The organism is Streptomyces tubbatahanensis, from assembly GCF_022699385.1.
In the GTDB taxonomy this organism is placed as follows: domain Bacteria; phylum Actinomycetota; class Actinomycetes; order Streptomycetales; family Streptomycetaceae; genus Streptomyces; species Streptomyces diacarni.
The window spans coordinates 6,224,347-6,282,017 of sequence record NZ_CP093846.1; the positions used below are offsets into that span (position 1 = coordinate 6,224,347).

General features: G+C 72.8%; 21 protein-coding genes and 1 pseudogene (2 of these 22 only partly in view). 18 read left to right on the plus strand and 4 right to left on the minus strand.

Going from position 1 to position 57,671, the window contains the following annotated elements:
- The 3 genes from MMF93_RS26810 to MMF93_RS26820 form a co-directional block, all read left to right on the plus strand.
- Positions 1 to 564 carry the 3' portion of an ATP-binding cassette domain-containing protein gene (locus MMF93_RS26810; protein WP_242755487.1) on the plus strand. It extends 321 nt beyond the left edge of the window, so the window shows 564 of its 885 coding nt (coding positions 322–885); its start codon lies off the left edge, out of view; the stop codon is at positions 562 to 564.
- Between the two features lie 199 nt (positions 565 to 763).
- Positions 764 to 1,855, plus strand: a complete 1,092-nt coding sequence (locus tag MMF93_RS26815; protein WP_274709553.1) for an ROK family glucokinase — start codon at positions 764 to 766, stop codon at positions 1,853 to 1,855.
- 65 nt (positions 1,856 to 1,920) lie between these two features.
- Positions 1,921 to 2,508, plus strand: coding sequence for a hypothetical protein (locus MMF93_RS26820; protein ID WP_242755490.1), 588 nt, complete (start codon positions 1,921 to 1,923; stop codon positions 2,506 to 2,508).
- A 56-nt stretch (positions 2,509 to 2,564) separates the two neighbouring features.
- On the opposite strand, the gene MMF93_RS26825 is transcribed toward MMF93_RS26820, so the two are convergent.
- On the minus strand, positions 2,565 to 3,413 hold the full coding sequence (locus tag MMF93_RS26825; RefSeq protein ID WP_242755492.1) for a helix-turn-helix transcriptional regulator: 849 nt from the start codon (positions 3,411 to 3,413) through the stop codon (positions 2,565 to 2,567).
- A 204-nt stretch (positions 3,414 to 3,617) separates the two neighbouring features.
- Here MMF93_RS26825 and MMF93_RS26830 point away from each other — a divergent pair, with 204 nt between their 5' ends.
- Positions 3,618 to 5,081, plus strand: coding sequence for an MFS transporter (locus tag MMF93_RS26830; protein ID WP_242755494.1), 1,464 nt, complete (start codon positions 3,618 to 3,620; stop codon positions 5,079 to 5,081).
- A gap of 68 nt (positions 5,082 to 5,149) precedes the next feature.
- Here the strand turns inward: MMF93_RS26830 and MMF93_RS26835 are convergent, their stop codons facing one another.
- Entirely contained in the window at positions 5,150 to 5,617 is a 468-nt protein-coding gene (locus MMF93_RS26835; RefSeq protein WP_242755495.1) for a nuclear transport factor 2 family protein, read from the minus strand.
- A gap of 417 nt (positions 5,618 to 6,034) precedes the next feature.
- On the opposite strand from MMF93_RS26835, the gene MMF93_RS26840 reads away from it, so the two are divergent.
- Together MMF93_RS26840 and MMF93_RS26845 are read left to right on the plus strand one after the other, a co-directional pair.
- Positions 6,035 to 6,733: a hypothetical protein gene (locus MMF93_RS26840; RefSeq protein WP_242755496.1), complete on the plus strand. Its 699-nt coding sequence runs from the start codon at positions 6,035 to 6,037 to the stop codon at positions 6,731 to 6,733.
- Positions 6,730 to 7,446: a YkgJ family cysteine cluster protein gene (locus MMF93_RS26845; protein WP_242755497.1), complete on the plus strand. Its 717-nt coding sequence runs from the start codon at positions 6,730 to 6,732 to the stop codon at positions 7,444 to 7,446. The genes MMF93_RS26840 and MMF93_RS26845 overlap by 4 nt, the downstream gene beginning before the upstream one ends.
- Before the next feature lie 96 nt (positions 7,447 to 7,542).
- Here MMF93_RS26845 and MMF93_RS26850 read toward each other — a convergent pair whose 3' ends face one another.
- The gene (locus MMF93_RS26850; RefSeq protein WP_242755498.1) at positions 7,543 to 10,857 is read right to left on the minus strand and encodes a right-handed parallel beta-helix repeat-containing protein; all 3,315 of its coding nucleotides are present in this window, start codon (positions 10,855 to 10,857) and stop codon (positions 7,543 to 7,545) included.
- A 335-nt stretch (positions 10,858 to 11,192) separates the two neighbouring features.
- Between MMF93_RS26850 and MMF93_RS26855 the strand changes: the two genes are divergently transcribed.
- Positions 11,193 to 12,407 (plus strand): S8 family serine peptidase, encoded by a 1,215-nt coding sequence (locus tag MMF93_RS26855; RefSeq protein ID WP_242755499.1) that lies wholly within the window; start codon positions 11,193 to 11,195, stop codon positions 12,405 to 12,407.
- Positions 12,408 to 12,539: 132 nt separating this feature from the next.
- Here the strand turns inward: MMF93_RS26855 and eccCa are convergent, their stop codons facing one another.
- Complete coding sequence (gene eccCa / locus MMF93_RS26860; protein ID WP_242755500.1) at positions 12,540 to 16,526, minus strand: type VII secretion protein EccCa; 3,987 nt, start codon at positions 16,524 to 16,526, stop codon at positions 12,540 to 12,542.
- A 292-nt stretch (positions 16,527 to 16,818) separates the two neighbouring features.
- Between eccCa and eccD the strand changes: the two genes are divergently transcribed.
- From eccD to MMF93_RS26915, 11 genes and pseudogenes are all read left to right on the plus strand, one after another.
- A complete protein-coding gene (gene eccD / locus MMF93_RS26865) occupies positions 16,819 to 18,219 on the plus strand; it encodes a type VII secretion integral membrane protein EccD (protein ID WP_242755501.1) in 1,401 nt (466 codons plus the stop codon).
- A gap of 24 nt (positions 18,220 to 18,243) precedes the next feature.
- On the plus strand, positions 18,244 to 19,713 hold the full coding sequence (eccB, locus tag MMF93_RS26870) for a type VII secretion protein EccB (protein ID WP_242755503.1): 1,470 nt from the start codon (positions 18,244 to 18,246) through the stop codon (positions 19,711 to 19,713).
- A gap of 272 nt (positions 19,714 to 19,985) precedes the next feature.
- Positions 19,986 to 20,336, plus strand: coding sequence for a hypothetical protein (locus MMF93_RS26875; protein WP_242755505.1), 351 nt, complete (start codon positions 19,986 to 19,988; stop codon positions 20,334 to 20,336).
- Between the two features lie 85 nt (positions 20,337 to 20,421).
- Positions 20,422 to 20,742, plus strand: coding sequence for a WXG100 family type VII secretion target (locus MMF93_RS26880; protein WP_114022835.1), 321 nt, complete (start codon positions 20,422 to 20,424; stop codon positions 20,740 to 20,742).
- A gap of 96 nt (positions 20,743 to 20,838) precedes the next feature.
- A complete protein-coding gene (locus MMF93_RS26885) occupies positions 20,839 to 21,348 on the plus strand; it encodes a type VII secretion system-associated protein (RefSeq protein ID WP_242755507.1) in 510 nt (169 codons plus the stop codon).
- A 101-nt stretch (positions 21,349 to 21,449) separates the two neighbouring features.
- On the plus strand, positions 21,450 to 24,686 hold the full coding sequence (locus tag MMF93_RS26890) for an AAWKG family protein (RefSeq protein ID WP_242755509.1): 3,237 nt from the start codon (positions 21,450 to 21,452) through the stop codon (positions 24,684 to 24,686).
- A gap of 131 nt (positions 24,687 to 24,817) precedes the next feature.
- Entirely contained in the window at positions 24,818 to 25,273 is a 456-nt protein-coding gene (locus tag MMF93_RS26895) for a YbaB/EbfC family nucleoid-associated protein (RefSeq protein ID WP_242755511.1), read from the plus strand.
- A 19-nt stretch (positions 25,274 to 25,292) separates the two neighbouring features.
- Positions 25,293 to 25,661, plus strand: a complete 369-nt coding sequence (locus tag MMF93_RS26900) for a perilipin family protein (RefSeq protein WP_242755513.1) — start codon at positions 25,293 to 25,295, stop codon at positions 25,659 to 25,661.
- A complete protein-coding gene (locus MMF93_RS26905) occupies positions 25,662 to 55,109 on the plus strand; it encodes a lonely Cys domain-containing protein (RefSeq protein ID WP_242755515.1) in 29,448 nt (9,815 codons plus the stop codon).
- Positions 55,110 to 55,557: 448 nt separating this feature from the next.
- A pseudogene (locus tag MMF93_RS26910) lies at positions 55,558 to 56,133 on the plus strand (type VII secretion system-associated protein); the annotation flags it as partial.
- A gap of 343 nt (positions 56,134 to 56,476) precedes the next feature.
- Positions 56,477 to 57,671, plus strand: partial view of a hypothetical protein gene (locus MMF93_RS26915; RefSeq protein ID WP_242755517.1) — the 5' portion only. It continues 2,507 nt past the right edge of the window; 1,195 of the gene's 3,702 nt are visible here — the first part of the coding sequence; its start codon is at positions 56,477 to 56,479; its stop codon lies beyond the right edge, outside the window.

Here is a 57,671-nt window from a genome sequence, read left to right on the forward strand (position 1 = left end):
CTCGCCTCCCCGCGCGAGGCGCTGGACCGCGGCATCGCCACCGTCTACCAGGACCTGGCCGTCGTGCCCCTGATGCCCGTGTGGCGCAACTTCTTCCTCGGCTCGGAGCCGACCGTCGGCCGCGGGCCGCTGCGCCGCATGGACGTGGCGCGCATGCGGCGCACCACCCACAGCGAGCTGCTGCGCATGGGCATCGACCTGCGCGACGTCGACCAGCCCATCGGCACGCTGTCGGGCGGCGAGCGGCAGTCCGTCGCCATCGCGCGGGCCGTGCACTTCGGGGCGAAGGTGCTGGTACTGGACGAGCCGACGGCCGCGCTCGGCGTCAAGCAGAGCGGCGTCGTCCTCAAGTACGTCGCCGCCGCGCGGGACGCGGGCCTGGGAGTGGTCCTCATCACACACAACCCGCATCACGCCTACCTCGTGGGCGACCGCTTCGTCCTGCTCAAGCGCGGCGCCATGGCCGGCGCCTACGAGCGGGACGAACTGGAGCTGGAGGAGCTGGTGCGCCAGATGGCGGGCGGCTCCGAGCTGGAGGAGCTCAGCCACGAGCTGGAACGCTGAGCGCGGGGCCGAGGGCCGACCGGCCCGGGACCGGGCGACGTACCGTTGATCCCTGGCAGAATCGAGCCCGCCCGTAAGACCCCTCCCAGAGAGACGACCACTCTTGAACGCGGACAGCTTCCAGCGAGCAGACAGGGCAGACAGGGCAGACAGGGCAGACAGGGTCTACCGACGGCGCACAGCTCCCAGCGCGAGTGTCCTGAGAACGGTCAGTACCCGTGAGCGCCGCTCGCACCTGTCGGCTCCCCGCGTGCCGACCGTCGGCATCGACATCGGCGGCACGAAGGTCATGGCGGGTGTCGTGGACGCGGACGGCGTGATCCTGGAGAAGGTGCGCGCCGAGACCCCCGAAAAGTCCAAGAGCCCCAAGGTCGTCGAGGACACCATCGCCGAGCTGGTGCTGGACCTCTCCGACCGGCACGACGTGCACGCGGTGGGCATCGGCGCGGCGGGCTGGATCGACGCGGACCGCTCCCGCGTGCTGTTCGCGCCGCACCTGGCCTGGCGCGACGAGCCCCTCAAGGACGCCCTCACGGCGCGGCTCGCCGTCCCGGTGATGGTCGACAACGACGCGAACACGGCGGCGTGGGGGGAGTGGCGCTTCGGAGCGGGCCGCGGCGAGGACCACCTCGTCATGATCACGCTCGGGACCGGTATCGGCGGCGCGATCCTGGAGGACGGCCGGGTCAAACGCGGCAAGTACGGGGTGGCCGGCGAGTTCGGGCACATGCAGGTGGTGCCGGGCGGCCACCGCTGCCCCTGCGGCAACAGAGGGTGCTGGGAGCAGTACAGCTCGGGCAACGCGCTGGTGCGGGAGGCCCGCGAGCTGGCGGCGGCCGAGTCGCCGGTCGCGTACGGGATCATCGACCGGGTCGGCGGCCAGGTCGGCGACATCACGGGACCGCTCATCACGGAGCTGGCCCGCTCCGGCGACGCCATGTGCACGGAGCTCTTCCACGAGGTCGGCAACTGGCTCGGGGTGGGCCTGGCCAACCTCGCCGCGGCCCTCGACCCGTCCTGCTTCGTCATCGGGGGAGGCGTCAGCGCCGCCGACGAACTGCTGATCGACCCGGCCAAGGAGGCCTTCCGCCGCCAGCTGACCGGCCGCGGCTACCGCCCCGAGGCCCGTATCGTGAAGGCACAGCTGGGTCCCGAGGCAGGTATGGTCGGTGCCGCGGACCTCGCCCGGCTGGTGGCCCGCCGCTTCCGCCGGGCCAACCGCCGCCGCCTGGAGCGCTACGAGCGCTACGAGCGCGCGGCCGACAACCTGCGCCGCGCGGTGGGCCAGTGACCGTGGCGGCCACGCCCGACGACCCGTCCACCCCACCCTCCCCGACGCCTGAGACGCCGAGCGCCATGCCGTACAAGGACGCCAGCCCCCGCCCCTACGAGCCCCACGCCAGGCCCCCGCACCGCCCGCGGCACCGGGTCTTCGTGCTGGTGATCGTCGTGCTGCTGATCGCGCTGCCGGCCGGATACCTGGTGCAGTCCGCGTTCCAGAGCCGCGCCAGCGGCAAGGACAAGGAGCGCGCGGCCGCCGCCACGAGCCTCACCTACGGCCGCCCGCCCAAGGTCAGCCAGCGGATCTACGACGTCCCCGTGCCGCTCTCGGCGACGCGCGTCGCCTTCTACGAGACGAACGCGTGGGAGAAGAGCACCATGTGGGTGCAGTTCCGCACCAGCCCCAAGAGGCTCAAGCAGTTCCTGGACGAGGTGGGCAGCGACACGGCGGAACCGGCGAAGCCCGTGCAGCTGCACAAGGGCCGGGTGGCCGTCACCGGCAAGCTGGCCACCGAGGTCGGCTGGCGGTTCGACGAGCCGAAGAGCCACTACTTCAGCGCCGTGCACGAGCAGCCCAGGAGCAAGCCGGACCTGAAGATCACCGTGGACATGACGTACAAGAAGCGCCCACGCGTTTACGTCGTCTCCAGCACGCGCTTCTGACCATCGGGCCGGTTCGCGGCGGGGTCCGGCGACTGCGGAAACGCCCGGAACGCCCGCTACACCGACAGCAGCGTGCGCAGCCGTTGCCGGGTGCCGGTGCCCGGCTGCGGCAGCAGCAGGACGACGTGCAGGTCGGGATGGTCGGCGATCCGCATCGTCGTGCGGTGGAACACCAGCCGACCGCCGTGCGGATGCTCGACGACCTTCTCGCCCAGTGCGGTGTCCCGCACCTCCTGCTGGGCCCACAGCCGGGCGAAGGCCGGGCTGTGCTCGGACAGCCGCCGCACGAGCGCGGCGAAGCCCGGGTCGTCCGGATAGCGGGCCGCGTCCGACCGGAACTCGGCGACCAGCGACGGCGCCATCGACTCCCACTCCGGCAGCGCGCGGTGCGGGCCCTGCCGCGCCAGGAACCCGTCCAGGCAGCTGTGCAGCTTCGGCACCTCGCCGAACAGCACCTCGACAGCGGCGTTGCCGTGCAGATAGCGCCAGTAGCGGTCCAGGACGTAGGCAGGGCCCGGAGCCCACTCCTCGACGAGGGACACCACGTGCTCCGGCAGCCGCGGGGCCGACGAGCGCGCCGCCCGGCGCGGGGCGGGGGCCGGCGTGTGGCCGGCCAGCCGGTACAGGTGCGCCTGCTCGGCCTCGTCGAGCCGCAGCGCCGAGCTGACGGCGTCCAGGATGCTGGTGGTGACGGTGATCCGGCGGCCCTGCTCGAGCCACGTGTACCAGGTGAGCCCGATGCCCGCGAGCGAGGCGACCTCCTCGCGCCGCAGCCCCGGGGTGCGGCGCCTTCCCGACGTCGGCAGGCCCACGTCCTGGGGGGACAGCCGGGCTCTGCGGCTGCGCAGGAAGTCCCGCAGATCGTCCCGCCGTTGTTCCGTCTCTGCTCCTAGGGTGGTGGTCACGCCAACAGCATAAATTGCAACTTGGCCCGCGCAACGGGGCCCGCGAGACTGGTTGGGTACCGGTACGGGCTTCCGATCCGGGGCGGCATCCGACACAGCGGTTCAGCGCGGCGGTAGATCGCTGCCTCCCCGTGCTTGTCGGCACGTCTCGCCGCCGCGCTGAATCAGTGAAAGGTCATCGCGTTGTCCAAGGAGCAAAGAGTGGTGGAAACGGATGTTCCCGCGGAGCAGGAAGGGGGGAACAGCCCGGCGCCGCCTGCCGCGTCCACCGCGCAATGGGGTGCGGTGTGGATCCTGCTGCTCGGCGCCTTCATGGGATTTCTCGATATCTTCATCGTGAACGTGGCCAATCCGTCGATCCAAGCGGAAATGCACGCCTCGTTCGCCGACATTCAGCTGGTGCCGACCGGCTACACCCTCGCCTACGGCGCCGGCCTGGTCGCCGGTGGCAGGCTCGGTGACATCTTCGGCCGCCGACGGGTCTTCCTGGTGGGCGTCGTCATCTTCGCACTCACCTCGGTCGCCTGTGCCGCCGCGCAGAGCCCCGGTTTCCTCATCGGGGCCCGCATCGCCCAGGGGCTGGGCGCCGCCGTGATGCTGCCGCAGGTGCTGGCGCTCATTCAGGTGACGTTCCAGCGCGACGAGGAGCGCAGCCGCGCCATCGGCCTGTACGGGGCGGTCATCGGCATCGGCGTCGTCGCCGGACAGATCGTCGGCGGTTTCCTCATCGAGTGGGATATCGCCGGCCTGGGGTGGCGCTCGATCTTCCTGGTGAACGTGCCGCTGTGCGTCATCACTTTCATCGGTGCGCTCGCACTGGTGCGCGACCCCGGTGAGCGGACCCCGATGAAGCTGGACCTGGTGGGTGTCGTCCTGCTGGGCGCCGGCCTGCTGGGCGTGGTGCACGGGCTGGTCATCGGCGCCGAGCAGGGCTGGACGGGCCTGCGCGTGGGCGAGATGGCCTGCGGCGCGGTGCTGCTGGCGCTGTTCATCCTGTGGGAGCGCCGGGTGGCCGCCGGGTCCGAGGCGCCGCTGCTGCCGCCGCGGCTGTTCAAGCAGCGCGGCTTCTCCATGGGGCTGCCCACGGCGCTGTGCTTCTACGGCGTCAACGGCGCGTTCATCTTCCTGCTGGCGTTCTACCTCCAGCAGGCCCAGGACTTCACACCGCTGCAGTCCGCCCTCACCTTCACCCCGATGGCGATCCTCACCTCTGTCTTCTCGGTGCTGTGCGGCAAGCTCGTGGCCCGCTGGGGCCGGCGGGTGGTGCCCGGCGGCGCGATCGTGATGGCGCTCGGCCTGGGCCTGGTGTGGGTCGGTGTCGACCTGATGGAGGGCACCAACCCGGCGGCGGCCCTGATGCCGGGGCTGGTGCTGTACGGCGCCGGCGGCGGCATCGTGGCCACCTCGCTGATCGGTGTGGCCCTCTCAGGTGTGGTCCCGGCCGACGCGGGCGCCGCCTCCGGTGGCATCCTCACCGCCGTCCAGGTGTCGGAGGCCGCGGGGGTGGCCGGTATCGGCGCCCTGTTCGCGGCGCTGGCGGCCGGCCACGGCGAGGTCAGCGGCTTCGCGGTCTCCGTCGGGGTGCTCGCCGTCGTCTCCCTGCTGACGGCGCTGCTGCTCAACCTGCTCTCCCGCCCGGAAGAGGCGGGTTCCGAGACTGTCGCCTGACCCCCGTGGGCGACAGCACGGAGGGGCGTCGCGGCCAGGCCGCGACGCCCCTCTCGTCGTTGTCCGGGTCACCCGCCGAAGGGGAAGTCCTCCTCCTTGAACGGGGCCAGCAGCTCCGTCCTGTCGTTCGCGGCCCGTGCGGCCAGCAGCGGCGAGAAATAGTCGCGGTAATTGACGACCTTGCCGTCCCGCACGGTGATCACGATGATGTACTTCATCTCGTACTTCTTGCCCGTGCTCACCGTGGTCCCGTGGGCCGTCCATTCCGCGATGACGACCTCCGGATCTGTCGTCTCGTGAATGTGGACGTGCGGCAGGTCATCGATCAGCTGGTGATCGCAGTAGTGCGTGAGGTACGAGCGGATGGTCTCCCTTCCTGCCATGTGGGAAATGGCTCCGGGAGCCGCGAACGGAATCTCCACTGTCCCGTCTTCCGCCCACATGTCGCAGAACTGGTCCATCTCCTTGTGCAGGAGCAGATCCAGAAGGTGACGGGCGACGTCGGCGGGCTTGGTGGGGGTTTCGCTACTGGCCACGAAATGATCTCCAGTGCGGTATTCGACGAATGCTGACGAACTGCGCGTGCTGGGCGCCGATGCTTCCATTCGCCTTCTGAGGCGGTCAACGAAACGCCGCCGTAACAGGGGTTACCCGTCCGCGCCTTCCCGCCCTGCGACGTCCCGCCGGCGGGACGTCGCAGGGCGGGAAGGCGCGGCCCTCCGCCGCAACCCGGCCGCCGCGCCACGCTCCCCGCCGCTGCCCCGAGAACGGGCCGCTGCCCTCGGAACGGGCCGGGGGCGCCGGGAACGCGGCCGGGCCGCTGTTCGGACAGTCGATCGACTACGCTCGCTCGCGGCCACCTGAGCCGAGCCGGGCCGGTAGTGGCCTGGCCACACCGGTGGAACCGGTCGCCCTCCGGGCGCGGAGGTAAACGGAGGTTAGGGGAGCATGGTTTGACAGCGGACAGTACGCGGAGTGCCGACGGCGAGTGGCAGTCCACCCGCGCGAAGAACCTCTGTTATCGCGGCCCGCGACTGGTCACCGGCGCGGACATCGTCCGCATCTCACGGACTCTCGCCCTGGAGCCGTGGCATTTCACCCAGGCCGCACCGGCCGCCGCCAACGACCCGACCGGGGTCGTGTTGGACAACGCGCGGCGCCGGGTGAACGTGCGGCTCGCCAACGCGGCTCACGGCTGCGTCTTCCACGTCGTCACCCTGGAGGGCACCGGACGCTGCGGACTGGGCGAACTGGCGCCGCTCTCCTGCCGGATGTTCCCCGCCGTCCCCGGCCGCGCCGACCGCGACGGCACGACAGAGGCCGACCGCGACGGCGTGCCGGAGGGGGAAGAGAAGGCGGCCGGGGGCACGAACGCCGTGCAGGACCCTGTCGGGGACGAGGGCGAGGGTGAGGGCGGTGACGGCAGCGCGCTCGGGCCGCCAGGGCGCCCGCTCGACGCGGAGGGTCTGGCGCGGGCGGAGCGGCGGTGGGCCGCCGACCGCGACCAGTGGTTCGAGATCGTCGCGCACTGGAACGCCCTGGCGGAGAAGACCGACGACCCGCTTGGTGTCGAGGACTTCCAGCGCTATCTGCTGGAGGCGCACGCGGCCTGCGAGGCCGGTGCCCCCTGGCCCGAGGAGGTGGTCGCGTGAGCGGCTCGGGAGCCAACCTGGCCGGCTGCGCCTCCTGCAAGGGGCGCTGCTGCCGGGAGTACACCGTGAACGTGACCCTCGAGGATGTGCGCAGGCTGGCCGCCGGAATGGCCCTCCACCCGCGGGAGTTCGTCACCCTCAAGGAGAAGGAGGACGGCGACTTCCGGTTCCGGCCCGGCGGCCCGCTCTACGACCTCCGGCTCCGCCACCGGCCGGACACCCAAGGGTGCGTGTTCCTGATGGAGATCGCCCCCGGCCACGCGCGCTGCGGCGCGTACGTCCACCGCCCGCGGGTGTGCGCGAACTTCCCGACCACTCTGACGGGGAACACGTTGTCCATCCGCGACAACACCCTGTGCGGCGACTCGGACTCGTGGAACCTCACGGCGATGGACCTGCCGGCGCTGCGGGCGAGCATCATGCGCAACCGGGCGGCCTGGGGCGAGCACCTGCGGAGGGCCGAGCAGTGGAACGCCCGGGTCGACCGGGGGCACCGGACGCTGTCGGAGGACGCGTTCTACGACTTCGTCCTGGCACCGGAGGAGTTGGAGCAGCCGGAGCAGCCGGAGCAGCCGGAGCAGCCGGAGCAGCCGGAGCAGCCGGAGGAGTCGGAGGAGAAGGCCGCTTCCGCTGCGGAAGAGGGCGCGGCCACGGCCGCCGGCCAGGACACCGCCGCCCAGGACGCCGACGGCCCGGCACACGCCTCCGCCTGACCGAGGCTGCTCCCCGGGCCTGGGGCTGCTCCCCGGGCCCGGGCCTGCTCCCGGGCCCGGGCCGGGAGGGCCGGGCCCGTCGGCGGGTGGGCCGGGTCAGCCGGCCGGCTGCGGGGAGGACGCCGGCAGGTCGTCCGGGAGCAGCAGGCGCAGGTCCTCCAGGCCCGGGGCGGCGATCGTGCCGATGCGGCGGGCCTGTCGCGTCATCATCGACTCCAGCAGCTGCCGGGCGGCGCGCGCGTTGCCGAAGGAGCGGTCGCGCGGGATCAGCTCCACGTAGCCGCGCAGCGCCTCCAGGGTCTCCTCCGGACAGTCGTAGCCGGACTTGGAGGCGTACATGTTCATGATGGTGACCAGCTCTTCCGCGGAGTAGTGCTCGAACTCCACGGTGCGGCTGAAGCGGGACGCCAGGCCCGGGTTGGAGCCCAGGAAGCGCCGCATCTCGTCGGTGTAGCCCGCGGCGATGACGACGACCTCGTCGCGGTGGTCCTCCATCAGTTTCAGCAGCGTGTCGACGGCCTCCTGGCCGAAGTCGGAGCCCGAGCCCTCGGGGGTGAGGGTGTACGCCTCGTCGATGAACAGCACACCGCCGAAGGCCCGTTCGAAGACCTCCTTGGTGAGCTGCGCGGTGTGTCCCACGTACCGCCCCACCAGGTCGGCGCGTGCCACCTCCACGAGCTGACCGGTGTTCAGCACGCCCAGGGAGTGCAGCAGATCCGCGTAGAGGCGGGCGACGGTGGTCTTGCCGGTGCCGGGCGGGCCCGAGAAGATCAGGTGATGGCTGATCCGCGGGATGGGCAGCCCCGCGGCCTGGCGCTTGCGCGTGGCCTCCAGCAGGTTCACCAGGTCCGTCACCTCGTGCTTGACGGCGGCGAGGCCGACCATGGAGTCGAGTTCGGCCAGCAGGTCCTGGGAGCTGCGTGTCGTGTCGCCGCCGCTGATCGTCTCGTCGTCGGCGACGTCGGCCGGGAGCAGCAGCGACAGGTCCGCCTCGGCCGGGTTGGCCATCGAGCCGAGCCGGAACGCCTGCCGGTCCACCATCTCCTCGAAGACGCGGCGGGCCGCGCGGCCGTTGCCGAACGTGGCGTCGCGCGGCATCCGCTCGTAGAGCCGCGCGAGCGCGTCCAGGGTGCTCGGGTCCAGTTCGTACCTGTGGGCCTCGCACATGGACTCGGTGATGGTGACGAGCTCTGCCACGGAGTAGTTGGCGAACTCGATGCTGCGGGTGAAGCGGGAGGCCAGACCGGGGTTGGAGCCGAGGAAGCTGTCCATCTGGTCGGTGTAGCCGGCGGCGATGACGACGACCTCGTCGCGGTGGTCCTCCATCAGCTTCAGGAGCGTGTCGATGGCCTCCTGGCCGAAGTCCGTGCCCGACCCCTTGCTGTCGGACAGCAGGGTGTACGCCTCGTCGATGAACAGCACACCGCCGAGGGCCTCGTTGAACGCCTCGGTGGTCTTGATGGCCGTGCCGCCGATGATCTGGGCGACCAGATCGGCCCGGGAGACCTCGACCAGATGGCCGGAGCGCAGCACGCCGAGATCGGCGAGGATGCCGCCGTACAGCCGGGCGACGCTGGTCTTGCCGGTGCCGGGCGGGCCGGAGAAGACCAGGTGGCGGCTCATCGGCGGGGCCGGCATGCCGAGACTGGCGCGGCGCTGGGCGAGCTGGTTGAGGTTGATCAGGGTGTGCACCTGGTGCTTGACGTCGGCCAGGCCGATCAGCGACTCCAGCTCCTCCAGCGGGCTCTCGGGCTTCTTCGCGCCGCCGCCCGCGGGGCCGGTCTCGGCGCCGCCTGGGCCGATGTCCTCGCCCCAGGCGTCGGGGGACGCGTTGCCGCTGCTGTCCAGCTCCTCCACGGTGAGGCGGTCGCTGCCGCGTGACTGCTTGAGGCCCGCCCCGCGGTTGTCGCGCACCGTGCACCGGTCGAGGACGACCTTCTCGGCGCTGTCCATCCGGATGCCGTCGCCGGTACTGCCGGTGACCTGGCACACCTCCAGGGACGCCTTCGCGCCCTCGGCGATCAGGACGCCGTGGGCGCCTGCCTCGGACAGGCGGAGGCGCTGCGCGGTGATCTCGCCGCCGCTCTCCACGTGGAGGCCGACGCTGGCGCTGGCGGATATCTCGCAGTCGGACAGGGTGCCGCGGCCGTCGGCGCCGACCGAGACACCGGCCAGGGTGGTGCGGCGCACCGTCGTGTCGCGGACCTCAGGAGCGCCGCCGCCCGCGATGCGCAGACCGGCGCCCTCGGTGCCCTCGACGGTGCACCCCTCCAGCCGTCCGCGGCCGTCCTCGGCCACCTCCACGCCGTGGCCGCGCGCTTCGGCGATCCGTGCGCGGCTCAGCAGCGGGTCGGCATTGGTGCGGACGGAGACGCCTGCACCGGCGGCGTCGACCACCTCCAACCGCTCGAACTCCGCCGAGGAGCCCTCCGCCAGCAGCACGGAGGCGGTCTTGTCGGCGCACTCGCGCACGGTGGTGCCGGTCAGCAGGGGCGCGCTGGAGCCGATCACGCGGATGGCCGGATCGGTGGCGGAGTTGAAGTCGCAGTCCCGGAAGGTGCCGCGGGAACGCTCGGTGACGGCGAGTCCGCTGCCCTTGGTACGGGAGGTGACGCAGCGCAGCAGCTCCGGGTCGGCACCGGAGGAGAGGACGATGCCGGGTCCCGAGGTGTCGGTGACCGTGACCTCTTCGAGGACCGGCCGGGAGCTGCTGGTGATGTACACACCGACCGAGGTGTCGTGCACCCGGGCTCGCAGCACCTGGGTGGAACACTTGCCCTCCAGCGCGATGGCGGGCTTCTCGGTCGCGGTCACCTCGCAGTCCTCCACCCGGCCCTGCGCCTCGCCGTTGGCGAGGATGCCGTTGCCCTGCGCGCCGCGCACCCGGCAGCCGCGTACGGTGGTGCGGGCCTGCTCGCCCAGGACGATGGCCGAGGTGCCCAGGTGCTCGAAGACGGAGTCGGCGACGACGCTCCCGGTGGGCGCGGTGTCCACCACGCCGGCGCCCTCGGGGTTGGAGATCCGGCAGTCCCGGATGGCCACCGATCCGTTCTCACGTGCCAGGACGGCCGTCCAGCCCGATCCCACGGCAGTGCAGCCGTCCATGGCCACCTGGCCGCGGGGCGCGTCCACCACGGGGAGGTCCTCGTTGCCGCCGCGCAGGGTCAGGTCGGTGAGCATCACGGCGTCCGCGACGAGTACCACGGCGGTGCCGCGTGACGGGCAGATCTCGACGCTGCCGCGCTCCCCGTCGCCCGCGATGGTGACGCGCGTGCGGACCGTGAGGTTCTCGCGGTACCGGCCGGGCCGGACGCGTATCACCGCTCCTGCGCGAGCCTTCTCCAGGGCCTCGCCGATCGTCCGGAAGCCCTCCGGCTGGTCCGGGCCGACCGTGAGCAACTGCCGTGACACGCTGGGACCTCCTCGTTGTGATGCCGTTGCCGGTCCCCTCGGTGGCCCCGAGCCCGGGCTGCCGGGCGGCCGGGGGAAGGTACAGGCACGCGATGAAGGCTACGGGAACCGTGGCACCGGCAGCCAGGTGCCTCCGCCACCGGTGACGGGCCCGTGCGCCGAAGGTGAGCGGATCCCTGCCTCCGCCCCGGTAGGAGGGGGCGCGGGGCCCATGACCTGGGTGCGGCACGACAGTTCGCCGCCGGACACCCGCCGTCCCCCGGCGGTGTTCCCCGCGGGCGGGGCCGCGAGAGCACGTTACCGTGTGGAGATGCCCTGCGCGTATCGTGCGCGGCATGCGACCTGCTCGTTCCCCTCGCCGCTCGGTAGGACGCGCGGTGGCCGCCTCCCTGCTGGCCGCGGCGCCGCTGGCCGCCCAGACGCCACCCGCCGCCGCCGACTCCGTCCAACTGCCCGCCCTTCCCACAGCACTGGCACCCGACGAGCCGTGCACGCCCGCTTCGAGCGAGACGGCGCGCGAGCAGACGTGGACCCGGCAGGCGCTGGGGCTGCGCCGCTCCTGGTCGCTGGCGGACGGCCACGGAGTGACCGTCGGTGTGGTGGACACCGGGGTCGGCACGGACATCCCGGCCCTCGCGGGGCGGGTGGAAGCGGTCGGCGATGCGGGCACCGACTGCGTGGGGCACGGTAGTTTCGCCGCGGGCCTGATCGCCGCCGCGCCCCGGCAGGGGGTGGGCGTGGCCGGGGCCGCGCCCGCGGCGCGGGTCCTGGCGGTGCGCGGCACCGACAAGCGCGGCAAGGCCACGGCAGAGCAGCTCGCGGACGGGGTACGGGCCGCGGTCGACGGCGGGGCGCGGGTCGTCTACGTGGGGCGCGCGGTGCCGGACGGCAAGGCGGAGCTGACCGCCGCCGTGGAGTACGCCACGCAGCACGACGCCCTGGTCGTCGCGCCGTTCGCCCCGGACGTCCTGCCGAAGGACAGCAGCACCGGCAGGACGAGCGAGCCGGCGCCCCGGTACTGGCCCGCGGCGGCCCCCGGGGTGCTGTCGGTCATGGACTACGGCCCCGACGGCACCCGCCCGAAGGACGCCCCGCAGGTGAAGGGGGCGAAACTGGCGGCGCCCGGGGACGCGGTGGTCAGCGTCGGCCCCAGCGGATCGGGGCACTACATCGGCTCCGGTTCCTCGCTCGCGGCGGCGAACGTGGCCGGGGCGGCGGCGCTGGTCCGGTCGCGGAAGCCGAAGATGACGGCGGCCGAGGTCTCCCGCCAACTCGTCACGGCCGGGTACCCGGCGGTTCCGCCGCGGGTGGACCCGTATGCGGCACTGACCGCCGTCCTTCCGGACAAGCAGGGCACCGTGCCCTCTCCGCCGCCGGCGAAGCTGCCGCCTCAGGCGTCCCCCCAGCCCCTCAACCGCGCGCTGCTGATCGCAGGCGCGGGCGGCACGCTGGTGCTCCTGGTGGCGGGCGCGGCGGTGGTGATCCCACGCGGCCGCGCCCGGGGGTGGCGTCCCGCGGGCGCGCCGGAGGAGCGCGAGACGGCCACCTGACCGCCGCCCGGCCCGGCGGCGGCCGAACCTCCCGAGTCGGCGGGCGGGAGGGCGGCGGACGCGGAACGGCCGGTTCCGCCCCCGGTGAAGACACCAGGAGCGGAACCGCTGAGCCGGGCGCGTTCGGACCGGTTACGCGTCCGGCTCCTCCAGCATCGCCGTCTGGACCTGTGTCTGCTTGCGGCGGGCGATCCGCACGGCCCGTCCCGGGTTCATGGCCCGGCCCTTGACGTTGCCCAGCAGGTAGCCCTCCGAGGGCGGGCAGGACAGCAGCAGGGCCGGGGTGTTGACCTCCAGCATCCGCCGCATGAGCATCTCGTTGAGGCCGCGCCCGGCGCCCGAGGCGCCCCGGGTGACGATGATGTGCAAGCCGACCTCCCAGCCCAGGGCCAGGTGGTTGAGCAGCGGGTCGAACGGCGCGTTGCCGATGCCGGTGCCCAGCATGTCGTAGTCGTCGACCAGGATGAACAGCCGCGGCCCGCTCCACCAGTCGGCCTGCTTCATCCGGCCCGGGGCGATGTCCGGGCCCGGCACCCGCGTCCGCACGGCGCGGGCGGCACCGTCGACGAGGTCCTTGAGCGCGTCGATCGACACCGCGTGGCCCAGCCGGTACTCCTCCGGTACCACTTCCGCCAGGTCGCGGCGGTAGTCCACGAGCATGATCCGCGCCTCGGCGGGCGTGTACCTGTCCATGATGGACTTCGCCATCAGCCGCAGCAGGTTGGTCTTGCCGCTCTCGGTGTCGCCCACGACGACCATGTGCGGGCTCTCGCTGAAGTCGTGCCAGACGACCGACAGCCGCTCCTCCTCCAGGCCGATCGGCACCCGGAAGTCGCCTCCGGCCCCGGGCAGCTGCGCCGCGGGCAGCTTCGTGGGCAGCACCCGCACCTTGGGGGCCGTGGGGCCCTGCCAGCTCTCCTTGACCGCGGCCACCAGGCCCGCGATCCCGTCGGAGAGGTCGTCGGCGGACTCCGTGCCGTCGATGCGGGGGAGCGCGGCGAGGTAGTGCAGCTTGCCCTCCCGGGTCAGGCCACGGCCCGGGTTGCGCGGCACGGTGGCGGCGCGGCGGGTGTCGATCTCGGAGTCCATCGGGTCACCCATCCGCAGCTCCACATGGGTGCCCGCCTGGTCGCGCACGGCGGCGGTGAGCTCCACCCAGCGGGCGGCGGTCACGATGAGGTGGATGCCGTAGTTGAGGCCGCGGGCCGCGATGGCGGCGAACGTCTGGATGTTGCGGTCGAAGTCCTGGCGGACGGTGGACCAGCCGTCGATGACGAGGAAGACGTCGCCCTGCGGCTGGTCCGCGAACTCGCCTGCGGCGCGGCGGCGGCGGTAGGTCGGCATGGAGTCGATGCCGTTGTCCAGGAAGAACCGTTCGCGGTCCGCCAGCAGATTGGTGACCTCGGCGATCACCCGGCCCACCCGCTCGGAGTCCAGTCGTGCCGCGACTCCGGCGGTGTGCGGCAGGTCGGCCAGCGCGGCCAGGGTGCCGCCGCCGAAGTCGAGGCAGTAGAACTGCACCTCGCGCGGGGTGTGGGTGAGGGCGAGCGCGGTGAGGATCGTGCGCACCATGGTGCTCTTGCCGCTCTGCGGGCCGCCCGCGATGGCCACATGGCCGCCCACGCCCGACAGATCGACGGTCAGCAGGTCGCGGAGCTGCTCGAAGGGCTTGTCCACGATGCCGACCGGCACCGTCAGCCGTCCGCGCATCGGCCAGCCGACGGTGGTGAGGCCCAGCTCGGGGTCGGGGGTCAGCGGCGGCAGCACCTGGTCGAGAGTCGCGGGCACGCTCAGCGGCGGCAGCCACACCTGGTGTGCGGAGGGGCCTGCGCCCAGCAGCCGGTCCACGGCGACGGACAGCAGGGTGTCGCCGCTCTCCTCCTCGGGCTCGGTCTCCGGCTCCGGTTCGGGATCGGGGAGGTCCGGGAGCTGGCGGGGCACCACGTAGCCCGCCGTCCACGGCACCGTCTGGCTCGCCACCCTGGCCTGGTTCACGCGGCTGCGCCGCTGCTGGTAGGGGCCGGAGACGTACGCGGCGCGGAAGCGGGTCAGAGCCTCCACGCCGGACTTCAAGAAGCCGCTGCCGGGCTGCGGCGGGAGCTGGTAGGCGTCCGGGACACCCAGCACACCGCGGCTCTCCATGGCGGAGAAGGTGCGCAGTCCGATGCGGTACGACAGGTGGCTCTCCAGCTGGTGCATCCGCCCCTCGTCCAGCCGCTGCGAGGCGAGCAGCAGGTGGACCCCGAGGCTGCGCCCGAGCCGCCCGATCATCACGAACAGCTCCATGAACTCGCGGTGCGCGGAGAGCAGCTCGCTGAACTCGTCGACGATGACGAACAGGCTGGGCAGCGGCTCCAGCGGGGCGCCCGAGGCACGTGCCTTCTCGTACTCCAGCGCGGAGGTGTAGTTGCCGGCGGCGCGCAGCAGCTCCTGGCGCCTGATCAGCTCACCGTGCAGGGCGTCCTGCATGCGGCCGACCAGCGCGGCCTCACCGGCGAGGTTGGTGATCACCGCGGAGACGTGGGGCAGCTCGTCCAGACCGAGGAAGGTGGCACCGCCCTTGAAGTCCACCAGGACGAAGTTGAGTGTCTCGGAGGAGTTCGACAGCGCGAGCGCCAGTACCAGGGTGCGCAGCAGTTCGCTCTTGCCGGAGCCGGTGGCCCCGATGAGCATGCCGTGCGGACCTGTGCCGCCCTGCGCGGACTCCTTGATGTCCAGTTCCACCGGGGTGCCGTCGGGGCCGACCGCGATCGGCACCTTGAGCCGGTTGGACCCGGTGCTCTGCTGCCACAGGCTCTGCGGGTCGTGCCGGTACAGGTCGGTGATGCCCAGCAGGGTGGTCAGTTCGACGTCCGAGGAGAGCGGTTCGGCGGAGTCGCCGCCGCCCGTGCCCATCCGGTAGGGGGCCAGCCGCTTGGCCAGCGCCGTCGCGCTGATCGTCCCCATGGGGTCGGGGCGGCCGAGTAGGGTGGTCTGCTCCTTGCGCTCGCGGTCGGTGCGGACCAGTGCGAAGGAGTCCTCGCTCACGTCGAACCGGAGGGTGACCCGACCGGGACGCCAGCTCAGCGCGCCGGTGAGGTCCAGCACGACGGCGTTGCGGAAGCCCGCGCCGTCCAGCCGGTGGCGGGCGGGCACGGAGCCCCCGTCGAGCACGATCACGGTGTACGGCTCGTCGCGTCCCGGCGGTGCGTCGGGGTCGAACGACGGCCGCTCCAGGAACTCGGCGCCGAGCAGGTCCTCCAGCTCGTTGAAGGCCGAGACGAACATCCGGGCCGGGCCTGCGCCGTCGCTCTCCTGCGGGTGCAGGTTGTGCGGCAGCCACTTCACCCATTCCCAGTCGGCCCGCCGCTCGTCGGACACGCACAGCGCCACCCACACGTCGTCGGGGGCGTGGAAGGTCACCAGCTGTGCCACGATCGCGCGGGCCAGAGAGCGGATGCGGTCCTCGTCGCCGCGGAAGAGTACCCGCGCCCAGGCCCGCAGATAGATGGCTATGGGCTGCTCGGGCACGGTGGAGTAGGCGCGGATGAAGCTGCGCAGGGCGTGGGCCGACAGCGGTTCCAGGTCCTCGACCGGGGTGGTGGCCGTGGGCGTCAGCCGCAGGCCCAGCTTCTGTTCGCCGACGGCCACCCGTATCTCGCCGAAGTCCGTGTCCTGCGGACGGCGCTCCCACAGCCGCGTGGTGCCCGCGAGCTGCCACAGGGCGGAGGGCGGCGGATGCCGCCAGGCCAGCGCCTTCTGCTGGTCGACGACCGCGGCCCGCACCTTGCGCCGGATCTGGGTCAGGTAGCGCAGGTAGTCGCGGCGCTCACCCTTCAGCCGCTGTTTGCGCTCGCTGGCCTTGCGCATCATCTGGCCCAGCATCATGGCCGCCGAGGACAGCACCATCAAACCCATGGCCAGGTACATGTAGTGGCTGCCGCGGCCGCCGCCCATGCCCGGTCTCATCAACATGAGCATCATGGACACCGACATCAGTGCCATGGGCAGGTAGGTCCAGACCGCGGAGCTGTCCGGCACGACCTCGGGCAGTGTCGGCGGCTCCTGCAGTTGCAGTTCGCCGTCCGGCATCTCGGGGCCGCGCCGACGCGCCGGGCGGCGGAACAGGACGACGCTCAACGCCGGTTCTCCTCACGGGGCGGGGCACAGTCGGTGGGGGGAACGCCCTCGGTCCGTGGGCGTTCCGGCGCGTCCGCACTGACGATCAGGGTCCGCCCTGACGACCAGAGTGAACTCTGCGTACTTGGTATACCAGTTCTCGGAGCCGGCACGTGATGCGCACCCACCCTGATGTGGGGTTACTGCACACATCTATGATGACGTCTCGTCAGCGCCCCCTCGCCCCGTGCGGGAACGACCAAGACCCGGGAAGCCCCCCGCGCAGACCCCCGGAAGAAGCGTGAGCAGCCCGATGACTGACAACCAGGTGGCAGGTCTGTGCCGCCTGACCATATGTGCGCCGGCCAAGTCCATCGACCTCGCGGTGCCCTCCGACGTGCCGGTGGTCGACCTGCTGCCCGCCGTCCTCGGCTACAGCGCCGACAACCTCGCGGAAAGCGGCATCGACCACGGCGGCTGGGTACTGCAGCGCCTCGGCGGTGAGCCGATGGACGAGGAGCGCACCCTCGACTCCTACGACCTGCGCGACGGCGAGACCCTCTACCTCCGGCCGCGCATCGACGCCCTCCCCGAGGTCCACCTCGACGACCTGGTGGACGGCATCTCCACCACCATGCAGGACCGGCCGCACGGCTGGAGCCCGCGGGCCAGCGCCCGGCTGCTGATCGGCTTCGCCGTCACAGCGCTGCTGGCCGGAGCGGTCGTCCTCGCCCTGCCAGGCGGCTCCACCGGCCTGCGTGCCCTCGGTGCCGCCGCGGCCGGGCTGCTGCTGATCGCCGGGGCCGGCTCGGCCAGCCGCGCGGTGGGTGACGCCGGGGCGGGCGCGGCTCTCGGCATCATGGTGGGCCCCTACCTCGCGCTCGCCGGCTGGCTGCTGCCCGGCGGTGACATGGGGGGCCCGCACAGCCACGAGGTGCTGGGCGCCCGGCTGCTCGCCGCCTGCGCCGCGGGCGCGGGCGGCGCGATCGTCGCCCTCGCCGCCGTGGCGTCCTTCGCGGCGCTCTTCCTCGGCCTCGCCGTGGTCATGGCCTTCGGGACCCTCGCCGGCGCCCTGATGGTCCTCACCGACCTGGGACCGTCCAACGTGGCCAGCATCCTCGCCCTGCTGGCAGTCCTCCTCGGGGCTTTCGTCCCCTCGCTGGCCTTCCGGATGTCCGGGATGCGCATGCCTCCGCTGCCGACCAACGCCGACCTGCTCCAGGAGGGCATCGAGCCGCACCCCACGTCCGTGGTCTCCGCGCGGGCGGTGCTCGCCGACGGCTGGATGAGCTCGCTGTACGGGGCGGTGGGTGCCGTGTGCGCGGTCTGCCTGGCGCTGCTCACCCACGACGGCGGGCTCGCCGAGGTCATCACGGCCGTCGTGCTCGCGCTGCTGCTGTTGCTGCACGGCCGTGGCCTGGGGAACGTGTGGCAGCGACTCTCCCTCTTCGCCCCCGGGGCGGGCGGCCTGTTGATGCTCGTCCTCTTCCGGGCCGTGACCTACTCACCGGACAGCCGGCTGCTGCTGGTCGCGAGCCTGCTGGCGGCCACCGCGGGCATCGCCATCGCGTCGTGGACCGTGCCTGGCCGGCGGCTCGTCCCGTACTGGGGCCGGGCCGCGGAGATCCTGCACTCGGCGACCGCGCTCGCCCTGCTGCCGCTGGCCCTGTGGGTGCTCGGGGTGTACGGCGCCCTGCGCGGCCTGAACGGCTGACGGCCCGAACCGGAGGAACGCACAGTGCAGTCCAAGCGCGACCAGGTCCAGGCGCACATGTTCGTCATGGGGCGGCTGACCTCGGGCATGCTGCGCGCCGACCCCGACGCCCCCGAGAGCCCCCAGGGCAGGACCAACCGCGGGGTGGTCATCAGCATCATCATCGCCCTCCTGATCTGCGCGGGTTCCTTCGTCTTCGGACTGATCAAGCCGGGCACGAAGGACTCCTGGCGCGAGCAGAACACGCTGGTGGTCGACAAGGACACCGGCGGCCGCTACCTCTACCTCGACGGGCGGCTGCGCCCGGTACGCAACTACACCTCGGCGCGGCTGCTGCTGGGCGCGGACCTGGAGACCGCGTCCGTCGGCAGTAAATCCCTCAGCGGCACCGCGCACGGCGCGCCCGTGGGCATCGTCGGGGCCCCCGACAACGTGCCGGACAGCGGCTCCCTGTCCTCCGACCCGTGGCAGGTGTGCTCGGCCGAGGGCGACGAGGGGACCGCCACGGCGCTGGCCGTCGGCAAGGACGTCGACGGCAAGGGCCTGGGCGGCTCCGAGGGGCTGCTGGTCACCGGGTCGGGCAAGGCCCAGTACCTGGTGTGGCAGGGCAGCAAGTTGCGCCTTGACGTGGACAGCGGTGCGCGCGAGGCACTCGGCTACGGCTCGCGCCGCTCGCTGCGGGTGTCGGCGGCGCTGCTCAACTCGCTGCCCTCAGGACCCGACCTCGTGGCCCCCGACATCCCGCGGCGCGGCAGCCCCGGCCCGTCCCTGGGCGGTGGGAAGACCCGGGTCGGCCAGGTCTTCCGGGCGTCGGCGCCCGGCGGCGAAGCCCGCTACTACGTGTTGCGCAAGGAGGGGCTGACCCCGGTCAACGCCACCGTGGCCGCGCTGCTCCTGGGCAACCCGCAGACCAAGGAGAAGGCGTACGCGGGCGGTGGGGTCAACGCCGTCCCGCTGGGTGCCGACGCGGTGATCGGGCACCTGGCGCCGGACGCCGAGGGCGGGGACACGCGAACGGACCTTCCCGAGAGCCCGCCGAAGGCGGTCGAGCCGGGTACGGACGAGGTTCCGTGTGTCGGTATCCGGTCGGGCGAGGACGGCACCAGGGTGAGTGTGTCCCTGGCGGACGTCGACGGCATCGGCCGGGCGGCGCAGGCCGCCCCGGAGGCGCTGACGCCGGCCTGTGTGAAGGCCGACCGGATCGTGGTGCCGCCGGGCGGCGGGGCCCTGGTCCACGCCCTGAGCGCGGACGGCTCCAACGTCGGCAGCACGGTGTACCTGGTGACGGACAGCGGGGTGAAGTACCGGGTGCCGACGGCCGACGCGCTGAAGGCGCTGGGATACACCACGAGCCAGGCGCAGCGGCTTCCCTCGTCGCTGTTGTCGATGCTGCCGACCGGGCCGGACCTGACGCCCTCGGCGGCGAAGTCGGGCCGGTCCAAGGCGACAACTCCGCCGTGTGACACAGGCAACAAGAAAGCGGTAAACCCTTGACCGCGGCAACTCGTCTTTCCCATCGGTATATCGACATTTGAGGAAAGTCTGAGGGCGTGTCACCGCACGTCAAGTACCGCAAGACCAGGCAAAGATGGTGGTGCGGGCGCATAGCGGCATTTCTCGCCGAGGAACGTTGCTCACGCTTTGCGACCCTTCTACCATCCTTGTCAGGACCAACCAACTGGATGAGGATGCCTCCGCATCCGGTTACGCAACCGCGCCGGCGCCTCGGGCCTGGCGGGGAGATTTCCACCGGAAGGGGCCGGCCCATGACGGGTATGCAGCGGGCAGAAGAACAGGCGACACGCAACGGTATTCAGGCCCTTGAGATGGCCTTCTCTGGCGTCCAAAGCCGCCGTCAGGATGTCGAGAGCACCAAGCACGGCATGATCTCGGCGCTCCAGGGCAGTGACGGTGGGGCCTTTCAGAAGCTGCTGGACTCCTGGGACGAGCACGCCGAGATCATCTCGAAGAACCTCCAGGACATGATCAACCAGCTCAACGAGACGCTCCGTGCTCAGGGGATGACACAGGGTTCGTCGAACGACGCCATCAACCAGGCGTACTCCCAGTCGCAGACGATCTTCGACGGCCTGATGGGCAGCACCGCCGGACAGTGACCGCCCGGGCCGGTACCGCTCCGGCCCGCCGCAGCCGCAACCGTAAACGCCGCACCGACAGCCATTCAGCGAAACGAGGTCACTGATGCCGGACAACCTCACTGACGGATATATCTACGTCAGCTATGCCCACGTCGACAACGCCGTCGAGGACATGCGCCTTCAGACGCGCGAGATCGAGAAGATCATCAACAGCCTGAACGACGAACTCCAGGCGCTGAAGAACTCGTGGGAAGGTGACGACCGCCAGGTCTACGACGAGAAGCAGGCGGCGTGGAACCAGGCCGTCACCAATATGGCCAAGTGGCTCAATGACAACGCGGCCACGCTGAACAACATCCGCGACCTCTACACGCACAACGAGCGCCAGCAGACGCAGAGCTGGCAGGACGTCAAGATCGGCTGATCCGACGATGCTCGGGCGGTCGTCCCACGACGAGCTTCACGTGGGGCGGCCGCCTGTTGTCGTCGCCCGGACCGTGACGGAGGAAGAGGCAGGGACATGGCCGAAGGCAATCAGCCCCCGACGCAGCTCAACAAGGAATGGCTCCAGAATTTCAAGGACCACGACATAGCGGCTTTCCGGGACGCACTCAAGGCGGTGTCCGGGGACAGTACGGGAGACCCGGTGATTCCCGGCATGTTGTCCCTGAAAGGTGACAACGGAGCAATCGACGGTCTTCCCTACGGTACCCCCGTCCCGCTCGCGATCGGGAACCTCGCGCAGGACCAGGACAGCAACGGGGACCGGGTGAACAGTGCCGTCGTGGAGATGGTGAACGCTCTCGAGGGGATTCTCACCAGCCACAAGGAGCTGTTCAAGGACATCGACTCCGCCCTGGAGGAAACCATCGAGACCCTGTTGAAGACACAGGGGGAGAGCCTGGATTCCATCGAGGGCCAGAAACTCTTCGACATCTTCGAGGACGAGGACGTCGAGACCGACCTCACGACCACGCCGAACGAGGACGACAGTGGCGGGGGCGGCGGCGAGGACGACGAAGACGAGTAGACCTCCGCCGCCCCCGCCGTCACACGGGCGTCGTCCCGCCTGCTGACCCACTTCGCCGCCCCTTTCCGCCCGCTGATCCCGCCCGTTGATGGAGTTCCGCCATGGCCGATGACAACAAGGACGACGACACTTCGCCCGCGGACTACTGGTTGCAGGCCGTCGAGCTCTTCACGGGGTACAAGGCGGATGCCAGGAGCACCCTCTTCGACGAACTCGTCGGCAACGACGGCATCAAGCAGATGCGGGTCGAGATCTCCAAGCAGAAGAGCGTCGAGTCCATCGACGCCACCGACTTCAACTGGATGTCGGAGAACGCGGGCTGGGACATCCAGAACACCGACTTCGTCATTCCCTTCTACACGTCGGGCGGGGGCTCGGGTGCCACCTACTACAAGGCGCGCATCACCCTGATCGGTTCCACGGGTCACATGCCGTCGGGTGGCGAGCACGTGGGAGGTGAGATCCAGAGCGCTTACGGCCAGGAGCTGGACGACGGCCACTTCAAGCCGACCGACGACGGAGTGGTCTGGAACAACTTCAAACTGACCAAGTACTCCTACGGTACGGGCCGAGCCCTGCAAGCCCTGTTGGAGAACAACGACGGGAGCATCGGCTTCGCCTGGGGCGGCGAGGATCCCATCGGCCCCGACAAGGGCGTCAGGCTGAAGTCGTTCGACATGGTGGGGGACGCCTTCGACCGGGTGGCCAAGTTCATGTGGGACAGCAAGGCCACCATGGACGAGTGGCAGAACCGCGTGGGCAGCGAGCAGAACGACGCGTGGCTGGGGCAGGCGGCCGGTGTCTTCTGGGACCTCATTCACGAGCTCCGGCGGCGCTACGACAACTACGTCGAGGACATGGGGGCCGAGAACGGCGGTGTGTCGAAGCCCGGCACCGAGCTCCGGGCGGCGGGCGAGGCTCTCCGAACACAGGCCAAGAACCTCTACGACAAGTGGGACTACTGGAACGTCTACGAGGGCAACCCGCTGCGGTGGCTCGTCGACCTCCTGTCGGAGATCGCCTCGAAGACCTGGGACAACAACCTGACCCAGCTCGACGCCGACTACGAGCCCGGCTACGGCCCCTACGCCGTCGGCCACTGGGAGTACACCCCCAAGGGTGGCTTCACCTCTGCGGCCACGGACGCGAACGGCAGGACGTACGGCGACATGTCGGAGTACTCCACCTGGAAGGCGGTGAGTGAAGAGGCGGTCAAACGGTGGAACGACTCCGTCGAGGAAAAGCTGGTCGGCCCCGCCGAGATCGCGCTGCGGAACCTGTCCAAAGCGTGGGGTGCCTCGCAATTCGACCTCGGTTCCATCAGCACCAAGGGGGACTCGGGGATCGAGGAGTCCTTCAAGGAGGACCAGGCCGCCAAGGAGAAGAAGGACGCCGAGGACAAGGCGGCCAAGGACAAGGCGGAGGCGGACGCCAAGTACGAGAAGGACAAGAAGGCCGCGGAGGACAAGGCGGCCGCGGACAAGGCGGCGGCTGACGCCAAGTACGAGAAGGACAAGAAGGAGGCCGAGGAGAAGGCGGCCAAGGAGAAGGCGGAGGCCGAGGCCAAGTACGAGAAGGAGAAGAAGGAGGCCGAGGCCAAGGCGGCCAAGGAGAAGGCGGAGGCCGAGGCCGAGCGGGAGGAGCAGAAGGCCGAGGCCGAGGCGTACCGCGAGGAGCAGGAGGCCAAGGCCGAGAAGGAGAAGAAGGAGGCCGAGGCCGAGCAGGCGCAGCAGGAGGCCAAGCAGGAGCAGATCCGCAAGGAGCAGGAGGCCAAGCAGGAGCAGATCCGCGCCGAGCAGGAGGCCAAGCAGGAGGAGGCCCAGCACAAGCAGGAGGAGGCGCAGAAAGAGGCCCGGGCCTTCCAGATCCAGCAGGCCAATCAGCAGAAGGCCGAGCGGGACAGGCGGGAGAAGGAGCAGGAGAAGAAGCAGGCGGAGGCGGAGGCCAAGCAGGAGCAGATCCGCGCCGAGCAGGAGGCCAAGCAGGAGGAGGCGGAGAAGAAGCAGGAGCAGATCCGCGCCGAGCAGGAGCGCGAGCAGGACGAGGCGGAGAAGAAGCAGGAGGAGATCCGCCGGCAGCAGGAGGCCAAGCAGGAGCAGAAGGAGAAGGAGGCCGAGGCCGAACGGGCGGAGCAGGAGGCCAAGCAGGAGGAGTACCGCAAGGAGCAGGAGGCCAAGCAGGAGGAGGTCCGCGCCGAGCAGAAGGCGGAACGGGAGGAGGCGGAGAAGAAGCAGGAGGAGATCCGCGCCGAGCAGGAGGCCAAGCAGGAGGAGATCCGCAAGGAGCAGGAGGCCAAGCAGGAGGAGGCTCAGCACAAGCAGGACGAGTACCGGCAACAGCAGCAGCGGCTCAGCCATCAGCTCAACGACGGCGATCTGGGGCAGCGGCACCTCAGCCCCGACATCTCCGGGCCGGTCAACGGCAATGACTCGCTGACCAACCCCGACGGCAGCGTCTCGCATCTCGACTCCCAGGACCGGGTCGTCACGGAGTTCCCTGACGGCAGCAGGTCCGTGGTGGACCCGGACACCCAGATGTCCACGGTCACCAGGCCGGACGGCAGCTCGTACTCCGGCCCGCTCAACGCGGGCGACTCGCTGACCAACCCCGACGGCAGCACCACCCACCTGGATCAGCAGGGCCGGGTCGTCACCGAGTACCCGGACGGCAGCGTTTCGCGGGTGGACCCGGACACCGGCGCCACCTCGATCACCAACTCGGACGGCACGACGACCACGGGCTACCTCAACGACCCCGACAGCGCCTCCCCGGGCTCCCACCAGCTGAACGGCGGCGGCCACCACGGCTCTTCGGGCACCCCCTCCTACGACTACGGCGACCCCTCCTACGAGGAGGAGCTGTACGACGATTCGCCGTACAAGGAACCGTCGCTGGCCGGCGCGTCCGGCGGCGGATCCGGCGACGCGGACGCGGGGCGCGGCACCCCGCTGAACAGCGGTCCGATGCCGGGCGGAGGCGCGGGCGGTATGCCGATGGGTGGTATGCCCATGGGCGGCATGGGTGGTATGGGCGGTATGGGGGGCGGCAAGGGGAACGACGGCCCCTCGGAGCGCGTGCGCAACGTCATCGACACGGGCGACGTGGTCAGCAACCGCCGCCCCGGCGCGGCGGGGCGCGGCAAGGGCGGGTACGAGGAGCGGCAGACCGTCAGCACGACCGGTGCCAACCCGTATCTGCCGGCGATGGGGGGCGGCAGGGGTGCGCCGGGACAGACGGAGACCGAGAGCGGCGACCGTGACCGCGAGGTCTGGGAGCCGGAGGACGACGATGTCTGGGGTACCGACGAGGGCGGATCACCAGCGGTGATCGGCCGGTAGGGCCAGACGCCCTCGGCGGAGCGTCCCCGCGCCGGGTGGTGCCCGTTGGCATGGCAGACCCGGCCGGGAATGGCTTTTTCGTTCCGTTGTACGACAGAATGATCGCTCAATACCTCTGAACAGGAGTTGCGTTGTCCGAGCCACTGCAGGAGCGCATCGCCCACGCCATGGCCGAGTTGGAGGCCACGCGGGCCGCCGTCTCGCGAGCGCAGGCGGACCTCAGCCAGGCCGCCGCGACGGTGCGCTCCAAGGACCGCGTGGTGGAGGCCACCGTCGGATCGCAGGGCGAGTTGACGGGCCTGAAGTTCCTCGACAACAAGCACCAGAGCATGACGGGACCGCAGTTGGCCGCCTCGGTCATGGAGGCCGTCCAGCAGGGCAGGTCGCAGATGGCGCACCGGGTGATGGAGACCTTCGCGCCCTTCACCCAGCCAGGCCCCGAGGGTTCGGTCCGCCGGGGACTGGACATCGACTGGAACAGTATCTTCGGGTCGGCGCTGAGCGGTGAGGGCCGAACCGGCTCCGGCCGGTCGGGCCGGAACCGGTTGCGTGACGAGATCGCCGAGGACGACGAGAGCGCGGGTTGAGCACGGAAGGGGAGGGACAGTGAGCGGCTACCACAACAACTACCAGGCGGACCTCGTCGGCCTGGACCAGACGTTCCAGCAGCTCGACGGGATGGCGGGCGCACCGAAGCGGTTGCTCGACGATTTCGACCGTTCGGTGGAAGCCACCAGGTGGTGGAACGGTACGGACGACGATTTCCACGACGAGACCGAGGACCAGGACCAGCGGCAGATCGAGAGCTGCAGGAAGATCGTCGGCTCCCTGGAGATGTTCACGGCCGGGCTCCAGTCGGCGGTGCGCAAGAGCATGGGCAGCATCGAGGGTGTCCACACCGACGTCCAGGACCAGATCCACGACGCTCAGCAGAACGCCGGCTCCTACGACACCGGTGGTGGCGGGAAACGCTGAATGTACGACATCGAGTATCCCGAAGAGGTCAGCACGATGCTCTTCGTCCTGCTCGGCGCGAAGCCGCTGCAGGCGAAGGCGGGTCTCGCCTGGGATAGTCGCAACGGCTACACCGACCTCGCCGCAGGACTCCGCGATCTCCGGCAGGAGATGCTCGACGCGATCGAACAGGGCAAGCGGTACCTCCCGCCGAACGTCGCCGACGCCTATGAGCAGGCCCTGTCAGGGCTGGTGCACCGGCACGGGAATGACACACTCGAGCAGTTCATCGGCCAGCTGGAGAAGTACACCGCCGACCGGGGCCAGGCGTCCATCCAGATCCAGCAGTCCCACTTCGAGATCATCATGGAAGTCCTCTTCCTGATCGCGGAGTTGGCGATTCTGGCTGCGATCTCCGCGTTCACCGGCGGGGCCTCGGTCTCGGAGATGATCCTGGCCCGGATGCGCGCCAGGCTGGCGATCCTCATGACGATCGACCGGCTGCTGCGTTACGTCCAGGCGTTTCCCTCGCTGTCCGAGGCGTTGGAAGAGGCCATTCAGAACCTGGCAGCCCAGCTTCTGTCGATGACCATCAATCCGCCCACACAGCAGCCCGACGGCGGTGTCGACTGGAGCCAGGTCGGCCTCTCGGCGGCGGTCGGCGGGCTGGCCGGATTCTTCATCAGCCATTTCCGCACGTGGGCGTTCAACCTGAAGAACAGCCTGTCGAACGTCTTCAAGAACAACTTCGGCAAGGACGTCTTCGGCAAGTTCGAGATAAATTTCAAGAACCCGTTCACCAAGCAGAACGGGAACAACACGCTGTTCGACGTCCCCACGGCGTTCGTGACCGAGGGCTTCGGTGAGACGATCGCCGTGGCGATCGTGCTGCAGAAGTGGGACTGGACGTCGCTGGCCGGAGCCGGACTCAGCGGCATTTCCGAGCTCTTCATGCATCAGCCCGTGGGGCAGTTCTCCGGCGGCCTCCACACCAAGCTCTTTCCGGACGGCAACATTTTCACCGAGTTCCAGAAGAACTCGACCAACATCCTGATCGAGCGGCTCAACAGGGAGAGCGGCAACGGCCCCGGAAGCGACGCGGGTCCAGGGCCGACGGGGTTCACCCCGGCACCCGGTGCGCCGACCCCGGTGGTGGGCAACTCGCCCACCCCGCCGCCACCCGTGCCCACCCCGCCGCCCGTCACCAGCAGCGATCCCGACGGCACGGCCGAGAGCGTCTACGACTCGGACGGCTCGCAGACCTCGTCCCGGCCGCCGAGCCTCTTCGACGCCTCGGACACCGAGTCGCTCTCGGACACCAGCTCCCTGTACTCCAACGACAGCTCCCTGTACTCCAACGACGCGAACGTGTCCGCGTCGACCCTGCCGAACGGAACGTCCCTGCCCGGCGGCGGAGGCAGCCACCTCAAGTCCCCGGACTACCTCAAGGACCCGGCCTACCTCAACGCGCCGGGGACGCAGGACGACGCGTGGGGACTGAACGCAACGGACCTCACGCTGCCGGACGAGTCGGCCGCCGGTCTCCCGTCGACGACGGCGCCCTCCGCGTTCTCCGGCACCGGGGCGAACGGCCTGAAGGCTCCGGGCTCCCTGCCCAACCCCGGCGCTCTCAACACGCCCGGCGGCTCCCACGCCCCCGGCGGACTCGGCAACCCCGCCTCCGCGCCCACCGTCTCCCGGCAGGACGCGGGAGGCACCGACACCGACCAGTCCGATGCCGGGCAGCACAACGGCGCACCGGAATCGCCGGAAGCCGACTCCGCCCAGGGCCCCCACGGCACCGCCCCGCACACCCCCGTGGCCAACGTCCCCGGTGAGACGCGCCAGTCCGACATCGGCCAGGCCCGTACCGCGTACGAGGACGCGCTCACCACGTACGCCGACGCCACCCGCGCCGTCGACGAGCTGGCGGGCGGCACCGACACCACCACCGTGCTCGCCGAGGCACAGGCACGGGCCCAGCAGGCGCACGGCAACCTGCTCGACGCCACGGCCCGGTTGCGCGACCTCGGCGTCACCCCGCACGCCACGGACCCCGGGACCGGTCACGCCCCGCCCCGGGTCCACCGGGACGGCGTCCAGCGCGAGTGGATCGCGGGGCAGCTCACCGCCGAGGACCTGCCGGGCACCCTGGCTCAGGACCTGGCCGAGCTGCACGGCCCGGACGCCGTCGTCACCCCGGCCGCCGCGCGCGACGCGGGACTGGTACTGAGCCCGGAGCAGTACGCGGCGGCGCGCGACGGCGCTGCCCTGTCCGTCTCCGAGCTGGACCCGGTCGACCAGGCACGCCTGCTGATGGCGCTGCCCAGCCCCTGGCCGGCGGCGCTGGAGACCGTGGCGGCCAACGCGTCGCTGCGGATGTGGGAAGCGGCGTACGCGGACTTCGCGGGCGCGGCCCTGAACACCGACCCACGCCCGGCGACGGCGCCGCGGCCCACCACGCCGAACGCCACCGCACCCGAGGGCGCGAGCCCCGCGAGCCCGCAGCCCACCCGGGCCGACGTGGACCGGGCCTGGGACACGGCCGTCGCCCTGGTGCTGCCGCCGACGTCGGCTCCCGTCCTGGCCGACTCCCGCCATGCCGAAGCCCCCTACCGGGACGCCGTCCGGCAGGTCGCCGACCACCTGCTGACCAACGGACCGGACGCCTCCTCGGGCGTCACCCTCGCCAGCACGCTGCGCACCTCGCTCGGTCTCGGCCCCGTCGCGCCCGCCCGTGCCACGACGGCCACCGAGCCGCCGGGTCCGGCCACCCCGTCGACTACGGGCCCGCCGACCGCGACCGTCACCACCACCTCCAGCGACCTCCCGGCCGACCCGCCGCCCACTCCGGCCGGGCCCGCCACCGCGACGTCGGTCCCCGCACCCGCACCCGCGCCGGCCACCGACACGGCCTCCCGCGACGTCCCGTCCGCCGCCGGCACCGCGCCCGCACCGTCCCCGGTGAGCGTGGATCCCGTGGCCGACCTGGCGTCGCGCCTGCCCGACATGCCGAAGGCCGACCGGGCCCGGGAACTGTCGCTGCTCCCGCCCGCCGACCGCGAGCGGCTGGCGTCCGACCCCGCGCTGGTCGACACGCTGCGTCAGAGGCTCGACCCGGCGGATTTCGCGGAGACCGCCGCCCAGTTGATGGTGCAGATCCCCGCCGGGGTGGACCAGCCGGTCTCGTCGCGGCGCGAGGTCTGCGCACAGGTCGCGCGCATGCTGCGCGACCCCGCGGTGGCGGCGAAACTGCTGATCGACGGCGCGCGCGTGGCCGTGGTGCCGAAGGGCGAGGCGCTCACCACGCTGGACCCGTTCCGCCACCTGGCGGGCACCCTCACCCCGGACGGCCGCCCGTGGGAGGAGGTGCGCGGCGCCGCGACGCGCACGGCCGGGGTGACGGAGGAGAACCTGCTCGGCGAGGTGACCTCCGTGGCGACGGACCGGCGCTCCCACCCGGAGGGCTACTCCACGACGACCCACGAGTTCGCCCACATCCTCCACCAGTACGGGCTGAGCGCGGACGAGAAGCAGCTCATCCACGACGCGTACCAGGCCAAGGTCGACCAGGGGGACGCCGCGCTCTGGCCGGACGGGCCGTTGCACGACCCCTCGGGCAAGCGCCAGCAGCCCAACTACTCCTCCCTCAACGAATACGAGTACTTCGCGCAGCTCACCAACGCCTACCTGGGCACCAACACGGGCCGGGACGGGTTCACCAAGCAGCGGCGGAACAACGGGGCCGCCTGGGTGCGGCAGCACGACAAGACACTGCTCCCCTTGCTGGAGCGGCTCTACAGCGCCGAGCCCGAGGCCGTCCACGCGCGGCCGGCGAACCAGCTCGCCGGCCCCCGGAAGGAGAACTGGGTCTTCGAGGGCTTCCGGGCGTTCTGGGACCGCGCGGAGGGCACCCACCAGCCGCAGCCCCACGAACTCGCGCCCGTACCCGACCCCGACCCAGCACCTGCCCCGGCGGCGAGCACCCCGGCGGCGCCCGCCCCGAAGGCGCCGGCGACGCTGCCCAGGACGCTCCGCTCGTCGAGGGCGGCCCAGCCCGCACCGGCCCAGGTGCCGCGTGCGGAGGCACACGCCGATACCCCACCCGCCCCGGCGCGCACCGCGCCCGCCGCGCCTGAGCGCACCGTGGCCGGAGTGTGGAGTGCACCGAGCTACGACACATACGTCAGCAACGCCGGTAAGAAGGGCAAGCGCAAGCAGACCGCCACCCCGGCCGCTGGGCAGGAAGGGGGCGGGCCTGCCACGTCGTCACCGGCGGCCCCGGCCGAGGACGCACCGAGCGCCACAGCCACCGCCACCTCGGCGATGGGCTCCCTCACGCTGGCGGAGCAGGGCGGAACACCACAGAGCTGGGGGCCCGTCGAGGGGGTGCTGCCGCCGACGAGCCGCACCAACTTCACCGAGGACGGCGACAAGCTCAGCGCCAACCAGCGCAAGCGCATCCGGGAACTCGTCGGCCGCGTCGTGGACGTGGGTCGGCGCAACTCCCTCGCGGGTCTTCCAGTGCCGCGCCTGGTGGTGACCTCGTACGACGACAACGGAGAGGTGTCCACGACGGGGGCCGCCGCCCAGCGCGCCGCGGCGGTCACGGAGGCGTTCCGCGCGGGGCTCCAGCGGCCGGGCGCACACGACGCGTTCACGCTCGTCCCGTCCGGCGAGGGCGTGGCGGACGAGCAGACACTCGCCCGGCAGGTGCAGGTCGCCTTCGAGCTGCCTCCCGGGACGGCCGCGGTACGGCGGCTGGACGAGCTGCGCCTGAGCGCTCCCGAGCTGGCGCAGGGCCCGTTCGACCCGGCCCCCCTGGCCCGCGGGATCCTCCACCTGGACCCGTCGGCGCCCGTGGACGCGGCCACACTCGCCGACCTGTACGCGCTGGTGGGGGAGGCGATGGCCGAGGGGCGGGACAGGAGCCTGGCGTCCCTCGCGGCGTTCCACCTCGCCCGCCGCGGCGCTCTGCTGTCCGAGCGGACCCTCCTCCACTCGCCCGAGGACGGTTCGATCGTGGGCCGGACCTTCAAGCCCCGGCAGGTGCCGCCGCCCGCCACGCCGGGGCCCGACCAGGCCGGCGGGAACCGCCCCTACCTGGTGGAGGCGGACGGCGCACGTGACCACATCGTGGTGCCGTGGCCCGACGGGACGACGCGCCGGATCACGGGCGAGGAGTTCACCGAACTGCTCGCGATGGACGAGGAACTGACCCGGCGAGGCCCCCGCACCGTGGTGACGCTGGTGGTGCCGCACGCGGGCGACGGCGGTCTGGAGATGCCCAGGGGCATCGCCGCGGGGCTCGGACGGGGGCTGCTCGTGCACAGCGGCACGCCCCTGCTGAGCTATGACCCCCACACGAAGAAGTACCGCATTCCGCCGGCGGATCAGCGGGCGCAGGGGATACCGCTGGGCAAATGGATCTCCATCAGCCCCGGCGACCTGGGTCCCGACGGCGCGTGGGCCGCTCCGGCGGACGGGTTCCTGCTGCTGGCCGACGGTTCGAAGTTGCTGGACCGGGACGTCAAGAGCATCACCCTCACCGACCCGACGACCATGCGGCCGGGCGGCCGGGCACTGTTCACCGACACCGACCTGATCGACCGGGAACACGAGCTCAAGGACCTCCGCGACCCGCAGTACGGCCACTTCGACCCCGTCACCAAGCAGCCGCTCGGCCCCCTCGAGGACGTGCCGTGGAAGGGCCGGGAGGTCTACCACATCGTGCTGCACGGCCTCCCGGGCTTCTTGTTCGTGGTGGACGCCACGTCGGACGCGGGGCACGGCGAGCAGAAGGCCACGCACGGCGAACAGGTCATCGGCTACCTGAAGCGCCGCCCGAGTGTCCGCGCGCTCGCCAAGGGCACCCCCGTCGTGGCGGAGGCGTGCTGGTTCGGCGCGGCCTTCGGCGGGCCGCCCCTCAGCTGGCACGACGGGGCCGACGCGCCCTACGTGGCCAACCGGCTGACGCTCATCTCCGAGGCGCAGAAGGCGGCCAACGCGCTCGGCGAGGACCACCCGCTGTACGTCCCCACCCGGGTGCACGGCTTCGCCAGGAGGACGGGCTCGGGCATCGTCGACCAGTACATCCTCGCCACGTCCCGGGGTGAGCGGGGGGCGTGGAAGATGCTGCGCGCCGAGCCCGTGGGCGAGGTGCTCGACCGGCTCGCGCGGGTGGCCTTCGACATCCCCGCCACCGCCCCCGTGCCGGAGGCCGACCGCGCCGACGCACTGCTGCTGGTGCGGGCCCTGCGCGAGGTCTACGGCCACGAGATCGAGAACGACCGGGACGACCCGTCGGGGGAGTACCAGAAGCTCCTGCGCGGCATCGGGGCGCTGGAGAGCATGCGCCGTGCAGAGCCGGAGCTGTTGGAGGCCGGCCCGTTCAGCCTGGACCTGCTGGACTTCGTGGTGCGGGACCGGCTGGCCCAGCAGGGCACGCCGAAGCCGCGGCCGACCCCCTTCGCCGACGCCGCCGCACTCCAGGACACCGTCCGCCGGGTCCTGAACGACGCGCGTACCCGCCTGGACGGCGCCTCGGGCCCGGTTCCCCTGCACGACTTCGTCCCGCTCACGCTGCCCCGCCGGGCAGCCGCCATGATGGGGCAGCTCAACCAGCAGAGTCTCGCCGCCATGGGGCTCAAGAGCCTGCCCGCCCCCGGCGACCCCGCGCGGCCGCAGGTGCTCTGGGCGCTCGCCGCTTCCGTGCAGGCGCTGCTGACCCGCCCGGACGCGGACGCCGTGGCCGCGCGTGTCCTGCACGTGAGCCCCGACCAGCCCGACCCGGCCGCGATGCGGCGGATGGCACTGTGGGCGATGACGGGCGCGGCGCTCGTCGGTGTGGAGGTGCACGACGTGGTCGCCGTCGCCGCGTACCACCTCAGCCGCAGCGGGGTGCTCGGCCCGGCCAACGCGATCGCCTCGCCCACCGGCGCGCAGGTGGGCTTCAACCTGACCGGCAGGCCCCTGGGCGGCCCGCTGGCCACGGACGTCTACCACGTCTCCGGCGACGGTACGACGGCGAGCGGGGAGACACGCGCCGCCGCCGATCCGAACGCGCTCGTGCTGATGGTCGACGGCGATCAGGACAGCGTCGTGCTCCCCTGGCGCGGCGGCACCACCCTCTCGGTACCGCACGAGGAAATCGCCGTGCTCCTCGAGCGGTTCCTGCGCACCACGGGGCTGTCCGTCCCCTTCACCCTGATCGCCCCGGACGCGGTACGCACCAAGATGGCGGAAGCACTGGCCGCCAGGGAGGGGACGGCCAGGACCGTGCTGACCCCCGCGCGCCCCGCCGCCGTGGTGCCGGACGGCGCGGCCGACCGGCACGTGCTCGTACTGACGGCGGACCCGGCGCAGGCGAACGCCGCGGACGACTTCGCGCGCACCGAGCCCCCGGCGCCGCCCGGGGGGCACGAGCCTGCGGCGGTCCTCACCCAGGGCGCGAACAGTCCGGGCCCGGCACCGTCGGCCGCCGGCTCCCCGGACGGCACGGACACCGCCGCCACCGGCCCCGTGCGGGCGCCGGACGGCGGGGAGGCCCCGGCGTTGAGCGACCGCGGCCTGTCCGGCTCGCACGCCGCGCCGCCGATGCCAGGACTGGCGGAGTTCACGCTGCCGGTGCACACCGCGCCGGTGAGCGGCCCGGCGTCCTGGCAGGGCCCGACCGTGGCGCCCGTGACGACCGTACGGTTCGAGGCGGGGTCCACGCGGCTGTCCGAGGACGACCAGGACGGCATCGCGGAACTGGCCTGGGACGTGGCGGCGCTCGCCCTGCGAAACCGCGCGGCCGGGCTGCCGTTGCCCGCCGGCGTGGTCACCGGGTACGGCGAGGGCGAGCCGGCGCAGGCGCGGGAGAGGGGCGAGGAGCGAGCGGACACCGTGCTCGACGAGTTCGCCTTCCAGCTGAACCAGACGCTGAACGACATCCAGAAGGACGTGCCGGAGGCGGACCGGCTCACCCTCGACCGCTTCGTCCTCTTCGACCGCAGCCGCGGCCGGGACGTCAGCCGCCATCCGGCGCCGGGTCACGCGAGCCGGGACGTGTTGCGGCGGGACGTGACGATCGAGTTCGTTTCCCCTGCCGCGCTGCTGGACTCGCTGCGCCGCAAGGACGCCACGCTGCGGACCGGCCCGTACGACGCGGACGCGCTGGCCCGCCGCATCCTGCGCCTGCCGCCTGGCACGGCGGTGGACGAGGCGGCGCGCACGCGGCTGTACGACCTGGTCGTCGAGGCGCACCGGGCCGGCCGGGCCACCAGCCTCGCGGCGCTGGGTGCGTACCGGGCGGCGCAGCGGGGGGTGTTCAGCTCCCGCCACCGCTTCGCCTCCAACGCCCAGGGGCAGGGTTCGCGGGTCCGGGGGCTCGACTGGCTGGGGATGTCCGACAAGAACCTGGACCACACCCGGCTCTTGGTGAAGACGGTGTCGAGTAAGGGCCAGGAGAGCGTCCGGGAGGAGCCGGCCCCCTGGCCGGACACCGACCTCTACGTCGTCGCCGCCGACGGCGCTCACGACAAGGTCACCGTGCCCTGGTCCGAGGGGACGGCCGGCGACCTGAGCGTCGACGAGGCCGTCGAACTGATCGCGAGCGACCCGGAGCTCGCGAAGCTGCCCCAGGACGTGCCGATCGTGCTGGCGATCCCCCACGCGGGCGACCGCGGCGTGGAGCTGCCGCGGAAACTCGCCGAGCGCACCGGCCGCGAGGTGCTCTCCCACAGCGGTGAGCTGACCGTGGTGGCCTCGTCCGACGGGCGGCCGGTGCTCGGCCTGACCTACCGGCACGGGCGGCCCGAGGGCGACTGGGTGCCCGGCCGGGCCGGCATGGTGCCCGACCCCGACGACGACGCCCCTGCCTGGTACCGCAGGGTGGTCACCTCTCCCGCGATCGACAGCCGCAGCCTCGTCCAGATCGGCCGTTCCTCGCTGCCGCCCGAACAGCTCGCCGACTACGAACCGAAGCTGCGCCGAGCCCACCGGATCAACAAGTTCGTCCACTACAACCCGGTCACGGGCGTCTACTCCGCCAAGATCCGGACGCGGCGGCGGATCAAGCCGGACGCCAAGGTGCGCACCCTCGTCCTGCACGGCGGCCCCGGATACGTCATCTTCGAGCTGGACAACGGGGACGTCCACCGCGCCCGGGGGCTGGAAGGGCCGCGCTGGCTCAAGCGGCGCAAGAGCTTCTCGGACCTGGGCAGGGACGACTGGCTCATCCTCCCCGCCTGCTGGGCCGGTTCCGCGCCGGACCGCGGCCTGCCGTCCCAGAACTTCCACACGAACGCCTTCACCCTGCCGTTCGTCCCCGACCCGCTCGGCGAAGTCCCCGTCGGGCAGCTCTTCGCGAACGAGATGGGCGTCAAGGTGAGCGCCTCCACGCGGCTGGCGGCGCTGGACGGCGTCCACGGCGAACTGGTCAGGTTGCTGTACACCGACCCCCTGGGGAAGCACTCCACGGAGGTGGACTTCTTCCCCGAGCCCGACCGCGCGGAGCTGACGGCCCGGGCGCGGGTGGCCGGATTCCACAGCGGTCCCGACGCGCCGTCCGAGGCCGCGCTGGAGCGGACGCTGCGCCTGGTGCGGGCGCTGAAGATCACGCTCGGCAACGAGGTGGACGACGACGCCCGCGTGGCGGAGGACCCCGCGTACGCCACGCTGCTACGGGGGGCCGCCGCGCTGGACCACATGTGGCGGGCCGACGCCCGCTCCCGGGGCACCGGCTCGCTGTTCACCCTGGACCTTGTGGAGCGGATCGTCGCGGCGCGGCCCGACGGCGGGCCGGACGCGGACGAGGCGGCCCACCGCGCGGTGTTCACCGCGGCGGCCGCCGTCACCCCGGGCACACCCCTGAGCGACTTCGTCACGCTGCCCGCGTCGATGGACCGGTCCTCCGCCTGGATACGCGCCCAGGACACGAAGGCCATGGCCGTGGAGATCCTGCAGCTGTCAGGGCCCGACGCGGTGGGAGAGGCCGAGCTCTCGCGGATGTTCTGGGCGCGGGTGAAGGCCGCCGAGACGGTGCCCGCGCCCGGCCCCGAGCGGGACGCGCTCACCGCACGGGCGCTGCACCTGCAGCCGGACGAGGTGGACGACGACTGGCGCGGAGCGCTGGAGGACCTGGCCACCGCCGCGTACGCCGCGGGCCGCGACGCGTCCGACACGGTGGCCCTGGCCGCGTACGACATGGAGAGCGAGGGCGCCCTCTCCTCCGGCACCGAGGTGCGCGAGGAGGACAGCGGCAAGCCGTCTGGCCGGGACTACGGGCTCGGGCGCAAGGCACCGGTCATGGGCCTGGACCGGGTGGGGCTTCCCAGCGGGCTCGGCGTCCCGCGGTGGGCCAACGAGGGCTTGACCCCGTACGCGGTACGGGCCGCGCTGGACCCCACGGACCCGCAGGGCCACATCTGGCTGGGCTACAACGGTTTGCGGCGGCGCGTCCCGGTCGACGACTTCATCGAACTGCTCGCCCAGGACCGGCAGTTGCTCCGCAACGCACTGAAGACCCCGGTCCTGCTGGCCATCCCGGAACTCGACCGGCTGGCCCCCGGCCTGGCGGCGCGCCTCGCCACCCGCCTCGGCCGCGTCGTCTACTCCACCGCCTACCCCCTTCAGCTCAGGTCGCCGGGTGCACAGCGGCCTCCGTTCCTCACGCTCGTGCCTTCGCCGCACCTCGACGCGCCCCCGTCTGCCCGGAGCCTGACACCCAAGCTGCCCGCCGGCGCGGCGACGCCGGGGAGCACCCCGCCGCCACCGCTGGCGGCCGACGACGCCTCCGGGAGCGGCCCTCGGACGCCGTCCCCGGTGGAGCCCGCCGGCACACCGGCCGCGCCGTCCCACAACGCCGAGACCCTCGCGCTCACCCGGGCCGAGTACGCCCGGGCGCGGGAACTGGTCACCGAGACCGCCGCGGCAGGTCCGGACGCCGCGCCGCGGCTCCGCGAGGCCCTGGAGTGGCTGGAGGACGTCCAGGCGCGGCTGTACGCACTCGGTGTCCCGCCCGGCCGGCTCGCCGCCGACGCCCCGCGCGGTGGCACCGCTCCGGCCCTGGGCGAGGACCGGCGGGCGTGGCTCAAGGACCAGCTGACGCAGCAGGACCTGTCCCCGGACGCGCCCCGCCCCGCCCCCGGCACGTACGTCGACGTGGCCGAGCTGCGCTCCCTCGGCATCGGGCTGGAACCTGGCCAGGAGATGGAGGCCGTGCTCGGCGGCAACCAGCTCGCGGCGCACACGCTGGATCCGCTGGCCCAGGTGCGGCTGCTGCTGAGCAGGCCAGGACCGGGACCTGACGGCATCGACGCGCTCGCCGCCGTGGTGGCACAGCGGCTGTGGCGGTCGGCGTTCGACGCGTTCGAGGCGGCCGCCGCGGGGCGCGAGCCGGCGAGCGCGCAGGACGGCACGGACACCCGGGACGACGCCGGGCCGGACGCCGCGCGGGCCTGGGAGCTGGCCGCCTTCCTGGTGCTGCCCGCCACGCCGGACGCGGCCCGCACCGACGTCCGCTACGCGGGGGAGGACTTCCGCGCGGCGGTGCGGGACGTCGCCGAGCACCTGCTGGCCCACGGCCCGGACGTCCGCTCGGCCGTGGAGCTGGCCGACGCCCGGCGCCGCGGGCTGGGGCTGCGCCCCCGATGGGCCGACGCCGACCCGCTCGTGCCCCGCACCCGGCCCGTGGTGTCGTCGAGCGTCCGGTCCTCGGACGTCGACATGCCGGACGTCGACATGGCGGACAACGACACGGACCCGGAGTCGGAGTCGGACGCGGACTCGGATGCGGAATCGGACCCGGAGTCCGGCTCGGAGCCGGGCTCGGACGCCGAGATGCCGGACGCCCCGGACGGTACCGAGTCGGAGGCCTCGGAGGCGTCCGACCTCTCCGACTCGGACTCCGCGGACAGCATCCTCGACGAGGAGATCTACCCCTCCGACCCCTCCGACTCGTCCGAAGACAGCGACTCCTCGGACGAGGAGACGGACACCGACACCGACACCGACACCGATTCCGATTCCGACACCGATTCCGACTCCGACAGCTCCCCGTCGGCCCCGCCGGCGCCCCGTACCGGGCTGCCGGCGCAGGCCGAGGTGAGGTTCGCCCGGCCGTCCGTCACGCTGTCCGACGAAGAGGCGGCGGACCTGCGGCAACTGGCGCGCCGCCTGGCCCTTGTCGGGATGCGCAACTGGCGGGCCGGCGTGCCGCTGCCCGAACTCGTCATCTCCGGATACGGCAACGACGTGCGGTCCAACGCCCCGCTGGCCGACCGGCAGGAAGCGGCACGGCAGCGCGCCTCACAGCGTGCCCGGGCCACGTCCAACGCGCTGAAGCTGGAGCTGGGCCGGGTGCTGAACGTGCTGAACCGGCGGCGGCCGCCCGGCGTGCCGCGCCTGGAGCCCCACCACTTCCCCGTGCTGCGGCACGGCTCCCCCCTCGTCCCCGCCAACAAGAACATCGCGCAGTTCCCCAAGCCGACGCTGCTCCAGTTCTCCAGCGCCCCCCGCGCGCGGGCGCTGGACCTTCTGGACCGGCTGCGCCGTCAGGACAAGGGGCTGCGCAGCGCGCCGATGGACGTGGACGTCCTCGCCCGCCGCATCCTCCACCTGCCCGAGGGCCAGCCCACCGCGGCGGTCGCCCAGGACGTCAGGAACGAGCTGCTTGACCTGGTGACGCAGGCGGACGGGGCGGGCCGGGCGACCAGCCTGGCCGCCCTGGGGGCCTTCCACGCCCAGCAGCAGGGCCTGCTCGACGGCCGCTTCCGGTACACCGACGGCCAGGGCGAGCCCGCCGGCCTGAACTGGACCTCCGCGAAGGCCGGCGAAGTGGACACCGCCTCGGTCGAGCGGATCACGAAGGACGAGCAGGGCAAGGTCACCGACGCCGGGATGGACGACCAGCCGTGGGAGTGGGACGAGCCCGCCTACGTCATCGCCGCCGCGGGGGACCGGAAGCGGGTGGTGGTGCCGTGGCCGGACGGCACCACCCGCGAGCTGCGCATCGACGAATTCGTCGAGTTGATGGCGAACGACCCGGTCCTGGCCGCGTTGCCGAAGGACGTGCCCCTCGTGCTGGCCGTCCCGCACGCGGGCTACGGTCTCCTCTTCCTGCCGCGCCTGCTGGCGTTCCGCACCGGCCGTACGGTGTACGCGCACAGCGGTGACGTGGCGCTGACCGTCCGTCCTGGGGTGTCGGCGAAGATCAGCGTCGTCCACCACGAGGGGAAGCCCGAGGGCGACTGGGTGCCCAACCCTCCGGACCTGGACCCCGGCTCCTACGACGAGGTTCCCGACTGGCACCACGACGTGGAGACCTCGGCCATCGTCAGCCTGCGGACCAAGAAGCAGGTCGGACGCGCCGCGTTCGCGCCCGACGAGATGGCAGGCCGCCGTGAGGAGCTCCTCCGCCACCTCGACCAGACGCGGCAGTTCGTCCACGAGAACGTCGCCACGGGAACCGAGTCGCGGCGTTTCATCCCTGCGGATCCGGACGAGGCGGCACCGGCCGTCTACCAGAGCCTCCACGCGGGACCCGGCGGCATCACCGTGCCGCTGGTGGGCGGCGGCAGCAGGCTACTGAAGGATCGGAAGGTCGAGAACTGGGCCCGTGCGCGGCGCAACAGCCTGTCGGTCTTTTCCAAGGAGTACTGGGCCGACCTGGAGATCTGCTGGGCGGGCTCGGGCCGCGAGAGCCGGGTGCCCCGGTACGGCAGCGTCGGCGACGGGTACCCCGGGCCGTTCGTCGCCGACCCCCTGGACAACGTTCCCATCGGGCAGCGCTACGCCAACGGCCTGCGCCGCAAGGTGCGCTGCACCGTCAGGACCGCCGCGCTCAACTCGAGGGGCACCGCGCCGAACCGGGTCTACTACCGCGTGCTGTCCAGCGACCCGCGGGGGCGGCACTCCTCCCGCGCGAAGTTCTTCCCCGAGCCCCGGGCCGGCGAGCTCAACCGCCGGGCGCGGGCGATCGGTTACAGCGGCCCGGACGGACGGGTGTCGGCGGACCAGCGGAAGTCGACGCTGCGCCTGGTCCGGGCGCTGAAGCTGGCGCTGGGCAACGAGGTGGACGACGCCGTACGCGTCGAGAAGAACCCCGGGTACCTCGAACTGCTGCGCGGGGCGGCAGCCCTGGAGGAGATGTGGCACGCCGACGGCAGGTTCGCCGCCGCGGGCGGGTTCACCATGGACCTCTTCCACCGGGTCGTCGAGGCGACCCTTCCCGCGGGGACGGAGCCGCGCCGGGCGGACTACCGCGCGGTGCTTTTGAAAGCGGCGAGCGCCGCACCCGGCACCCGCCTGGGCGACTTCGTGACGCTGCCGTCCGCTCTCGACGCGGCGAGCGCCTGGAAGGACGGGGCCCACCAGCCCGCGCACCACGACGCCGTCGTCGCGGCCCTGATGGACGTCAAACCCTCCCGGGTGGACGACAGTCACCGCTCCCGGGCCTTCTGGGGCCGGGTCAACGCCCACGAACTGCTGGGGCGGCCCGGCCTGGACCTCGACGGCCTCGCCCGCAGGGCCCTCCACCTGGACGCTTCCGACCCGGTGGACGACGCGCGGCGAGCGGAGCTGTGGGCCCTGGCGCACACCGCGTTCACGCGCGGCAGGGACGCCACCGACGAGGAGGTGCTGGCCGCCGTCCACCTGGAGCTTGCCGGGGCCTTCGAGGCAGCCAACCGGCTCACGGATCCGGCCGATGAGGAGGTCGGGTACGACTGGTCCACCACCGGCAGCCGGATCACGAGCCTGGACACCTCGCGGATCCAGACACCCGACGGTCTCGCCCCGGCCCCCTGGGCCGGCCAGGACGGCGACGGCCACGACCGGGCCGCACCCTTCGTCGTGCGGGGCGACTACGACGCGTCGGACCCGGGCGCCGTGCGCCTGCGCTTCGGTGACGGGCAGCCGGTCCGCCGGGTGCCGTTCGGGGAACTGGCGGAGCTGCTGGCCTACCACCCGGTCCTGGCGAACCGGGACCTCAACGCCGTCCTGGTGCTGGACATACCCGGCCTCTACGGCTCAGCGCTGGCGGACCTGCTCAACAAGCGGCTCGGCCGCACGGTGACGGTCACCCGGGCCCGGACGGGGGTCGCCCACCCCGGCGGGGAACCCCAGCCGGTGCTGTCCCTGAGCCCCTCGTCGAAGAGCAAGAAGCCGACGGCGAGCAGCTGGCGGCTCCAGCGACCGGTCGACCCCGCGCATCGCGAGGACGCCCCGCCGCAGGTCCGGCCCGTGGCCAGCGGCGCCTCCGGCCGCCACCAGCCCACGCCCTTCGTCGCGGCCGCGCCCCCGGTGACCAGTCCGGCCCGGGCCGGGACCGCCCGGGCCGCGCGCGTCCGCAACGCGCCGGACCCGGCCGGTGTGGAGTCCTCCGAAGCGGTGGCCCTGCGTCCGCTGCCGCCCCCGGCGCCCGCCCCGACGACCGACACCGAGACCGCCCCGGCCGAGGAGGAGCCCACCGGCACCGTCCCGGTCGAGGAGTCCACCGCCCTCGTCCCGGCCGAGGAGGAGACCACCCCCACCGACCCGGCCGAGGAGGAGCCCGCCCCCACCGACCCGGCTGCCTCGGCCCTCGTCGCGGCCTTCGGCCGCGGCCACCGCGGTCTGAGGGGGATGGTGCACATCATGCCGCTCGCTGAGGACACCGTCCGCTGGCTGCACGAGCGGCTGGCTGCGACCGTCCGCGCCCGGGCCGCGCGCGAGCAGCCGCCCCGCGACCCGGAGGCCCAGGACCCGGGCGGTACCGAGGAGCTGGACGGGGACCTCGCGGCGCAGTACGACGGCGACGAGCTGCTGGACGCGATGCCGCACCTGCTGGGCCCCAAGGGCATGTCCCGCACGGTCACCTACCGGGGCCGCCGCTACCAGGTGTCGGCGCGGGTGGAGTTCTTCGACCACCGGCCGGCCTCGGTGATGAGTGAGGACACCGCCGAGGGGCGGCGGGTCAACGTCGAGGAGCGCAACCAGACCGCGATCGACACCAGCGACACCCTCACCACGGGGAACGTGCGGAACCTGCCGCTGTCCTACGGCCGTACCTGGCTGGTCAACGACACGGTCTCGCAGACGTTCACTCCGAAGTTCACGCTGACGCACAACCAGCAGGCCGTCGTGATGACGGTTCCGGAGAACTACACCGCGGGGTCCGCCGTGGCGTTCTCGACGGAGCCCTCGCACGCGTTCGACTACGGGATGCGCTGGGAGTTCACGGCCGTGCCCGCCGTGGGGCCCACGGCGCCGACGCCGCACACGGAGGCGGACTGGAGCGCTGCGCAGACCTCGCCCGGCCGGGTCACCGCGTGGTTCCCGCACTACCTCACGCAGGGCATGCCGCCCCGTCCGTTCGGCCCGGTCTCCCCGCACGACCTCCCGGCGGACCCGCGGATCATCACCGACGAGCAGCCGCTGCACCGGCTGGACACCCTCCACGACCCGGCCGCCCTGCTCGACGCCTTCCTCACCGCCGACACGTTGCGCCCGCACCTGCGCCGGATGTCGGAGGAGTCGGCCGCCGCGCTGCGCACGTTCCTGAACGAGAGCAACCAGCGCTCCGGACTGCCGCTCATGCTGGCCTCGGCGTACCTCTCACCGATCCTCCTGGACCGCGGTGGACAGCCGTTGGGCTACCTCCAGGTATCGGCACAGATCAACTCCCTCAGCCCCGACGTGCTGGCGCGCAGCAGTGCGAAGGGGGTGTTGGAGGCCGACCTGCTGCACCGGATCGGCGCCCAGACGGGGCTGACGGTGACCAACGCCGAGAAGGCGGAGTTCACCCTCGCCTCCACCTTCCAGGGCCCCCACGCGGGCGGGAACTTCGTCTTCGGCGGCGGCTACCAGCACAAGCGCACCCGCACCCTCAACTCAGGCGGCACCGCCTACGACTGGTTCAGCCTGGTCACCGAGAACCCGCACCTGCTCACCGACGCGGACATCACGTACACCGCCGTGCTGGTCCTGCCCAAGGGCGGCAGGACCGAGCCCTTCGAGCTGCCCAGCCCCCAGGGGCAGTCCCTGCGGGTGCCGACGATGGCCGATGCCGCCGGCACCCCGGTCGAGCCCGGCCAGGAGCGTCATCTGCCGCCGGAGCTTTCGTCCCTGCGCTCCCTGGGGGTCGACGCCACCCCGTTGAAGGTGGGCGGAATCGCGTCGCTCTTCGACCAGTTGGAGACCCGGCTGCGCAGCATGGGCTTCCTGCCGCCCGCCCAGCGGCAGCGCCTGGAGTGGCTGGGCAACGACACCGCGGTCCTCATGGCGTGGCTCGCCAACGCCCGCAAGCTGGCTGTCGCGCGTTCCCAGATCGGCCTGCGCGGGGCGGCCGGCGCGCTCTTGGACGGCGGTCACCCGCTCTACTTCGACCTGCCCCTCCCGCACGGCGTCTGGCGGGTCACCGCGGAGCTGTCCGTGGAGCCGACGCCCGGTACGTCCCCCCTGCACGCGAAGAACCTGCCGGGCTGGTCGGTGATGAACGCCAACGGCACAGGGACGGTGGGCAGCGAGTCCCGCGGCTCCAGCCAGTCGCTGTTCGGCGACCTCTCCGCCGAGGCCAACGGGCCGGCCCCGCACGACTGGACGGTGGCGGGCGGCATCCCCGACAGCCTGTCCGGCACCCGTCAGATCACCGGCGACACCTCCGGGTCGGCGTCCGCCCACAGCCTCGACCTGCTCGCCTACGCGCAGTCAGGGCTCGGGGTCTTCCACATCCCCGGCACCTTCACCATGACGGTGTTCTCGGAGAACGGCGACACCCCGCTGGCCACGTTCGACCCCGTGGACGGCACCGTCTCCCTCGCCGTCCCGCTGACCCGCACCCTCGACGCCCCGGCGGCCCCGCTGGGCCCGGTCACCGTCCGGCGCGCGACGGACGAGGACTTCCGCAAGGCGCGGATGAGCCCGGACGAGACCGGTCAGCGTCCGCAGGACGTGGTGCTGCTCCCCGCGGCCGCGCACATCAACGTCGCGATGGGCAGCGGCGCGCTGGCCAAGGCGTTCCGCGACCTGCTGGCCGGCGCCGACCCGGAGGCCACCGCAGTCCAGGAGCCTGGCCAGCTCGGCCGGCTCCTGGGCTGGGCCGCCGCGCGGGGCTCCGACCTTCTCGACCACCTGCCCTCGGTCCCGGCCGTCTTCGCCCAGCCCGCCCGCTGGCTCAAGGACATGACCGTCGGCAAGTCCGTCACGGACGCCGAGAGCCCGGTCCGGCAGGTCCTGCGCGCCGCGTCGTCCCCGACCGGCCTGATCTCGCGCGCGCCCCAGATCTTCCGCGGAGTCCACGTCATCGACGCGGCCACCTCCGGCACGCTGGTGGGCACCGACGTCCAGGGCGAGATCCGTGGCTTCCTGAGCAACCTCGTCCACGAGGGCACCGGACACCCCAGTGCGGACCCGGCCGCCGCCACCTACACCGAGAACGACGTCACCAGCACCGACTCCTCCTGGCGCGGCACCACCTCAGGCCACTCCGGGCAGCTCGCCACCGGCCTGACCGCCTCGCACAGCGGCGAGCGCCCCGGTTCCTTCGCGGGCAGCGGCGGGCGCAACCTGGCCACCTCCAGGAGCCTGACGGACACCGACTCCGCCTTCACCGACCGCGTCACCTCCGAGTACCACCCCAAGGAGCGGTTCCACATCTTCCGGGTGGACGCCACGTACGTCGCCCGGCTGCGCAAGGGGCACCGCAACGCGGTCGCGAACGCCGTCGGCCTGGGCCCGCACAGCCCGGTGGCGTCCTCCGTGACCGTCCCCGGCGGTCTGGTCTTCTGGCTCACCGAGACCCTGGTCCGGCAGGACCCGCGACTGGCCAGGCTCGCCGGTCTGGAGCCGCTGAGTCTGCCCATGGACCGGCTGCTGCCGCGGTACTTCGCCCGCTCCGGCGGCCGGTCGCTGGGGTTCGCCACCGTGCCCGAGGCGCTGCCGACCGGCCCGCTGGACGCCTTCACCGAGGCGATCCGCGGCGCCGTCGACCGCGAGGCGCCGGGCGCGCTGCTGCCCGGCAGCGGCTTCCACGTCCCCGGGCTCGACGGGCGCGTCACGGAGGCGGGCTCCGTGACGGGCATGCGGTCGCTGGCGTCCGCCGGGGCCCACCACTGGCGGCGCTTCCACTTCCCCTACCGGGGGAACAGCGGTCTGCATCTGGTGGAGGTGTCGCTCAACGCCCGCCCTGCCCCGCTCGCCGACCTGATGGCGCTGCGCGGCGCGCTGCAGCCCTACTCGGGGCTGGCGAACTTCAACTCGGCGGCGGCGACCGCGCTCACCCGCACCCTCTCGCGCAGTTCCGGATTCACCCTCACGCTCAGCGGGACGGGCGGCTTCACACTGTCGCCGGGCACGGAGCGCACCGGCAGCGCGGGGGCTTCGCCCTCCTTCACCACCACCGGCAGCCGCGGCACCACCCGCACGGTGACCCGCAGCCACCAGGAGTGGCCGCGCACCTTCCGGCCCGCCGCGCAGTTCCAGGTGGTGTACGCGTACCAGGTGGAGGTCACCTCCAGCCGGCTGGAGGAGTCGGCGCTGGGCTTTGTGAGCAACCGGATCGTCTCGCTGGCCGAGCTGACGGGGCGGATGCTCGACGGCGCGCTGTCGGTCGCCGACACCGCGGGGCTGACCGGCTACATGGACCGGGCCCTCGGCCGTGGCGGGGCCGGTACGGCAGCCGGCACGGCGGGCACAACCGGGACCCAGCTCACCACCGCGCCCGCCGCCGCCCCGGCGACCGCGCCGTTCACGCCCGTCACCGTCACGCTGCGCTTTCCGGGCAGCGAAGCCCCGCTGCGCCGCGAGGACGGGACCGTACAGTTGCCCGCCCCGCCGCCGGACCTGCTGACACCGGGCGTCCACCGGGCCGACCCCCGGCCCCCCGCTGCCACGGTGGCTCCCGCCCCGGCCACCGCCCCGGCCACCGGCGCGGCGCCCAACCGGCTGTCCGGCACCGGGCGGTGGACGCCGACCGGACCGATCACCGTCTACGACTTCGACGCGCTGGACCAGCTCGGCGACGCGCTGCGGGAGATCGACCCGCAACTGCGCGGCAGGGCCCTGCCGAAGACCTCGACCTCCGCCGAGGCCACCATGCGCAGGCTCGGCGACCTCATCCGGCGCGGCAGGGTGGACCTGACGCCCGCCCAGGCGTCCCGCTACACCGGGAACGAGCCCTCCGGCGGCTCCGCGCGGATCGAGCTCGCGCTCTACCGGCCGCAGCGAGAGACCCTCAGCCGGGACGTGATGTCCCAGGGGCTGCGCACCACCGCCGACAAGGACGCCGCGAACGGCAGCCGCCTCCTCGGCCCGTCGGTGTCCGTGCCGATCACGGGCGGACTCACCGACGGCGATACCGACACCCTCTCCGGAACCGTCCCGGTGGCGGGCGAGAACACCGGCGTCGGTCAGGCCACCGGGGTCAGCGGCTTCCGCCGCGGGATCCTCAAGTACGGCACGCACGCCTCCGAGAACGAGGAGACCGAGCCCGACGACAGCGGTGTCCTCGGCTACACGCTGACCGCCCACGCCGTGCTGCGGGTCAGCGGCCCCGACGGCACCCGCTGGGTCACCGGCAACCTGGTGCTGCGCCCCGCGCTGGAGGACGTCCTCGGCCTCGGCATCGGCCCCGCCCGCCCCTCCCAGGGGGTCTACGACGCCCCGGCCGCCCTCGCCGCCCGCGGCCTGCGCGACTGGCGTGCGCTGAGCCCCGAGGAGTTCGGCGACGGGCTCGTCGAGGCGTTCGACGACGCGTCCGTCGAGGGAGGCGTGCGCACCCAGGTGTGGCTGGACGTGGGCGAGGTGACGCCCGACACCCGGCGGACGCTGGAAGCCGTCCGCCGGGCCCTGGGGGAGGGTGTCCCGCCCGAGCAGGCCCAGCGGATCCTGAACACGCAGGGCGTCACGCTCCCCGCCGACGTCCGGCTCGCCCTCGACGCGGCGGCCCGCGCCGGCGAACGCGCGTGGCGGCCCGTCGAACTCGTCCTGCGCACCGGATCCGGCCCCCTCCGTCTGCCCTTCCTCCCCCGCCCGCTGCCGAGGGTCGAGGTGACCCCGCCGGCCCCGCAGGACCGCACGGGGCAGGACGGGACCGGGCAGGACAGGATCGCGCGGGACCGCACCGCGCGAGACCTCGCGTCGGGGGAGCGGGCGGCCGCGATCAGGCGGCTGGCCACCCCCGTGGTGCCCCGCCCGGTGCTGACCCGGCGGCAGCTGGAGGGGGTGGCGCGCAGGCTGGCCCAGACCCTTCCGGTGAGCGCGCTGCGGATGCAGCGGTGCCTCACGCTGGTGGCCGGCCTGCGGGACGTGCTGTATCCGGGCGGGGTGCGCGCCGTCGGCACGGTGGACGATGCGGCGGTCATCGTGGGTCAGGACGCGGCGGCGACGGGCCTGGTGGCCGGGCCGGGCTGGCGTCCGGTGCGCGCGTGGGACGCGGTGGCCCGGGCGGTGGCGGACGCCGGTCCCGGCGCGGTGGCGTTCGTGCTGGCACGGCGCCAGGGCGGTCAGCTGGGGCACGTGTGGGCTGCGTACAACCTGGGCGGGCGGACCGGCGTGGTGGCGGTCGACCCGTCGGCGGGTGCGGGCCGGCGGGTGTCGGCGACCGCGCCGGACCTGGCCCCCCTCGAGGCGCGGGCGGTGGTGATCGACCGGGGCGGACGCGTCCTGGAGCACGCGCTGCCCGCGTTCACCGAGTCCTCGTCCCCGGCCCACGCGGTGGTCGACAAGCCCACCGTCCACGACTACGGCGCCATCGGCCTGGAGGCCGAGGAGCGGTACATCCTGGGCGTCCAGGGCGAGGCGCGTGAGGCGATGGTGCTGGCGTCGGGACCCGGCCTGTCGCTGGTGACCGACAAGATGTACTTCTGGTTCGTCCCGGACACCAAGGAACTCTTCGACTTCGCCACGCGGCCCGAGGTGCCCCAGGGGGCGCGCCCGCCCGTCCTGCGGAAGTTCCACATCGCAGAGATCGTCGTCGACGAGATGGCCGCCGTCCCGGGCGAGCTGCGGCAGACCCCGCAGGAGGGGCTGGACGAGCTCGCACTGTTGCGGCGCCGCCTGCGGACGGCGAACGAACACCCCGGCGGGGTGTCGCTGGAGTTGCTCCTGTCCGACCTCCCCGGCTGGGAGATGGAAGAGGGCGGTACCCGGGTCACGGTCTACCCCCAGCGTCCTGGATACGACGGCCGCGTCTACGTGCAGCTCACCGGCGGTGTCCCCGCCGTCGGCCTGCGAGGGCTCCACGACCTCGCCATGCGGCGGCTGAAGCTGCCGACGAACGAGCCGGTGCTCCGCGCAGGGAAGGCCTTCGGCCGCCGGCTCTCGGGGGAGTTCGTGCGGCACCTCACCGGTTTCGACGTGCCGGCGGACCTGATGCCCTTCCTCTCGGCCGTCCCGGACGTCGACAAGGTCTGGGGATACGGCTGGCTGCTGTTCGGCCATGTCGCCGCCTCCCCGATCAACGAGTTGAAGACGGTCGACAACACGGCGACCAGGACCGGCCTGGCCAAGAACATGCTGTCGGCCGCGTCCCGGCATCCGTTCGACCGGACGCTGCTGAGCATGGGGACGCGGATCCGCGGGTTCCTCGACGGGAACCACGACGAGATCACCGCCATGACGGTCACGTCGCTGACCCAGGTTCTGACCGTCTACCAGCAGGTGTTCGGCAAGCCGTTCCCCGAGGCGTTCTTCGACGCCGTCTACGAGGGCACGCCGACGGTGCGCGAGCATCTCACCGCCACGCTGACGGGGCGGACGTCGGAGGGGAAGACAGTCGGCCAGCACGAGACCGTCGGCATGGAGGACTACCGCGAGCTGGACACCGACCAGGGCCGGCTGCCGGTCGCCCTGCTCCTGGAAGAGCTGCGGCAGTACGGGATCACCGAGCAGTTGATGACCGACGAGGAGGTACCGGAAGCCTTCGCCGAACTCGCGGAGTTCAGCCGGACGGCCTACCAGCGGGCCGTCGAGTCCGCGGTTCCGCTCTCCGACGCTGTGCTGCGCGACGCCATCCAGCGCATCCTGGACAACGCCGTGGTGCGCGACCTCGCCCCGTTCCTGACGATGGCCCCCGAGGGTATGGCGCTCGCCGACGCTCCGGCCGCACAGCTGCTGTCCCCGTACGACGCCCACGCCCTCGCGGAGGCGCTGGGCGCCTACGCCCTGGGCACCCCGCTGCCGGACGGCCTCCACGCCACGCTCGACGGCGCGGTCCGCACGGCGGCCGGCCTCCTCGACCGCACGGCCCAAGGACAGCGCACACAAAGCCGGCAGACCGTCGAGGCCGCCCACCGCGCTGTGCGCGCCCTCTCCGACCCCGCGCGGCTGCCGGCACCGGTCCGCTGGACCAGGGAGATCCCCGCGCTGGACGGGACGCGGGTGCCGGTGGACCAGGTGGCGCGGATGAAGCACACGGAGCCCGAGGAGGGGGTCCCGGTGGGCTTCTCCTCGCGCCCGGCCCAGGAGTGGGACGGCCGCCAGAACTCCTACGGCCTGCTGCCCGAAATCACCACGTACACGTCCCTGCTGTGGTCCCAGCAGTACCAGGGCCCCGGCGGGCCCGTGGTGCCGGAGAGCGTGCCCCAGGACCTGCCGTTCGGGGAGGCGTACCTGGTGGGCCTCAGCGGGAACGCCGCGACCGTCAGGCTCGGACTGCTGGACGGCTCGGACAAGGAGTTCGACTACGCCGCGGCCCTGGACTACCTCTTCGCCGCCGACCCCGACCTGATCGCCCTGGACGCGGAGACCGCGGCCGTCGTCCTGGGCGCGGACGTGGCGGGACCGCCCCCGCACGATCCGCTGGAGCACCCGCTCGCCGGTCAGCTCATGGCCACCGCCTGGAGCCGCTGGGTGTGGACCTCGGGCCTGGGACAGGAGCCGGGCATCGTGCCGGGCGACGGGAGCGCCGGACCGCGGTTCCAGCTCACCGAGGGCGACTGGTGGGCGGGCTTCCGCCCCGAGCCGTCGTCCGCCCAACTCGCCCGGCTCGCCCAGCGGATCACCGGCGACCGGCAGGCGGGTGCGCACGTGCTGCGCTGGGTGCGGGCGATCCGGCTGGTCTACGGGCCGCTGCTGGAGGACGACACCGCCGCCTTCGAGGCACTGCTGCACGGCTTCCGGCTGCTCGACGCGGTGCGGGCGGCCCAGGGCGACCACTCGCCGCTGACGTGGCTCGGCCTGCACACCGTGGTCGCCTCGCACGCAGGACCCGCGGCCGCGTCCCCCCTCCCGCAGGCACTGCCGTTCGCCATGGTCTCGGCCGCCGGCCGAACGGGCACGGACCTGGAGCTGTCCGGGTACGCACTGGCCCAGCGGTTCGCCGCCCTGCGCGCCTGGCAGCGGGGCGCGTACGGGCCGGCCGGAACGGCCCTCACCGCGCAGGGCCCCGGCGGGGTGCCGGTACACGGCTGGCTGAGCGGCGCCCCGGCGTCCTTCGCCTCCGCCGGCGACGCCCAGGGGCCACCGGCGACCCCGCCCACCGCCCCGGCGACGGCCGCCACCCCCGCGGTGGGCCGGCCCGTGACGCCCGCGACGCCCTACGACCCGGAGGCGCACTACGACACGCTCGTGCGGAGCCTCTACGGGCAGCCGCACCCGGGGGCGCGGGAGGCGCTGCGGCGGCTCAACGCGCTGCGGGCCGGCGTCCCCGCGCTGCGCGGCGGTCCGCTGGACCTGGACGCGCTCGCACGGTACGTGCTCAGCCTCGACGAGCCGAACACGCCCGTCAGCCTGGCCGAGTACACCGAAGTGCTCCGGCTGGCGTCGGACCCGGCCACCGCGCACGCCACGCGCCTCGCCCAACTCGCGGCGGCCCACCTCATGCTGCGGGGCGCGCTCGACGACGAGATGCGCTTCACGACACCGAACGGTCTCAGCGGCATCAGTTGGACCGGCAGGCCGCTGCACGTGCCCCTCGAGGTGGACACCGTCCACGAGGCCGTCCGGCAGCCGGACGGCACGGTCGCCCTCGACGCACCGGCTCGCGCCGGATGGAGCGGCGGGCCGACGCCCCACGTGCTGCTGGCCACGGGCGGCCTGAACACGGTCACGGTGCGGGGCCGCAACGGGTTCGTGCGCGAGGCGCGGCGTGAGGTCGTGGTCGAACTGCTCGCCCTCGACCCGCTGCTGAACGGGCTGCCGAGCGGCGTTCCCCTGCTGATGCTCGTGCCGTTGGCGGCGGCCGGGGACACGCTGCTCTCACGCGGCACCGCCGTCGCACTCGGCCGGGAGGTGTGGTCCGCCAGCGGCTTCGTGCTCTTCGGCTTCCTGCCGGATCAGCCGGGCCGGCTGGGGATCGGCATCGACATGTCCCCGGACCAGGGCCTCGTCGGGGGCTGGCTGCTCAGCGACCCCACCATGGCGCCCGCGCCCGCGCCGGGGGGCGAGGAGTGGGAGGAGCGGGTCGTCTCCCTGCCCGTCATCGGGCGCGACCACCGCTCGACCGGACAGCTGTCCGTCCCGCTCACCGAGCACCCCGCGGTGCTGCGCCAGCGGGCCCTCCTGGCGCTGCAACTGGCGAAGATGACGCACTTCGTCCACTACGACGCCGCCACCCACTCCGTCAGCGCGCCGGTCGAGCTGCCCTGGCGGCGGGACGATTCCGGCGCCGAGCCGTACTTCGAGATCAAGCACGGCGTGCCCGGCGCGTCCATCTGGTCGGTGTCCGACGGAACGGTCACCACCAGCGGTGGGCAGTCCACCGGCGCACTGGGGCGGCGGCCGAGTCTGCGGGCCAAGCGGGACCGGGACCCCGTCGCGAAGATCTCGTGCTTCGGCGCGGAGCCGGGCGGCATGGGCTTCCTCGGCAACTTCGGTCCGCGGCCCTACGTCCCCGACCCGCTGGCCGTCGCCTCCGAGGCCCAGGAGAGCGCCAACGACACCGGCGGCAAGCGCCCCATGACGTACGCGGCCCGGCGCCCGATCCTCTCCCGCATCACCACCCCCGCGGGGGAGTTCTTCGCCGTCGGCAACGACAGCCGCGGGGCCGAGTCCGGCCTGGACCTGGCCCTCCCCGAACCGGCGGGGGCCACCCTGGACGACCGGGCCCGCACGGCCGGACTGCACCACGGTCCCGGCCCGGCCCCCGAGCCCGTCCGCGAGCGGACGCTGCGTCTGATCCGGCTGCTGGGCACCGTCTTCGGCTCCCGGATCGAGTGGAACGCCACCGACTACCCGACCCTGCTGCACGGCGCGGGCGCGCTGGACAGGATGCTGCACAACGACCCCGTACTGCGCCGCGTCCCCCTGTTCACCCTCGACCTGTTCGAGCGCGTGGCGGTCGCCGATCACGCACGCCACGCCCCGCACACGGAACTGGGACGTGAGGCCGCGGCCGCGGTGCTGTGGCGGGCCGCGGACCGGATCGACCAGGCTCCGGACACCGGACTGGCCGCCTACGTCCCGCTCCCCGTCCTGGTCGACAACGCCTCGACGCTCCTGCACCGCCCCGACCTGGACCGCCTCGCCGCCCGGGATCTGGGACTGCCCGCGAACGCGCCGATCGGCGACGTGGAGCGGTCGCGACTGCTGTGGGCCCACGTCAAGGCCGACGAGGTGATGGCCCGCCTCCGCGACAGGGGTGGTGAGCAGGGAGTGCACGCGTTCGCCGCCAGGGTCCTGCACCTGGCGGCGCCCGATCCGTCCACTCTCGCCACCCTGCGCCAGTACCTGCTGCTCGCGGTGGCCGGCGGGCGCGACCCGCGCGTGCCCCGCGAACTGGCCGAGGTCCACCTGGAGGTGCACGGCGCGCACGCGGCCACCACCCGGCTGCTCGCCGCGAACGGAGCCTCGGTGCTCGGCCGCGACGTCACCGGCCACCCGGCCGGCACGCTCAACGTCGACCTGACGGTGCTCACCCTGCTGCGGCGCGCGTCCGACGGGAGCCTCGTCGCCGACTCCTCGGTGCCGGCCCCCTGGTACGCGGCGGACCCGCAGGGCCCGCGGCCGTGGCTCTACCGGGCCGACCGCCGCGACGACACCCGGGTCGAGGTGCGCGGTCTTCCGGCGCCGCACGAGGAGATCGCCGAGCTGATCCACCGGGACCACACGACCGGCACCCTGCCGCTGCACCATCCCGTCGTCCTCATGGTGCCCCGCTCCCGGCCCCGCCCCGGCGAGCCGGTCGTGGACAGCCTGCCGGGCCAGGGCGCCTTGCTGGCGGGGCGTGGGATGTGGGCCGCGTACGGCACGCCCACCTTCCACACCGATCCGGCGACGGGGAAGACCACCGTCGCCCTGGAGCCGGACCCCGCGGGCAACCCGCTGACGGCGGCGGACTTCGGCCTCGTACAGGTGCGGGACGTCCGGCCGCTGCCCCCCGGCTACCGGGCCTTGGCGTCGGCCACCACCGTGCCCACCACCACCGTCCTGGCCGCCCCGACGGCCCCCGCACCGGGGTCCGTCACGTTCGGAACGCAGGGCGGGCCGTCGGAGCCGTCGCGGGTGTCGCAGGGGGACCGCGGGGAGGCCCGCGCCCTGCCGTCCCCGGCCGCCGAGCCGGGTGCCGCGACGAGCCACGACACGGCCCGGCCCGCGGAGACCACCCCCGCCGAGCCGCACCCCGCCGAAACCCCCGGCGACCTCGTCGGCCAGACGCTGGCCCGACTGCGTGCCGCCGGAGTGGAACTGCCGGTGACCGAGGGGGAACTGCGCTCCTGGGCGGCCGAGCGGGTGGCCGTGACCGACCTGCCGGACGCCGCGGCCCTGCCGCCCCTGGCCGACGACCTGGAGGTCCCCACCGCGAAGCTGACCGCGGCCGGCGTGCGGCTCACTCCCTCCCAGGAGTTCGAGGCGGTCCTGCGGGACGACAGACTGCCGGTACGCGACCTCGCGCTCACCCCGGACCAGCGTCTGAGGCTGCTGGCCGCACCCGACGGCGATCGTGTCCTCGATCCCGCCGCCGCGCTCGCGATCGACACGGCCCTCGCCGCGGCCGTCACCCGGGAGCTGGGCGGCCCCCTCGCCGGGCCGCGGCCGGCGGAGTCTCCGCTCTCGCCGCGACTGACGGCGAAGGTCGGCTTCGAGCTGGAACTCGGCGACCTCACGGTGCCGTTCTACGCCCGGGGCGTGGTGCTCTTCCGCGGCAAGGGGTGGCGTCTGGAGACCGACACGCCCGACGATCCGCCGTACACCCGGTCCAACCTGGAGTTCGTGCTGGACCCCGCCTCGGACATGAAGCAGGCCGAGGACGCCCTCCGCGAGCTCATCGGGATCGTCGGGCACATGCGCGCCCTGGCCAAGGCCGCCCCGGACCACCGGGTCCAGCTCTCCGACCTGTTCGCCTCGACCCCGGGGCAGGGCCCCTCGGGGCTGATCAGGGACACGACCGTCACGGTCGGGAGTTTCCGGTGCGGGGCCACGCTCCAGGCCACGTACGGGACCGGCCTGGAGGGCCTCGGCGACACGATCGACGATCTGTCAGCACCGGCGGAGACGGAGAACCTCCAGCAGCGGGTGTCCGAGGTCGAGGAGTTCTTCGACCGGGAACACGGCCGACCCCTGTCGCCGCGCGCCCGCGAGTTCGTGCGGCTGATCGTCTCGTACCTGGAGCGGGCCGGGGCGAAGCAGGGGCCGATCAGGGCGCGGGTCATCCGCCGCCATGTGGTGGCGGCCTTCCCGCTGATGAGCCGCAGCGACTTCTGCTCCATCCGCGACGAACTGCTCAGCGACGACGAACGCCGCGACATCGACGCGCTGCTGCTGCGCCGGAACGGCCAGGAGATGCCGGACCTCATGCGGGCCCTCGGCCGCGCCCGGGGCGACCGGGTGTTCCGGGAGCCCTACGAGGACAAGGACAACAACCTCAACGAGGGGCCCACCCTGGCCGACTGGCTGCACTCGATCGTCCACGGCCGCGGCGAGGGGCCGTTCAAGAAGGACCTCCTCTCGCCCCCGCCGGGTTTCCCCCTGCACAGCGGCGACCTGGACGCGGACTTCGGCATGGGCGCCATGGGTGTGGACGCCGAGAACGGCCTCCTGCTCCTGGAGGCACGCGTCGCCCCCTACCGCCCCTCGTCCATTCCGCTGAACGGCGTCGCGCTCCCCGTCATGGCACGGGAGTTCATGGCCGCGATGAGCCGCAACCCGGATCTGACGCGGGACGACACCAGCGCAGCGCCGTGGCCCGAGGCCGTCCAGGAAACCCTCAGACTCGAAGGGGTACTGGGTTCGCTCACCACGATGATCGGCGGCGTCCGGCGGGCAGGTGCGCAGCCCACGGCCACGGTCCGGCGGATGATCGGCCGCGGCTTCGGCAGCTACCGTGAGGACATCGAGGCGGCTCTGGCGGACGCCGGCTCTTCGACGCTGCCGGGCGCCCTGGTCCCGCTGCGCGAGGTGTACGAGAAGGTCCGCGACCTGCAACGCGCGTGGTCGCTGCAATCCGATGACCTCCCCCTGGCACTCGCCGAACTCGAGGCGGCACTGGAGGCGTTCGGGGAGGCACTGTGGGACGCCGAGGACGGAATCGGCCGCACCGACGCGGCCCCCGGCAGCGCCGGAACGCCGTAGGAGGGGGAGACGATGTCGCGCGGCGTGGCCTCTCCCTCGGGAGAACCGCAGGTGGTGGACGTGAGGCCGCGCGGGCATGTGATGATGCGGGTACCTGATCTCCTCGATCAGTTGTCCGGGGTCCGCGAGCCGGCCTTACCGGCTTGCGCGGCCCCGCTCGTCCCGGTGCGCGCATCACGTACCGGGCATACCGGGGCAGGGGTTGCCTCGGAGGGCGTGGCGGGCTGCCGGACGGCCCGCGGGGGCGCGCCCGATGCCACCGACCACGCCGGGCATTCCCAGCAGCGAGCCAGCCGGCCCAGTAAGCGAGGACAGCATGAGCGACAACGGCGCTTCCGCCCCGGCCACCCGACCAGGAACGGACGAGCCGGCGACCGGCCCCGCGCGGGCCGAACCGGACACCACCGCGGCGTCCGCACCGCCGGCCGGTGAAGGGGCGGCGACCGGGATATCCGACGACGAGGTGCCGGAGCCGCCCGAGGAGTTCGTCAAGGCGGCCAAGCTCGCCCCGAACCACTGGCTCTACCTGACCGATCCGGCGTGGCAGGGCGAAGGCCCCCCGCCGGACTGGGCCGTCGTGGGCCAGTGGCGCTCCGACGACGACGGCGAGATCGTCGAGTGGCAGGACAACGAGAACTACCAGCCCTCCCCGGAGGCGCTCGGCTGGCCCGAACCCGAGGACGACGTCGACGCCGCCATCCAGCTCGCCACCACCGGCTACGGACCGGCCGAGGACGTCACCGCCGCCCTGGCCAAGGCGGAGGTGGCGGTGCTGGTCACGGCGGGCGGTGAGCCCGTCAGCGCCTCGGCCTCGGACGGCACGGCCGTGGTCCCGGTCTTCACCTCACCCCTGTACCTGCACGCGGCCGGACGCCTCGGGTTCGAGCGGGTGCGGGTCCCCGCGCTGCTGGAGCGGCTGCCCAAGGAGCACAGCCTCTGCATCAACAGCTCGGCGCCGGTCAGTATGGTGATGACCACGGAGGGTCTGGCGGACCTCATGACCGCCGCGGCCGAACTGCCCGAGGGACAGGCCGCGGACGACGCGTCCGCGGCCGCGTGGCCGACACTCGCGCCCCGCGAGGGCACCGCCGCTCCGCAGGCGTCCGCACCCGCCGCGACGGACTCTCCGGACGCCCGGGACGCGCCGGACACCGATGAGGGGAAGAACCGGTGACCCGCGGCCGCCAGCGCACGGCGTCGTCGGCACGCTTGACGGGGCAGCTGTGACCGATACAACTCGGCAGGGGCCGGCCGCGTCTGAACTTGGAGGGCGGCGCGAGCATCTGAACGAGTAGCGCAACGCGGGGGGCGCCAACATCAACGTCCGGCTGGGATGTCAGCCGGACCGTGTGCGAAGGAGAGACGACGTGAGGCGTTCCGGCGGTGGCCGGTCACGGTGGTTCGGCGGTCGGGGCAGGGCGGAACGGGGGCCCGCGCGGTCCACCGCACCCGCCACCTCGCCCGAGGGGGACGGCGCCACTGAACCGGGGAGCGACGCGCCGTTGGTCGCCGAGGAGTACGGCGCCCTGGTGGTGCTGCGCGCGGCCCACGACACCACGATCAGCCAGACCGACATCGACGAACTGTCCGACCGGTTCGGCGCGGAGCCGGGCATCACCACCGTGGTCACCGGCACAGCGGGTCCGGACGGCGCCCCGGCGGACACGTTCTGGCAGCGCCTGAGCGAAGTGTTCGACACCCTGCGCGAGACGGGCTCCCACACCGTACGGCTCGTCCTGTCCGGCGCGGGCGAGGAACTGCCGGAACGGCCGTCCGTGGCCCGTCGGGTGGCCGACGCCTGGGAACTGGAGGTGATCGCCCCGGACGGTGAGGTCGAGATCGTCCCCGGCGGCTCACTCTTCGTCCGCCCCGACCGGCCCGGGACACGCGGCTGGTGGAGCTTCTCGCCCGGGGTGCGCCCGGTGGCCCTGGGCACGCGCCAGCCCGCGCCCCCGTGGCAGGACGGTGTCGAGCAGGTGCCCGAGCGCACCGGCAGCGGCTGTGTCATCCACCAGGTCCCGGCGGGGCTGCTGGCGCATGCACCGCACGCGAAGGAGCCGGAGCCCGGGGACCTGTGCTACTCGGTGCCGGTGGACCCCCGCGGCCCGACCGTCCTGGTCGGGGTTCCCGGGGGTGGAGACGTCTCGGCGTCCGATGTCGGCGAAGTCCTCAGCGCGCTGCCCGCCGCCCTCCGACCCGGGATCCGCCTCGCCCCCGGCAGCCCCCGCGACATCCTGCGCACCGGCCAGTCGGCGGCCGACCTGCTCGACAGCGAGGTCGTGGTCTACACGGGTATGCCACTCCTCACCTCCGCCGAGCGCGGCACCCCACGGGCCGTGCTCGTCGGAGCCGACGGCTCCCCGCTGTGGCGGCCGTTCGTGGACGCGGTGGTGTGCGCCCCGGCCCGCGAGGGCGAGCCCGCGCCCGCCCCGCGGCTCCTCCGGTGGAACCCGCCGCTGCCGGGCGGCGGCGACCTCGCACACGGCACGGTGCCGCTTTCCGACCGGTGGCGGGTCATGGGGACCCGGGCCGGTCTGTGGATCACGGACGCCGACGCGACGG

What these genes read in the sequence shown, in the direction of transcription:
- MMF93_RS26905 (WP_242755515.1), top strand. Translation starts at nt 25,662, where the DNA reads ATGTACGACATCGAGTATCCCGAAGAGGTCAGCACGATGCTCTTCGTC.
- MMF93_RS26885 (WP_242755507.1), top strand. Translation starts at nt 20,839, where the DNA reads ATGGCCGAAGGCAATCAGCCCCCGACGCAGCTCAACAAGGAATGGCTC.
- MMF93_RS26820 (WP_242755490.1), top strand. Translation starts at nt 1,921, where the DNA reads ATGCCGTACAAGGACGCCAGCCCCCGCCCCTACGAGCCCCACGCCAGG.
- MMF93_RS26880 (WP_114022835.1), top strand. Translation starts at nt 20,422, where the DNA reads ATGCCGGACAACCTCACTGACGGATATATCTACGTCAGCTATGCCCAC.
- MMF93_RS26890 (WP_242755509.1), top strand. Translation starts at nt 21,450, where the DNA reads ATGGCCGATGACAACAAGGACGACGACACTTCGCCCGCGGACTACTGG.
- MMF93_RS26855 (WP_242755499.1), top strand. Translation starts at nt 11,193, where the DNA reads ATGCGACCTGCTCGTTCCCCTCGCCGCTCGGTAGGACGCGCGGTGGCC.
- eccD (WP_242755501.1), top strand. Translation starts at nt 16,819, where the DNA reads ATGACTGACAACCAGGTGGCAGGTCTGTGCCGCCTGACCATATGTGCG.
- MMF93_RS26875 (WP_242755505.1), top strand. Translation starts at nt 19,986, where the DNA reads ATGACGGGTATGCAGCGGGCAGAAGAACAGGCGACACGCAACGGTATT.